Here is a 42092-nt window from a genome sequence, read left to right as displayed (position 1 = left end):
TAGATGGTGAAAAAACTGGCGCATTAATTTGGTCAAAGCCTAGAGAAAATCATCGGACTGTGGAGTACGACCAAAACACCTCTACACCTTATGGTTGGTTTTATCTGAGATTGGGAGGGCAACCAACGTCCAAGGTAGAAAATGTCTTTTTGTGTTCTTCACCAATTGATGCCATGTCAGCAGCCACCTATGTTATCTCAAGTTGCAAGGGGCTACCAGCAACTAGAACCATGTTTATGGTAGCTGATGACCCGAATAAGCTACCTATGGAATTTCTCAAGAGTTTCAATAGGGTTGTCGTAGCATTCAATAATGATGATCTTGGTAATAAAACAGCTAGTGCAGTATTAGAATTGTTGCCAATTGGTAAAAGGCTCAAAACCCATAATCCTAATTGGAGTCAGGAATTAGAAGCTCATCTGAGGGAGGAGCAAGAAAAGCAGAGACAGCAAGAGCGTGGTTTTAGCTTGTGAGCCATGCCGAGTAGACCGAACTCGTGACCGCTACGCTCTCGGAGTCGGTGGCTCTTACGGGCAGGGAGATTACTGATTGAGCCAACTAGATCCTGCAAGCCCGCAAGAGCCACTCCGCTAACGCCGACTCCGAGCCACGAGTTTTTGAATGTTAGTGATTAATTTCATTTTTCTCCATTTCCCCAACCGATAGAGAACGCGTCCACACAGAAAAGGCGTACAGCATCTTACCAAATTGATCAATTGATGCTCATGCCGTAATTTCAATGAGCGCAGAAAGAGTGCCTTTACTGGAATTCGAGATTTAATTGCGGATGACCCTTTGGGCGATTGCCTGACGGGGGGACGAAAATACCTACCAGTCACATTTAACGCAGAGATTCTAAGATTACTGTTGTTGTCATCAAACACAACAAGATAATTCCCAGCTTATAAAACCAATTTCCTGCAAAGGGCAGCAGCACTGTGACAATATTCACAGCCCCAAAACTCATGGATAGAATGCAGGCGATCGCAAAGGCAAATATTGCTAGTAAGAAATATTTGAGGAACTTAGCAGTCAATTTGAATAGACGACTATACTGATTTGTTATCATGGCTGTGAACTCCAATTGTCTTAAGTTGACAAAAACTCAATTGCACACCTTGAACAAGGGGTAGAGCTAACGAAGCTGATATCAAGGCAAAGTAATTTTAGAAAGGCTATGACTAGAAGCTTTTAAGCACAGCAGGTGATTGCTATTGAACTGTTAATTCATCTAAAAACTAGCAAGCTGAAATGCCGTTTAGGCAAGTGTTTTGGTTTTTACTTTGCCCCTGGTAGCAGCAGAGTGGTTATTTGCTCCTATAGCATTTCATAAGTTCGTAGTGTTTCTAAAGCCTAGTTAGTAGCACTCTTATAAGCTCATAATTCATTGCGAACTTGTGAAATCCTGTACTAAGCCAATTTCTGCTCAGGCAGCTGGGGCTGGATTTCCGGCAACTGCGGGTCAATTGAACACCCAGCAGAACGATTGTTCACTACCACTTGTAAGCTTAAGGGCGTGACTTGCACGGTGACGGTTCCATCAAACTTTGCTAGTACAGCTAAAAGGGTAGTGAGCAAAGCTAAATAGGTAAAATACCTAAAGTTGTGGTTGTTTATTAGATTCATTTTGTGCCTTACAAGTGATTAATTTGCTGGAGGCTGAAGCGGAAAAATTAATTTTTTTTGTTTTCAAGAATGCATAGCTAAAAAAAAAATTGCTTTTCTGTTTTTCTAGCTAAAAATTCAGATAAAATCATTTATTTCATCATTTTTTAACTCAAATATAATTGTAATTTTGTTGTTTTTTTTGAATGATTTGAGCTATGGCAGGCAGTCCTAAATGATTTCTAAAATTCTCTTTTTCCTTTCTTCGCGTTCTAGCCTACGGTAAGGCTTCGCAAACGCGTGCGTTCTAAACGCTTCGCTACACTACGTGAAGGCGATTCGTTAAAAAAGTAATTTTTCCTATTCAGATAGGATTGCTGCTATGTATCCTCTAATTTAGACTATGCCTTGAAGAGTGACAATACAGTAAATGTCAGAGTTTTTCTGCTTACAAATGCTGAGGTAAGCAAAGTTCAGCTGCTAGCTTTAACTAATATTTCTGATAAACTTAGAGGACTTACTCAAGTATATTCGGCAATCTAACAAGCTTGTCAACAAACTGCGGGAAGGTAACGGAGTTCTTAACCATCTCTACTGCCTCAACCGACTACCTAAATTCTTATAAATCAAAATCATGTTTTCCCTGGAGTTAACTAATGGACAGTGAAGAGGCACTTGATTTTATAAAGGAATTAGTGGAATTAGATTTTCCTAACACCAATAGACGACTGACTAATGTTGAAGAGCAATTAATTAGGGGAGCTTGGATAGATAAAACTTACAAAGAGATCCATGCAGAGATACGTAAAAAGAACGAGTATGATAGTTGTGGGCTTGAGCACCTTGAGAAAAATATTGCTAGCAAATTATGGCGGTTCTTGTCAGACCTACTAAAGAATGGAAAGGTCAACAAAAAAGGACTTCGGGCAGTAGTGGAGGCAACATGGAGGAGACAGCAGCAAGAGGCGCTCTCCCAGCCCGAACAAGGTGAACAAGAGATACCATTACCAAATTCACCAAACCCCGTCCCACCATTAGCTCCAGGTAACCAAGCGGGATCGCAAAGCGGTATCTTATCTCCAGAAACTTTATCTATTAACGATCAATATATTTTCCAATATACAATCGCTTTGATTGTAGAAAATCCTAAAGATATTAGGACGAGAGAAAATGTGTTAAGAGAAACTCGTGTTATACCCGTAAAGGAAGACTCATTGAAGCTTTTTGGTCTATTTAATACTCCTTTTGATAGAAATAACAACTGGCGTTTGGAAGACCTACTTAACCATTTGCCACAAGAAAACAATCGAAGATGGTTAGAAGAGCTTGCAGAGTCCGTCTTCTTAGCTCTCCGTAGAAGATTAAATCACTCCGGGAGTAGCTCCCGAAAAGTTCAATCGACGTTCCGGTCGTCAGACGGGAAATTATTTAGAGCTATCTTACATACAATGAAAATCTTGAGCGACGACGGTTCGCTAGAGTTTATTGTTATTTTTGAGGAACATATCAGTAGGGGATACGTGGAAAACCCGCCCAGTATGAAATATGCCACGCTAGTAACCGCTATAAATCTTGGAAGTCGCCTTAGATGCGAAGTGTGTGACAAATATCTGCAAATGCTAGATGATGCACAAAGGCAGGGTTTAGAGTTAATTAAGAAAGTACTTCGAGAAGTTAAAAACTCGTACGAGTATATTAAAGAAGAGGCCGAACTTCGTAGACAGGGTGAAGCTGATAACGAGAGCAATGAAGATAGGCTTCGAGAATGTTTTGACTATGAACATGAAAGAGAAGAAATTAAAAATAACTTGTTGAAACAAGAGGTGTACAAACAAACTCTACTTATAGCTGATACGTATGATAATATCAATGAAGTAAAAGTTGCATTAACTGAGCTTAATTATTTGAATGAAATTGTTATGCATATGGTAATCAAACGATTTGGTGAATTGTTTTGATGGTAATTTACCTTGACTGCTTAGCATATTGCTTTTTCCTATGATTGGATTGCTCCCTTTTTTATATAGGCATTTTGATATAAACATATCCAACTAATAAATTTTTTGCTAAAAAGCTTCAGTTTCTTGATAATTAAAAACGAAAAAACAAGCTTTTATACGAGATTCTACTAAAAGAATTAGGCATTTTAAGAATAGTGGGATAAGTTCATGTTTTTCGGGAAGCCATTCCTTTGGTGTAAGCCAGCCTCCGGTACCTACTTTAAATAAAGACTATGGAAGAAACGTTCGAGACCATTTTTCGCCATAAGCTATGGAATTGTCCTGAGTCAGCTTCTGGCTGGGGTTCAACCCTCAAAAATACAGAGGAGATTAGGAAACAATTGCCCTGGTTAGTTAAAAAGCTAGCTGCAAAAACATTTCTGGATCTTGCCTGTGGTGACTTTAATTGGATGAAAGAGATTGACCTCGAAGTCGATAAATATTATGGCGTTGATATAGTTGACAGCATTTGTGAAAGCAATAATCACAATTATGCACAATACAATCGAGTTTTTAGAAGACGAGACTTGACAAAGGACACACTACCCAAGGTTGACATCATTTTGTGCCGAGATGCATTAGTGCATTTGTCTTTTTGCGATATCGGTAAAGCTATTGAAAACATTAAGAAGAGTGGCTCTCGATATCTGCTGGTAACAACTTATCCTAAAGTTGAAGTTAATTTTGAGATATGCACAGGGGGTTGGAGACCACTAAATCTGCAAAAACCACCCTTTAAGTGGCCAGAACCAATCTTTTTTATAGAAGATTCTGAGGAAATTGGTCTACCGAATTGGGGTAGGCACTTAGGGCTGTGGGAAATCCAAAAGATAATGCTTCCTAGTCGTGAAACTTATTTATATTCTGGTTCTGTTAATGTGCCAGGCTCTTATGCTACAGTACTCCCTGCACTGTCATGCATAGAAACTTATTTAGAACCAAGGCTTGCCTTCTATGAGCAACCAGGGCGAACGCATCTTAATTTCTCCAGTGGGCAATAAAATCAGAAAAATTGTCTGGAGACGGTCAATACGGTTCGGTTAAGCTCTAAATACATCTCACTATAAGGCGTAGATATAGCGTAGATACCGTAGCCAATTGTCAAGTGCATTGCTGTTTTAATGTATAGTTTTGGTCAAACGGCTGCCTCTTTTTAACAACAGCCCAAGCGATGTGCAACAGTTTCCGTGACCCTCAGTGAAGTGTTCGCTTGACTTAATGGCTGATGTGGTGTGAAGAATTGCGCCAGTCGGTCATCTGGGCAGTGCATCACTTGGAAGCCCAAGCTGAGTTCTTAAACGCGCATTGACTTGACGTTCATGCTGTAATTGCACAAGCTTGAGCAAAAATCAGCAAACGCTGTAATTAGAGATAAAACTGTGGATGAATTGTTAGTGATGGTGAGATTTACCCCATCCCTAAATAAACAGTACCGATTGACGCATCAACAGTTATCTTAAGTTGTAATGGTGCAGGTAAACCAACTCACTTATGAGCCGAATCATCGCAGTTTTTAATCAGGCGGGAGGTGTTGCCAAAACCACCCTTACCCAAAACCTGGGCTACCAAATAGCGCAATTGGGTCATCGTGTTCTGCTCATCGACATAGACCCCCAAGCCAGCTTGACTATCTTTATGGGCTTGGTTCCAAGAGACATAGAGCAAACTGTCAACAATGCCATTGTGGATGAACAACCTCTGCCAATTCATGAGGGGATTCACGGCATGGATTTAGCCCCTGCCAACATCTCTCTGAGTACGGCAGAAATGCAATTGGTTAGTGCTTCCATGCGCGATTTTCGCCTGAAAGAAGCCATCGAACCAATTGAATCAGATTATGATTTTATCTTAATAGATTGCCCTCCCAGCTTAGGGCTACTCTCTTACATCTCCCTTGTAGCTGCCACTCATGTTCTCGTGCCTCTGGAAACCCATTTCAAAGCCTTTGAGGGAACAGGCGAACTCTTAAAAACGGTTGCTACAGTACGTAACAAACCAAACCGCAAATTGCAAATAGCCGGATTTGTGCCGACAAAATACGATGCCCGGAACTCCCAGGACACTCGTACCCTAGCAGCCATCACCGAACAGCTAGCAAGCGCCGGAACTGTCTTTGCCCCCATTCCTCGCTCTACTGCTTTTGTTGATGCTTCAGAAGAACGAATGCCCCTTGCAGTTTACGAACCCAAACACCCATCTGTCGCCATCTTGAAAAAAATAGCCGTTAGTTTAGAATCATTAAAATGAGACGCACTACTAAAGCCAGCCAGCCCCTCAAAAGCAAAATTGATGTACCTTGGGACACCACAGGCATCAATAATGCTGGTTCTGCTCAATCCATGCCCTTAGATCAGATTGTTCTGCCGCAGAATCAACCGCGCCGTTATTTTGATTCTGAAGCATTAAAGCAGTTAACTGAATCCATCAAACAGCATGGCATTCTCCAACCCGTTTTAGTCCGCCCCCTTGATGGAGAAAAACACGAATTAGTCGCAGGAGAACGCCGCTATCGTGCTGCCTTAAGTATTGGGCTGAAAGTTGTCCCCGTTGTCATTAGAGAGTTAGACGACAACGCAGCTTTTCAATTTGCACTTATAGAAAACTTACTTCGAGAAGACCTCAACCCAGTTGAAGAAACTGAAGGTATCCTGCAACTGCTGTCTCTCAAACTAGGTCTAAGTGTTGAGGATATCCCGCCATTACTTTATCGCCTACAACGCCTAAAAAACAAAGCATCTACAGTTACCCATAACGTTATGGGCGAACCGGAAAGTGAAGGTGATGAACCTACCCATAACGTTATGGGCGGAGTTGAAAATGATTCTACCAATAACGCTATCAGCGATGAGGAAGGCGATATTGAATTATCTACCCATAACGTTATGGGCAAAACCGAAACAGATAATTCCGATCTCAACCAGGAGCAGCCATTAAACCCAGACCTAAAAATTGTTGAAGGAGTGTTTGAAGGCTTAGGGTTAATGACCTGGGAATCTTTCGTTAAGAACCGCCTGCCCTTGTTAAACCTCCCAGAAGATATCCTAGATGCACTAAGGGAAGGTTCACTAGAGTACACCAAAGCCAAAGCCATCGCCCAGATTCAGAAATTAGATGAGCGCATTGCCTTTTTAGAACAAGCTATTGCCCAAAACTGGTCTTTAAGCGAAATTAGACAGCGTATTATTGAGAAGAAAAGCCCAGCTTCCACCTCTAACACTGAGTCTGACAATTACAAAGAGCGCTTTACTGCTGCGACTACCAAACTAAAAAAGTCGCGTATTTGGTCAGACCCTAAGAAGCGCAAGCAAATAGAAAAACTACTTGCACAACTGGAGACGCTGACAAATGTTGAGTAACCTGACATACCAAAACCAGGACGTAGAAGGCAAAAGGGTCAAATATTTTTTATACTAATACCAGTTCTCCATGAAGATGCACTAAATTAGTAGAAGCAGAAACAGGGTGTAAGGGTATGGGAAATAGCTTCCAAGTAGAAGTATCTGAGAGTCAAGAAGAACTAGAACGAGAGCGATTTTTTTTCGGGGGAGATGGGCAAGAATTAACCAAGGGGTTTAAACGAATGGCCTCGTAACCGCGATCCAAGAAGCAAGTGATCTGAATCACACTATTTTATAAATAAAATAAGTAATATTTCGGTATACTTTGTAAGTATTGCTATAATCAGTCTAATTAATCAAAGGTAATCTAGGAAAATAAGAGTAAGCAGTAGATTTCAGACCCATACTTTCGTTTTTGGGAATATGCAAGAGTGAGTAGTGAACTATCGATTTGTGAGAAGACTCTTCCTAAGTATTCTAGGCAACCCAGCAATACCCAATTTTCTCAGGGAATCATGCCTCGAAAGCTTAGCATAGTTTTTATTTTTGATACTACGGACAACATATATAAGTATAAGTATTTAGAACAGATAAGAGCAACGTACCAATCTAATTAAACTTAGCGGAGCAGTTGCTCCGTTGAATTTAAATGTTTTATTGCGTTACTCCCTGTCATAAATATCTATTTCAATAAAACTTTATCTATCATGAGCTTTTCACCGGACTCAGGTAATATTCAGCCTGTGCTGACAATCTCTGATTTAGCTCAACAGAAAAATTTGACCAGTAGTCACTTTTTCGATGCAGTTAACTATCTCAAAAAGAATCCTGGTGTCATTCTGGACTTGGAACAGTATAGAGCAACTAAGAGAATCGTTGGGGAGGTAAAGCGCACGGTTCGTTTCATACCGATAGGTAGTCGTCAGTCTAAGGAATGGCAGTTTAGTATCAACGTCCCTTCTGGAGGAATTGTAGCCATTCAAATTGAACCACCTAATGGACGTAGCACTCCGGTGGGATCAATTGTTTTGGAGAGCTTTTATCAGCAGGGAGTGACTGGTGTCGTTATTGGTGGAAGGCTGCGAGATGTAGAAAGTATTCCTGAAAACTTCCCTATCTGGGCACTTGGCAAAACATGTTGTGGCTCTGGAGGACTATGGGAAGAAGAGATTGATGGTCTAATCAATCTCTTTGGAGTACCAGTAACTTTAGGAAGTCTAATTATTGCCGATGAGAATGGACTGGTAGTCAGTCCACCCTTAACACCAAACGAATTAAAAATGGTCGGTAAATTTGTTGATGTCGATGATTACGCCAAATTTCTAGTAAGAAATAGCGGTTTTAACTATAACCAGGCAAAAAATAGTGCGCGAGAGCACTTTGGAATAAATTGAGTATGAACATTTTTATCAACTCTTATCTTTATAGCTGTGTAACAGTCTTAGCCGAATAAGATTAATTTCAGTAAAGCTGTGTACGTATAAAATAGATTAAATTTTATATTTTCCAACTTTCACCTTCAGAATAATTATTAAAAGATGTCAATTCAAAGATTGGGATTTATAAACACAACTATTTTGTTGTACTTATTAATTTCTCCTCCAACGAAAGCTCAAATTATTCCGGACTCTACATTACCTATTAATTCCTCTGTGAATTCTCAAGGAAGCATCAACTTTATAGAGGGAGGTACTAGATTTGGAGGTAACTTGTTCCATAGTTTTGAAAAATTTTCTGTTTTGAATGGCAATACCGCTTTCTTTAATAATCCTTTAGATGTACAGAATATCTTTACTCGAGTAACTGGTGGGTCAATTTCTAATATTGATGGTCTTATTAGGGCTAATAACAATGCTAATTTATTTTTGCTAAATCCACATGGAATCGTTTTTGGACCCAATGCTTCTCTTAACATTGGAGGCTCATTTTTTGCTAGCACGGCAAGCAGTATTAAATTTGCTGATGGCACAGAGTTTAGTGCCAGTAACCCATCTCCTCCTCTGTTAACAGTTAGTGTACCTGTTGGCTTGCAGTTCTACGGTACTGAAGGAAGTATAGTTGTTATATCTGGCAATCTTCCGTTGACTAAGAACATCTCTGAAAATGAGGATGCAGGTGAGACTCTTAACACAGCACAGACAATTAATACTCAGTCTTCACCTTTCCCAAGTGCAATTTCTGGCACACTGAACAATCTCAACGATGTTGACTTGTATAAAGTTTACCTAACTGGTGGTCAACCATTTCAAGCAACAACAATTGGTACGACTAATATAGACGTACAATTGTTTTTGTTTAATGCAAAAGGTCTGGGTATTTATGCTAATGATGATGCTGCTGGAACTCGCCAATCAACTGTGCCAGTAAATCAACCATTTATACCCCCTGCTTCCGGTTTCTACTATTTGGGTGTAGATAGCTGTTGTAGAAATCCCTACAGTTTGAGTGGGCAAATTTTTAATCCATTGGGTAACCCAGTTGCTTCTGTTGCAGGTTCACCCCTTAGTACCTGGCAAGATCGTAGTTATGATTTGGGAGCCTACAATATTAACCTAACCAACTCTCAATCTACTAACTCTGCTGGGCTGTTTGTTCAGCCTGGTAAAACCTTAGCGCTAGTTGGTGGAAATGTTTTATTAGAAGGTGCAACTTTGAAAGCCCCAGGAGGTCGAATTGAGATAGGAGGCTTAGCAGGATCAGGAGTTGTATATCTAAATATTGATAATAGCAGTCAAAGTTTAGCGACAATCACTATTCCAAGCGATGTAAGAGCAGATGTTGCCATCATTAGTAGCGCCACAAATGGTTCTTTACTTGATGTATCTGCTGAAAATGGCGGTAGTGTTTCCATCAATGCTAGGAATTTAAATATTTTAGGTAATACAACTTTCCAAAACATTATTAAATCGGGTATACCAGCAGGGCAAGGTTTCCTTGGTGCGAAAGCTGGGGGCATCAAGCTCAGTGCAAATAGAGCACTGGCAATAGAAGCTAGCTCTGTCAGTAGTAGCGTTGATGGTGTTGGTGATGGTGGTGATATTAGTGTTACTGCACAATCACTCTCCATGACAAATCGTGCTCTATTAAATACCCGTGTTAGTGGGCAGGGAAATGGAGGTAGTGTAACTGTCTCTACGAGAGATGGAGTCTCCTTAGATGATAGTTATGTGAGAAGTGGCTTGAATACTGGAGCAAAGGGGAAGGGAGGAAATATTACTATCACAGCAAACAATCTCTCTGTGACTGGTGGTGCTCAAGTAGGTAACAGTATAAGAGGAGAGGGCAGTACAGGCGATATCAATATTTATGCTAACGAGCAAATATCACTTGATGGGGTAAGTTTTAGTGGAATTTCCAGTGCTGTGCAAAGCTCAGTCCAGTCTGGTGGTATAGGTAAGGGTGGAGAAATAAATATTACAACGTCTTCTGTTTCCTTAACCAATGGAGCGGTAGTAAGTGCTAGTACCCAAGGAAAAGGCGATGGAGGCAATATAAATATTCATGCTACTAATCAAGTTTCCCTTGATGGTGTCGGTATTGATAATTTTTCTAGTGGTATATACAGCAGAGTCAGACCTGGAGCGGTAGGAAACGGAGGTAATATTAGGATTACAACGCCCCTCCTTTTCTTAACAAATGGTGCCCAAGTTAATACTAGTACTGTGGCACAAGGAGATGCAGGGAGTTTGTTCATCAACGCTAGTAACCGTATCTTGTTTGATGGAATTGGTAAAAATAAAAATAGCAGTGGTGCTTATAGCTCAGTGCAAGAAGGAGCTGTAGGCAACGGAGGTAGTATTGAAATTACAACTCCTTTTTTATATTTAACAAACGAGGCTGGAGTATTCAGCGATACTCTAAAAAATTCCAATCTTTCAGCATTGGCAGGAAATACCAGTGCTGGTGACATTAAACTCCAGATCAAAGAGTTGCTACTACTGCGTGGTAATAGCTCAATATCAACCACAGCAGGTACGGAACGATTTGGTGGGGATGGTGGCAATATCAGAATTAACGCTTCATTTATCGTCTCTGCCCCCTCAGAAAATAGCGACATTAAAGCCAATGCTTTCCAGGGCAAAGGTGGAAGAGTTGAAATCAATACTCAAGGCATATATTGGCTAGTACCACGTAGTCGAGAAGAACTTCAGACACTATTGGGGACGGACGCTCCTACTCAACTAGACCCAAGTCGTTTACTTACTAATGACATCACTGCAATTTCACAAACTAACCCGTTCCTAAATGGTGTAGTTACTATTAACACACCAAATGCCGACCCCAGCCGTGGTACAGTCCCTCTGCGAGCGGACTTTGCTCCTCCACAAATTGCGCAAAACTGCCAACCAGGTAGAAGACAGGCAACAAATAGGTTTGTTATTACTGGGCGAGGAGGATTACCTCCTAGCCCCAGTGAGGCACTTAGCGGTGACGCTGTGTTAACCTCTGATGGAAATACAATGGCTCCCAGCGTTGAGACTGCTGACTTTAACTACTCTGTGAAATCTATTCGGGGTGGGATCGCGATTGCCCAAGGCTGGAAGATAGGAGCTAATGGCAATGTCATTCTTACAGCCGAGCCACAAAATGCTACCTCTCAGACTCCCCGACTACAACCTGCTATTTGTCCATGAGTAATAGACCAACCTCAACTTTTTACCTACCCCTGTCAAGGCTTGGATTGAGCCTAGGTCTTATGCTCAGTAATATCATAGCTGAACCATCCAAAGCACAAGTGCTTAACTCGGCTCAATCTTCTCATTTTGCTGATCCAACTCTTACTGTAACTAAAATACCTTTTCTAAATGACATTCCACCTCTGAATGCTCAATTAATGTCGCCTGAACACTTTTCTGGGGCACATATCGTACCCCCATCACCCGTTTTTCCAAAAAATTTATCTCGATCTCTTTATATTACATCTACAACTAACTCACAATTAGACAGCTGCCCCTCCTTAAAAACAAACTCATCAGAATTTTCTACAAACTTCCCTGATGATATTCCTGCAACCATTTATATAGACAAATTTGAACTTGAAAATGACAGTAGTATATTCAGCAAAGATGAATTATTAAAAGAAATTAATAATTGCTTTACTCATCGTTCCCTCTCCTTTACTGAACTTTTGAATGTCACTTCTATAATTATACAAAAGTATTTGGATGCAGATTATAATACTTCTGGAGCATACATTGCACCTCAAGAGATAGTGAACGGAGTAGTCAAAATAAAGCTTCTTGAAGGGGAGGTGGAAGATATTCTAGTGACGGGCGCACCAAGATTAAATAACTACGTGCGTAACCGTTTAGCCAGAGCTACCACCAAGCCACTAAAGCAGAAGCGGTTAGAAGAAGCCCTGCAATTGTTACAGCTTGATCCGTTAATCAAAAGTGTGTCAGCTGAGTTGTCTGCTGGCTCGCGTCCTGGTACAAACCTGCTACAAGTTAAAGTAACAGCAAATGATTCATTTAAGTCTCAATTATTTATTGATAATAATCGCTCACCTAACATAGGGACTTTCCGCCGACAAGTTCAATTTAACGAAACCAATCTACTGGGACTAGGAGATAGTATTAGCCTTGCCTATGGTAATACAGATGGCAGTAATATTATAGATGCTAACTATACTTTGCCCATCAATTCCAGTGGTAGCACGCTCAGCTTCAGCTACGGTAATACATCAAGCAATGTGATTGAACGCCCTTTTAATCAACTTGATATTAATGCCAACTCACGTTATTACGAACTGACATTCCGTCAGCCCATTATCCAAACTCCGAGACAAGAACTTGTACTGGGATTAACTGCATCGCATCGGCAAAGTCAGGCATCTCTGCTAGGAGGGAAAATTCCTTTTCCAGTATCGGGGGCAGATGAGGAAGGACGAACTCAAGTTTCAGCACTACGTTTCTTTCAGGAATGGACAAATCGGAAAGACCAGGAGGTGATCGCAATTCGCTCTCAATTTAGTTTTGGACTAGGTTTACTTAATGCCACAATTAATGAGAATCCTCCGGATAGCCGCTTTTTTAACTGGCGATTACAAGGGCAGTGGATACGTCTTCTAGCTCCAGACACTTTGCTGCTAGTTCGTAGTGATATGCAGTTTGCTAACCAGGCGTTGTTGTCTCCAGAGCAGTTTGAGTTGGGTGGACAGGATAGTGTCAGGGGTTATCGCCAGGATTTTCGATTGACAGACTCAGGTATTTCCACATCCGTAGAAGCAAGGCTTCCCATTGCCCGATTCCCACAAGTGAATGGCGTTTTACAAGTCGCTCCTTTTGTTGACTTTGGCGTTGGGTTAAATCAGTCTAACGAGCGAAATGCCAATTCAAACATTTTGGCATCTGTGGGACTAGGTTTGCGTCTGCGGATGGGCGATCACCTCAATGCTCATTTTGACTGGGGCATTCCTTTGGTATCTACCAATTCAGAGAAGAGAACTTGGCAAGAAAACGGTCTATATTTTGGTGTTGAATGGAATCCTTTTTCGTTCTAGACAAAGTTAAGCAAGTGTGGAGTTACAGTCGTCATCTTTTTCAAAAAGAGTGCTATCGTATAATCGGCTTTATCCTATTAACAATGCTGGGGATGATTGTAGCTATCAGTGTAGAAGTACTGTCTTCAGAACGGGTTACTGCTACACAAAAGAGCACGACTCAGGTTGTATGCCCAGTTTCTCAAATTTCCAATGCAGAACAGTTATTTGAAAAGGGCAGAGAAATGTATGCCTATGGGCAATTTACGGAAGCCTTGGATTGTTGGCAAAAAGCTGCTGATATGTATAAACACTCAAATGATAAAAACAGAATCAAAGTTATTATTAGCCAAATAAACCAATCGCAAGCTTTACAAGCTTTAGGACTTTATCCCAGAGCATGCACTACCATCTTGGAAGCTTTTAGATTGCAAGAAAATGAATTTAAATTTGGTGAACAGAGTAACATCGGATTTCAAAACGACTGTAGAGAGTTAATACAATTAAATGAATATGAGCGAAGGCAGTTTATTAAAGTATTAGAAAAATCTTTCCAATCTATTAACCAAGTTGGTCAATTGTCGGGATCTGTAATTTCAATCACAGGCTTACGCAGTTTTGGTGATATTTTACGTGCGCTTGGTAATTTAGATTTATCATACGACATCCTCAAGAAAAGTTTAGATATAACTCAGCGCTCTCAGGATATGGCGGCAGTTTATCTTAGTCTTGGAAATACCACCCAAGCTTTCAGTAAAAGAAAACAAGATTTTTATTCTAGAACACAAACACAGACAGACCTCCAAGCAGCATTAGATGATGCTAATAAGGCTCTAAAGTATTACGAACAGGCTTATGAAAAAGCTAAGGATAATCCTGCTATATTAAGTACTCAAATTCAAGCAAGACTTAATCAGTTAAGTTTAGTATTAAATATTGAACAATGGTTACAGAATATACAAGTAAAAACTCAAAAAGAATGGCAACCGCCCAGTCAAAACCTGAATAATAAAATCAATGAAATCCAGCAGCAAATTGATAAGTGGCTACCTCAATTTGAAAAGTATGTAAGGACGTGGTCTGAAATTGAATATCTAAGCGATAAGTCACTTCCAAATAACCACGAATCAATCTACACACAGCTTAATCTAGTTACTAGCTTGATATGCCTTTATGATCTAGCAAAATCTGCCAATGCACCTATGTCTACACAAGCGACATCAAGTACTTTTTTAGGATGCTTAAATCATTCTATAAATGGGCAAAATTCCCGACTAGCTGGAGTTTCCAATTACCCCAAAATAATGGATATTAAATCAAGGTTGGAAAAACTAATTCGACAAGCTAAAGCTATAGGAGACCTAAAAGCAGAGGCTTATGCCCAGGGGTATCTGGGAATTTTATACGAACAGAAAGAAGATTGGCTAAATGCCAAAAACCAACTACAACTTGCTGTGGGTATTGCAGCATCCAATTCCTCACCAGATATTGCTTACTTATGGCAATGGGAGTTGGGTCATCTTCTCAAAGAGCATGGTGATATTGAGAGTGCAATTACTCACTATACAGCAGCCTATGAAATACTGAAATCACTTCGCAGCGATTTAGCTGCTATCAATCCTGACGTTCAATTCTCGTTTCGTGAGGCTGTAGAGCCTGTTTATAGGAAACTAGTTGATTTACTGCTCCGTTCTGACAAACCTAACTTAAAACTAGCTCGTGAAGTGATTGATAATTTGCAAATAGCAGAACTAGATAACTTTTTTCAAGAAGCTTGCTCAAAAACTGTTCAAACAAGTATTGATAAAATCATAGAAGAAGACAAACACGCTGCAATACTTTACCCAATTATTTTGGAAGACCGAATAGAGATCATCCTAAAGCTACCTGGAGATACACAACTATACCGCTACACAACCGATAAAAATGTACATGGACAACCTTTAACAAAAGATTCAATTGAAAATACTTTCAGGCAACTACGCTACTATTTGGAGCAGCCTTTCTTCTCGTCTAAAAGGGGTAAGAGTGCAGCAGAGTTAGTGTATGACTGGGTAATCCGCAAAGCAGAAGATAATGAATTGAGAAATCATCCAGAAATCAAGACTTTGCTGTTTGTACTAAATGACTCTCTACGAAATATTCCAATGGCTGCCTTACGAGATAGTAAAGCCAAAAATGGCGAGGGTGAGTATTTAATTGAGAAGTATGCGATCGCAGTAACACCCGGCTTGCAATTATTAGTTCCAAAGGCGGATGAACAGTTAAATCAATTCAAAAATGGGCTGGTTGCAGGGTTATCTGTACCTCCCTCTGAAAAAGACAAACAAGAGGGATTTGGTCACCTTCAACTTGCAGAAGCCGAAGTTAAAGAAGTTGAGAATATTCTCAAAGACTCCGAAGAACTTCTAGATACGAATTTTAATAGTAACAATTTACCAGCCAAACTTAGCTCATTTTCTTACAACATAGTTCATCTAACAACTCATGGTCAATTCAGCTTTAATCGGAAAGATACGTTTATTCTGACTGCATCACGAAAACAAGCTGGTTTTGAGAAAATTAATCTAGATAAATTAAAAACACTACTCCCTGGCAAGGGACCTACTTACATTAATTTACTTGTTCTAAATGCATGTGAAACTGCTACAGGAGATGAGCGCGACGTTCTAGGAATTGCTGGGGTAGCAGTTGGGGCAGGAGCACGCAGCACAATCGCTGCTTTATGGAGTATTGGAGATGATCGTTCTACATTTACATTTACAAAAAAATTTTATACAGAGTTGAAATATCACTATTTGTCTAAGGCTGAAGCACTGCGCAAAGCTCAGTTGTCTCTGTTAAAAAGTGGATACAAACTGTCTCAGTGGACACCTTATATTTTAGTAGGAGACTGGCGCTAATGTTAAGTAAAATTTTGTTTAACATATATAAAATTTATGTTACTATCCATCTGTTAATTATCTTAAATATGTAATATTTTTATCAAAAAAATAAAGCAATGTTTATTAAATATCTTTTCATTTTAGACATTAATAAAAATTTGAAGGAAAAAAGTATATTTTTAGTCTACAGACTATGCAAAATAAAGATATTAACAAACTAGCAAATATTTTAGCCACACAAGCAGCTGATGCACTTGTCGCACCCCAAATGTTTTTTAGAGATTTGGTGAGACGAGCAGGTTTGCCACAGCGATGGAATCAGGAGACTGCCGGAGTCTGGACAGGAGATACCCCAAGGGATGCGCGTCGTTTAATAGACTGGGCGCTAGCAAAAGGAATAAATCCATTAGATAAAACGTACACCACCTTGGGCAGCCTTTTGAACCCATTGCTGGAAGATGTAGGATTTGACATTGCAAGTTATATTGTTGCTCTTATCATCCGCTACCAACTTTATCAGAGCAAAAGTTTATTAGAAGATTTGGTGATACGTTACCAAGTCCCCCAGCATCTGACTCATGTTATCGGCGAAGCAATTGATATTGGTCCAGAAATAGTGTGGCGGGGACCAACTGAAGAGCTAGAACTCGAAGGTTTATTTAAACTTGCCTCTGATTTTTTTGATGTTGGATTCTTGAGTCGGGCTATTCAACAAGCCGCCTCAGTATGTCGCATCGAGATTCCAGAACAATGCGCTCAAGGAACAGGCTTTCTGCTTACAAACACCCTGCTATTGACCAATTATCATGTACTTAAGCCAACTGATGATGCAGAAATCTATACCAACGCTCGCAGAGCAGTGCTGCGGTTTGGCTGCTTCACCTCAGAAATAGGTATTGAGACTAAAGGACAGATATTCAAATTAGCCAGCGAGCAACCCATTGTGCATTACAGTCATACAGAAAATTTGGATTACGTGTTACTTCGAGTAGAAGAAAAAATTTTGCAGGCAAGAAATATCCAACCTGCTATTTGGGATTCCGAAAATGTGCCTGTTCCACAGATGGGTATCAATTTATTACAGCATCCTGAAGGAGAGTCAATGAAGGTTGCTATCAGTAGCAATGGAATAACTGGTGTTTATGAACATACTGGACGCATTCAGTATGTAACTAGGACATCAAATGGTTCTAGTGGTGCGCCATGCTTTAACGAAGACTGGAAAGTAGTTGCCTTGCACCACGCGCAGAAAAGCAGGTCTTTTGGAATTATCCGAGAAGGTATTCTATTTAGTGCCATCTATCAAGAAATTAAATCCTATCTTGAGTAACAAGATGAGTCCAAGGCAAATTCTTAGACTATATTTTCGAGTTTTGACATACTTTATTAACTCACAATTGAAACAGAGATTAGAAAATGTCCCGTCGCATCCTAACAAAACAGCTTGAATCCATAGTCCCTGGTACACAGATTGATACGTATTTTGACAAAGTTATTAAATATATTCCAGCAGATATTGTTGGTGCTTGGGTTACTGTTACTGGATTAATCAAGAGTGGTGGTGACGTGCCAACTACTATGCTCCTGTGGATTGCTTTTATTCTTGGAATCGTGCTAACTGCTGTTTGGACTGTGAAGCAAACATCAGTTAAAAATAAGCCCCCTGCGATTACTCAAACAGTAGTATCTACAGGTGCATTTATAGTTTGGGTATTTGCTTTAGGGGGACCGTTTGTAACTTTAGGATTCTATCGCCCGCTATATGGCTCCCTATTGCTGATTTTGTATACGCTGATTGTCGCTCTCATAGATCCCCCTGAAGACTAACTATGTTTATGAAGATTAGGCAAGAGGATAAAAACCGATTAGGAGAAATTTTAGCTATACAAGCTGCTAATGCACAGCCTAACCCTAATGATTTTTTTAAGGGTTTAGTGCAAGAAGCAGATTTGCCTGAGAACTGGAAGCGTGAAAAATCTGGGGTTTGGACAGGGAATCCTAATATTGACTCCTTAAAACTTATCGATTGGGCTTTATCTAAAAGAGTTAATCCAAACAATAATAAATTTACTACTTTAGGAAGTATTATTTATGTTTTTATGAATTATTTAGGATATGACGAAAGATGTGAAATCGCCCAAATAATTATCAACAATAACCTTGTTTTAGAAAATAAATCACTCGAAGAAATTAAAAATAAATTTGATTTAAGTTCTGAAATATTTGATGTTTATCCTGCTCAATATATAATTGTTGAGAAGGAAAAATCTACTAATTTGAAACAGTTTATTCTAAACATAAATGTTTGCAAGAGCACAGGAATAAGTTTAGGGGTGACAGTTTTAATTGGATTGCTTCGCTTCTCTGGACTAATGCAAGCTAGTGAACTTGAGGCTTATGACTTGTTGATGCAGTACCGTTTACCTCTTGAGAATTGGGATGACCGCATTGTCGTTATTGGAGTTACTGCTAATGACCTTAAACAATTTGAAACCTCAGAATTGCCAGATAAAAAACTGCATGACATTTTAATAAAACTCAAAAAAGATTATAAACCAAAAGTTATTGGTATAGATATTTATCGAGATATCCCTCAAAGACAAAATGATGATGACTCTCAGGTTTCAGATAAAGAATCTCAAGAATTGCATAAATATATTACAAATAATCAAGATATTATTCCTGTTTGTAAAAGTGAAAGTGCTTCTTATCCAGGCGCTAAGATTTTTGACAATATAGAGCTAGAGCGATTTGGTTTTGGTGATATTGTGTTTGATGATTTAACTCAGGAAACTGTCCGTAGGCATTTACTAAGTATCAAGCCAATTTATCCAGTTATAAATGAGAAAAATATTTGTAAAACTCAATATTCTTTTAGTTATCAATTAGCAGTTAAATACTTAGAATTTAAAGGTTATGAACCTTTTTGGGAAAAGGATTATTTATATTTTAGCAATAAAAAATATGAGCGAAAAACTTTTCCTATTCCTTTTGAACCAATAGGCGTTAGTTGGTGGAGTGATAAAGACCGTGCTGGTGGTTATCAGAAAATAGATGAGAAAGGAGGATATGACCCATCTGGATACCAGTTACTATTGAATTATCGTAGAGGGCAAGTAATACCAATTTCTATTGGAGCAATCTTAACATTAAATAATGATTCAGATTTGAAGAATAAGATAAAAGATAAAATTGTTTTAATTGGTTATACAGATCAAGAAAATAATAAAGATTTACATTTTACACCTATCACTAAGTCACCTGACAATAAAATGTCAGGGGTAGTGCTTCAGGCTCACATGGTGAGTCAAATTATCAGTGCTGTTCTTGATGGACGTAAATTATTGTATTACTGGAGTTTTGAAGTAGAAATACTGTGGATATGGGTTTGGTCTCTGATGGGTGGGATAGGTGTAATACTAGTCTGGCAACGTACTCACAATCTACTGTGGCTGGTGCTAGTAGTAACAATATTATTGGTGTTATTTGCCGTTTGTTATCTGCTTTTTATGCAAGCGATATGGGTGCCACTGATACCTACAGCATTAGCATTAGTAGGTACAAGCGGAATAATTATAGGTATCAACTTATGGCAAATGCGTAATTAACAATAAATACTTCTGCTGTCAAAGTAACTACAATGAAATCATTAAATTGGCTAAAAGTTATTTTAACTATAGCTCTATTAATAATTATTTTATCTTCTCCACTCTCTGTAGATGCACGAATTAAAAAATTATCTCAGATAAATATAAGTTATGCTCAAGAGCAATTCAGTAATATTGGTAGGCTATCAAATCCCTTCCAATTAATATCCAAAACTTTTGTTAATCAAAGAAGTGGACAACGATGTTTCTTTTTTCTTTTTTGTATAAATCGGAGGAAAGAAATTACTAGACCTGCACGACTAGGTGACGCAGCAAGACGGGGATTGTGCATTAACTGGCAAAGTCATCTCAAAGCCTTAATACCTGTGCTTGAACCTACTCCAGAACATAAATCTACAATAGACCAGTCAGAAAGCTTGAGTTATTCTATTGGTTTCACAAGCAACGAATATACTAGATTCTGGTTTTATGTTCCAAAAATGACCACGGCTTTTGTAGATTCAAATAAATCAAAACTGGTTGAAATTGCGGAGTTTATGTTGCAAGATGAAAAAGGGAATGATGTCTTTGATTTACCTATACCTATTCAACTATCCAATAAAGTAGGGATTGTTAGTTTCCAAATTCCGATTTTTTCCTCTAATCAAAACTGGTTAAAATCAGGACAAGCTTACCATTGGTTCTTTTCAATTGTTTGTGACTCACGCAGACCTTCTAGAAATCCCAGTGTTGATGGATGGGTGCAGTTAGCAGATTCCTCTACTATTAAAAACTTACAGTCTCAGCTTCAAAAAGCAGGAACACCAGAAAAACGCATTAAAATTTATGCTGATAATGACCTATGGTATGACACTATCACCTATTTGGTTGAGTCTCGTTGCGCTGATCCTAATAATCCTGTACTTGCCCAATACTGGAGTGACTTATTAAAAGAAGTAGGTCTTAGTGATGAAAATATAGGTTATTATTGTGATCCCGGACAAAAACTTCAAGTGGCTGACCATCCGTGAGAGGTTAAAATAAAGCGCATTTTGTCAATCAGTTAAAATACTCAAAATAGTTTTATTGAAAATGATAATCGTGCGTGGGCGAGGGGGAACAATGGTAGGAGGTATTGTTGTTGCAGCCGCTGCACCAGTTGCAGCAGCTGCACTAGGTTGTGGTGCTTACTGGCTTTGGAGAAACTTAACGGATTAAAAGGCTCAACAATATATCAATTACTAAAATCAAAAGGGTGGCTTTTACCACCCTTTTAAACTATCTTTAACTTAATTTATTAGATCACCAGTCCCAATCAAAAGACTCAAACCTTTTGGGGTTTTGGGCAGTGTAGCGGACTGTATGTTGAATATTTGTATGCCCCAGATACGCTTGAATATCCCTGGTTGGGCGTTGTTGGTCAGCCAAGTAATAGCCGCAACTGTGGCGCATCATGTGCGGATGTACCTTAATCGGCAGGTCTGCTGCATCTGCGGCACGAGAAACAATCTTCTGAATCGCTGCCACGGTCAAAGACTTACCGCGCTCATTCACAAACACGTAGTAACTCCCGTGGTCTTTATACCGCTCCCTTAAAATCTTCAGTGCTGAGATTTCATCATTTTGTAACGGATGATTGCCGCTCAAACTCCCCTTCAGACGGTTAATATAAATGATGTCCCTGTCAAACATAATCGCATCCCACTTGAGACGGCAAGCCTCCCCTGCCCTCAAACCGTGGCGAAACATCAACAGTAACAGACAGTAATCGCGCTGTTTGTGCCTGCCCCTGTTGCCTGCTGCCTCTATTAGTACCTTAACCTCCTCTATGGTCAGATACTCCCGGCTCCGATACTCTTCATTCTTCTTTCTCTCCAACATTCGCCACCAACACCCTAACTGTCTGTAAAAGGGTCTTTTTATAGACAGTTTAACTCGCTACGATCCCCATTCTTTCGTTTACCATTACCCAACTGAACCGCAGCTTATCAATCACTCGGAATCACCACAGCCTGAAAACCCTATGATTGCGTGTGATTCATCATATCTGCTTATACGAAGAGCGCTATAACCATCATCAGGTATGATCCGCTCTAGGCTTGGTAGTCAATCTATTCCCCTACCAATGCCAATGCGTGATTGATCACGCGGTCAGATAAATACATTCCACACTGGCGCAATTGTTCTAAAACTGGACGTGCAGCCGGAATTACCCCTCGTTGTTTAGCAGTAATAACGATGCCTAATGTTCCCCGTACCGGAATTCCCAAGGTGGCAGCACAACGACGGGCCGCTAAATCATCTAGAATTACTTCTGTACCTGGATTTACATAGCCCCAGGTTAGTACGGCGGACTCACCTAGACCCAAATCCCAGCTTTGAATCACATTCGGGACTGGTGGTGTTTCTTGTACAACCAACCAATCAGTATTGTTGAGCGCCACTGCTGTTACGTCTGCTGACCCATACGCCTGAATTTCTGTGGCTACAGCATCGGGAACAATAACCGATGAACTAATGACCTGTAATAAATCGAGAAACCCACCTTTAGTCAAAAAAATTAGTGGCGATGTGTTAATAGCAGGCAGTTCAGCCACGGTTCAACTCGCTCTGCAAATCATCCTCGTCAACAGCGAAGACATCCACTTGTTCACGGGCTAGGACAGCTAGAAAGTCTCGGCGGTTTAGCCCAGCAACCGAGGCTGCTTTCTCCATCGAGATTTCCTGTTTCTGATACCAGTAGATAGCAGCAGCGAGGCGCATATCACGCACAAACTCTTCTGGAGAAAGGCGACGGGCGCTAAATACTTCTTCTGGCAGGTTAATCGTGACATTAGACATGATTTCTGTCCTAAATTGCTGCATTAATAATATCAACCATTTCTTTTTAAAAGCGATCGCTGCCCCGGTGCGCTTGTTGTGCTACCACCAACCACGATTGAGATAACACCCGCTCTATGTCTGGGTTTAGGCGAGAGTGACTTACTTGGGTAAGTTGCTTTAGGTTACTAATAATCTACAAGTATATTAAAGCAAGCAACTTATTTAAATAATTACCTGACTGTAGCTTAAATTATTTGCTGCTGTAATTTACTTAATTGATAATAGCTCTTAGCTGCTTGCCTTATTCAATCTAGTTCAGATACCCCTTGCTATTTAGAAATTTAGAGTCAGATACTTTTAAATTTTAGTGACTTACTTTAGTTTTCTTAACCTTATGCAGTAAGCTGCCAACGTGTATTAGTAAAATACTATTAACACAGCAGTATATGACAATAATATTGTTTTAAATTTAACGTAATTGACTTTAAATTACCAATATAGAACAAGCAGTATATGGCAACTAAAGACTGGTTAGATAACCACGCTAAAGTGACGACATACCTTGACTTCAGCCTCTACGCTAGCTTAGAGAAGTGGATGAAAACACACAAAATAAAGAAAGCGTCTCAAGCTCTCACAATTATACTTGAGCATTATTTAGAGGGCAATATTCCCATTGAAGTGATGCCAGAGAACCTTGAACAAGAGGTAAAGCAGCTTAAGGTTAAAACCACCGAAATCGATGGTCTAGAGGCAGCCGTAGCCGAGCAGCAAAGAGAATTCAATGATGAGATTAACTCCCTCAGAACAGAAATCGACGGACTACGGCAAGCCTTAATAAACGCGGGGTTATCATCTCTCAGAGAGAGGGTAGAGGACATCCCCAGAGGCAAAATCAAATTCTCCCATTCTGATCATGATGCTAAACAAGGGCTAACCAAGACAGACCTGTGTGAGCGGATAAACATCAACGGCAGTCAAATCAATCAATGGGCAACAATGCTCAACCTTGACCCTGATGAGTACCTGTATGAGTTGACTGGGTGGAAGAAGCCCCTTAATGCTCGGCGGTACTTCCCGGTATTGGGGGACGAGCAAAAGCAAGCAGTGAAAATTAGTTAGTAGAAGGCGATCGCCAAGCGTCAGTCAACCGAACGGTGGCTGGGTCTCACCCGTGACAGGTTAAGAAAAAGTACATTTTGTCAATCAGCTAAAATACTCAAAAAGCTGTTAATAAAAATGATAATCGTAGTAGGGGTGGGGAAAGAGGCGAGCGTCGCTCGCCATTTGTATCCATGTCAACAACTGATGTGAAACGTTTCAAAATTCCGGTTGCTCACCTTGTACGTAGTTGTGGTTTTGACATTCATATTTTCAGGTGCAATATCTGAGTTAAGCACAATGGACGAACAATCAATCGCCGTAAAGGTTTGGAGTTTCGCACCTGGAACTAGTCGAAACACCAGGAAGTAAATAACTAGTGTAAATTATTTTAGTAATAATACTGTGGGTTTTTGAATTAATTAGTTATTAAATTTATACAACAAATACAGAGATTACCGGGTCTTTAATTATGGAAAATAATGAAATGAAATCCCCAGGTATTGGTGAATTTTACGTTTTCCCAATAAAAATAGTAGCGGAAAGTGCGAAAACAACAGGTATTGGCGGAAGTGTACCTGATGAAATTATTAACGCCGCAGATAAAGTTGGAGAGTTTATAAGTGACAACCCCGTAACCAACACAATAAAGGATGGAGTCGATATTTATGTTGAGGGAGTATCTTCGGTAGCAAATTTTGTGGATGATATCACACCATCTTTCATTAAGAAAATATTTTAGTATTTGATTCCAACTTTTGCTTATTACCGCGTGCGAGTAGCATTGGAACCAAAATGTACGCTAACGACTAATTCCTGTGATAACGATAAAATTTCTACCTTCTTCAATGCCTCATTCTCACCGAGAATTTAGGCTTTGAGCGTATTTTTCCTGTGATAATAATCTTTATTACAGGAATAGACAGATTTGAGGGCGACGGCTCAAACTCAATTACAGTCAGCATCTTGGGCTTAACGTACATTCCTGTTCCTTTGCTACCAGAACCCCGTATAAGGGTTTCAGGCTTTTGGTGTCTGCTGTGTCTGGAGTTGATGTCTGCCAAAAAGTTCTGTCTGGTTGTCTGTCTACTTCTGTCCCTTGTTCCATAAGGATTCTGTCTAATTCTGTCCACTCTGTCCGTCTGTCCAATTTTCAGTGATTTCGATAGTCGAGGCATCTAGCCAGACGGCCAGACTGTTTTCTACCAATTCATTAAACAGTCGCTTCAATTCCTCAGAACTGAACCGTTGACCTTTAACTTTAAAGTTGGGCTGTATCTCCTGTATGACTGCCGATGTTCTTCCTGTGCGCTGGAGGAATTGCAGCAATGATTGGGCAAATGGTGTTAGTGATTGGGTTGGACTAGAGTCAGATGAAGGCTTATCTAAATTAAATTCCAGTTGCCAGATGCGCTCGGCTGTTTCGGTGTCGCTTGAAAGTTTTGGCTCTACCTTTTTGGTATTGCTTTGAGCGTCGCTTGTTACAGATTCATCAAGCCGAAAATCAATTCGCTTGTGGTCAAGTTTAGGCAGTTCAATATCAATCCATTGCCCATGCCCAGGTAGCTTAATCCTACCTCTCCCACTGGCTTTTGCCTCTGTGGTGATTGGGTCAATAGTTGCGATTAGTTCTACTTCTAACAGTGCCGCATCCCGAAGTTTTGATAATCCTTTGGCTTTAGCTAAGATTTCCATTGTGCGGTCGTGAGCTACGAACAAAGGAATCATTAATTGTTTACGAGATTCAGTCATGGCACAGCGAAACCATTTACCAATAAAATCAGGGTCAGGCTTCCACTTATCTTCATCACAATTCTGTGGCATTGGCTCAACTATGTTATCTGTCCATGTCGTAAATTCTTCACAGATAACTGATAGCATCTTGCCGCTATTTCTTAACCGTTCTGTCCACTGTTCTTCAGTCAGCCCGCTCTTGCGGTAATCTTCATAGCGCTGGCGCATTTCATCCATGTACCATTGCATGAAGTCGGCTATTTCTTTGTAGCCGGTAATCAGCCGCACACCTCGCCACTCGACCTGTGTGCCGTGCGGGTCAAGCGCTACGATGTTCCACCCAGCTTGTACTTTCTTCCAAATAATCTCTCTGGTAGTCCATGATTTACCTGCACCCATGCCACCAAATATTAAAGTGGGGTAGCCGATGGTGTTGTTAATCCAGCGATATTTGTCACTGTTTGCAATCGCTCCTGGCTCAGATCCAGTAACCTTGTCGTTGGGGTCAATCGTCCCTTGTAAAGTCTGGCTACCTTGCAGATAGGGCGTTTTCATCTCACGCAATTGCTTAATGTAATCTGCTTTCTGTTGCTCGGTCATCCCAGCCGTTTGCGCCTCAAAGATAGCCTCGGATGCCTCCATTTGCGTGACTTCAATCTCAGTGTGGGCGTAAATCTCGGCTTTTTGAATATCCACAGTGCGATCATTGGCGATTAGATCCAAGTCAGCTTGTAGTTGAACTTCTGCGATCGCAACATCTCGGTAACTATCTAACAACTCCGAACGTGCAGCCATCTCTGCTTTTGCCGCATCCCGTTTTTGGGCAATGTCTTCAAATACGGCTCTCTGCTTCTCCTCATACTGGCAATGGCGGAGCATCCACCCCGCAAGCGCAAACCCCAGGAATCCACCAAACGATTAAACTAAGCGAAACTCTCACGAGTCCCGCTCGTCTTCAGAACCGGACGTGAGACTTTCACCTCATCCGGCTCCTCAATGACTTGGCTCTTGCTATGAGTACCTCTACTACCATCGTTGGCAGTTTTACTGTCATGGCAGTGACGATGCAATGCTTGGAGGTTGCCGTATTTATCCTTTCCGCCAAGGGATTTGGGGATGATATGGTCAACTTCGATTAAATCGTCTTCCCTAAAGTACAATCCGCAGTGAGCGCACTTACCCTTTTGTTCTTTCAAAAGTTTTGCAACTCTCGTAGTCACTAGGGGGTGTTCTCCTCTTCTAGAACTCCAATATTTCAGGTTTCCATCAAATGGCGATGCTGTCCCCTTAACTTTGATATGTCTAACAATTGGCTTGCTAGCATGGCTGATTAAGGTTTCGGCTACAAGACCATCTCTAGTTACTGAGAATACCCAATTATTCCCGCCTACGGTATGCCAATACTTATTGGCTACCCATGACCCAGATTTACCTGGGTGGCGGCGATTTACCCATCTGGAAAGCTTTTGATACACTAGATTGTCAAGCTTCGAGAATGTTTCTTTGCTTACAACTGTCGAATAGTAGTTGACCCATCCCCTAATGACGGGGTTAAGTTTTGCTATTAGTGCAGCTTGTGGGGCTGATTTGTGAGCGTCGATAATTTCTGCGATTGCGTCGTAGTGTTTCTTAATCGCTTTCTTACTGGGTTTGATGAATGTCTTAAATCCTAGCTTTTTACCGTTGGATGACTTCCCTGAGTGGTTGTCATTTACCTCATACTGCCTGACGTTGAATCCGAGAAAATCAAACCCGGAGTCTTTATAGTCTTCTGATTCTTTTTCTGGGATTATCGGGTTTAGTAGAGTGTGACCAATTCTGGTCTTGCTAGGACTTAATTCTAGACCCATTTTTGCTAACCACTTTGTGACCAAATCTCTCATTTCGATGATTTGAGATTTTTTGTTGGCGAGGATTACAAAATCGTCGGCATATCTTATTAGGGATATTGACTTTTGATTTGGTGTCTTGTCACCCTTAAGGCTACGTGCGTAATCTGTGGTTACTTGCTCTAACCCATGTAGGGCTATATTAGCTAGTAGGGGAGAGATTACACCACCTTGGGGTGTACCCTCGTTAGTCAGGGAGAATTGCCCGTCATCTATTACACCGGATTCTAACCATGCTTTGATAAGTCTCCGCATTGTTGGAAATGTATTGATTTTGTTAAGCAATTCTTTGTGGTTGATTTTATCGAAGCATTTACTTATATCAGCATCTAGAACGTATTTGCTCTTTTGTTTGATGGCGATAAATATTGCTCCAATTGCATCGTGGGCGCTGCGTCCTGGTCGGAAACCGTAGCTATTTGGTTCAAACTTTGCTTCCCATTCTGGCTCTAAGGCTAGTTTGGCAAGGGCTTGAGTTGCCCTGTCTATCATTGTAGGTATCCCAAGTGGGCGCTTATCTCCGTTTGATTTGGGAATCCAAACTCGGCGGGTTGCACTAACTTTTTTGTTAATGTTTAAGCTGAGAACCAATTCAAGTCTAGCCTTGGGTGTGAGGGATTTAATACCGTCAACGCCTGCGGTTTTCTTGCCTTGGTTATCCTGGGTTACTTTGCGGACAGATATAGCCTTGGCTGACCAAGACCTCATCAGTGTTTTTTGGAGTCGCCGGACTACTTTAGTATCTCCACGTTGAGAGGCTTGGAAAATTCTCTTTTGAAGCTTATAAACGGTCTTTTCTAGCTTGCGCCAGTTTATCCCGTTCCATTCCACCATCTGATTGCTCAGTGTTTTAGACATTTTTACTTACTACTTAAGGTTTTCCTTCCAAATCATCGTGAGTACGTCAGCCTATCTTGACCATTACAGCCAAGCGTTCGCTTCTTACTCAATCTCGCTAATCAAGGCATCCGGTTAGCACCTACTCAGGTATTCGACCACCTGAGAGCGTTTGATTAGTTACTTCGTTCCGATTAATAATCCTGATATCTTTAGAGCGACACTCTTCACCGGGTTTCTTGGGGGTGCTTATTGGTCAATTTGGGAGTTGCCAATCCCTTATCCTTTGCCTTTTGGCGCAGCGTATCAGCCTGATTGCGCTGCATAAGCCTCACGATGATTCAAACGTATCTTTCTTTCGTACTCATGGATATCTTGCTCGACTCCTTACCAGGTTTAGGCTCCCAGTAAGAGCGCCTTTCATTCCCGCTTTACGGATTGAGGACTAGTCGCTACCGTAGGGAAAGGGCTTTCACCTCAGCACTTGAGGGGTAGGATTTACACCTACATTATTAATCAGTTGTCTAGGCTTGAACCTAGCAGTCAATCCCCTAGACCCATACAGGTACTAGTTTCTGACTAACGAATCGCACCCCGAAACGGTTTGTATGGGTTAGTCGCTTTGACTAAGCCGTTAACCCCCATAGCTGGGTTACGCACTACTTGGCGCGGCATTCCTTCTAACTGCCATTGCTCCCAATAAAAAGGAGTCATGCGAAAAGGACGGTTATCTTTGTCCTGACACACCAATGTTTTCAAAGGGGTTTTAATGCAGAAGTAGATCCGATCGCTGCTCGTTCCTTGCCATGCCATCGCCGCCGATCCAATACCCACAGTCAAACTAAGCCCAATTGCAACAGCTTTCTTGTCCATTGTTAGGCCACCAAACCACAACATTAAACCCGACTGTTGTGACTCGGATAACTGTTTATGTTTCTCGCTTAAATAATTCATTTCCCTCTCCTACCACCAAATAGAAAAAACATTAATATTACTAGAAATATGCCCACTCCTGCACCATCCATCCAACTTGAAGATTCAGCAGTTTTTGGCTTATAAACCGACTCAATAGAAGTCTTAACTGTACTAGTAGAAGTTCTCGATTCATTCCATTCACTAATCGGTTCGGAAAGCGCACACAATAACGCCAGTGATGCACTGCAACCAGTCATTAAATTAGTAACGAAATTATTGAACCCTTCACCTGTTGCAGTGGCAGTAAAATACAGGTGTGCAGTACCTACAGCTAGGAACATTCCAACGGGGTGAACTTGCAACAGATGAAAAGTAAAAATCACTGCACTGTTTAAACAACTACCAGCGACAATCTCACAAGCATTACCAGCACGTCTAAATGTTCTACCTCTGTTATTTTCTGGCAGTGGTGGTAACTGTTCGGGTTGTTGATGCTGCTTAGTTGATTGTGGTGTTTGTGCCAGCCCTTCATGCAAAAAAGGGCTGACGCTATGAGGATCTTCATTTCGTTTCCTTACTAGCATCAGCCTGTGTCCTTTTAACTAATAGTTATCTATCGCCCAACTTCTGCCACAAATTACCCAACATTGCACCCCAACCGCGAACTGTTCCTGTTGCAGAAACACTTGATGCTGGTGCATGATTTTGGGATTGAAACGGTATAACTTCCTGGGGTGTTTGGTTCGGTTCTAAAGCCCTGGAGCCATACCGCGCACGGGCTAAAAGTTGTTGACGTTTCTCTCTTAATCCTGTTGTGATTGCTTGCCTTTCGGCTTGCACAACTTGTCTATTTTCTATCCCACTTATCTTGTTTTCATGTCTCCACAATTCGGCTTGTAAATCGTGGTGCAATTGTGCTGCCACTTCTGCAAGTCCGTGCTTACGTTTTTGGTCAATTCGCAGAAGGTCTGCTCTATCTTGGGCATCTATCTTACTCAACTCTGAATCAAATTCCGAGTTGAGTTTGCGAATTTTGGCGATAGCACCCGCTACATGAGAGCCGTATTGTTTACGAAGTTCAGTCCAAGTTACCTGACCTTTTGTTAACTTCTCCATCGCCTCAAAGACCACCTTGGCATTGTCCAAAAATGGTTCTAATCGGTCACTCAACTCTTGGGCATTATTGGCGTAATCTGCGAACTTTTCGAGCTTATTTATATCAGAAAGATAGCCCAAAATATCAGACTCAAATCCTCCCCAAGATTGCGCTTTCTCATCAATGTGAGAACTATGACCAACTACCGGATTACGTATTGCAAAATCCATTGCTGAACCTCCTAATAAGGGATGTAGTCATAGTCGATATTGCTGGATGATTGAGGCAACTTATCCCAATACCCCATGTCATCAAATCGGCTATAAATTCTCGTCGCCAGTTGCCTTACGGGGTCGTCAAAATCTTCAGAAATTAAATCAAATCGGTTAGAGCCAAACGCCAATATATTTGCAATATCCGGGTCAATCCCATTACCCAAGAATTGACCAAATGCAGCAGAGTATGGATGGTCATCAATGGTTGAATGAGTTGCTAAGAATTCGGTTCCAGTGAAGGGTGGGTAATCTTCACTCTCGAATATTGGTGTAGAAAGTGCCTCAATATCCGCCTCAATCATTACTGCCCATTCTTCAGGATTTTCCGCTTTGAATTGCTCTAATCTAAGGGCGCGGTCAGTTAGCGGTGATTTGCCCCAATCGTGGGGATTTTTATAGTCTAGTGACATTTGTTAGAATCCCAAATGTGTGTACAAACGATGCACAGATGGGCGATTGCACTTACTTTGGTCGGTCGATGCAATCGCTTCATCATCAGTTTTCACAAAACTCAACAAGTTCAAAAACCTCCCTTTGCACTTGGTTTTGGCTTAGTTCAAAGCGTCTAGCTTTCGAGTCATTGAAAATGAAAGGGGCATTGACTCGACAATTAGACCGATGGCTGTAGCGCAGTTGTTGACCACGGAATTGGTACAGATGATTACGCTGTAAGGCTGTCGTTGAAAGCATAAGTTTGTCCCTCGACTTGGGAATATAACTCGATATTTAGGATGGCTTCGTGAATCTCGAAGAGTGCCTGAATTGCGTCACCGAGGCGGAGGTCATTTGACGTAGTGAATCGCTCTGATGCTTCCAGTCTCATGTACTCTGGTGTTGCCCTCAACATCCTCAAACTCTCTTCGTACCCTTTGAGCATTGCTAAAATTTGCTCTACAGTCAAAATTTGCTGCATATATATAAGCTCCAAAGAAACTAGGAATTGTGATGCAAGCTATTAAAAGAAGTGGGCGGATTTTGAAAGCAAGCCACTGATAATCAGACTCTAATTTGTCCCTATTATTGTTTGTTTTGGTTGACATACATTACTAAGCCCACAGTAAATAACCCAACTCCTAAAGGCGATATAACTGCTGCTACACCACCAATTAGGGAAAGGGTAGCCACACCGGAATAGAAACAAACTTCAGTTAGTAAGTGCATTTTTCTTTCCTTTGAAATGAAGTGCAAGAGAAATAGAAATCTGGCATCGGATAATGCCATCCTTGAAGCAATATCTAGGGATTTGCTGCTAGGTTCAGAATCTCTTGCAATGACTTTTGAGCAGTGCGCTGTTTCTGGGTTATTCCGCGTTGGGACAAAAAATCTTTGACGTTCACTCCTTTGATGGAATGAGCAGCAGTCACAAATTCGGCTGCAAACTGGTCTAAATAGCTTTCTAAGCCATCTCTGACAGTGTTGGAATGAATTTCTACAAAGTTGTCTACGACTGCTTGACCACTCAAATAAGCCAGAGTCGAAGCTATTTTCTCAATGGTCAGCACGTAATTACCAGCAAATTCTTGAAGGGCATTGACAGTACCATCAATAATCTGTTGCTGTTGTTCTATTGGTAAAGGACTCTCGCCATTCGGTGCGATCGCGGTTACTTCCCCCGTGTTTTGTTCAAGAGCCTTCTGCTTGAATGTGTTGGCTAGGGTTTCAAATTCTGCCAAAGTTATTTCCTTGAGGGTATCAAAATCATCGGGGTAAGCTTCAGTAAGGCTGAATCTGACAATCTCTTCAGCGACTCCCAAACGTTCGGCAGATTCTTTAATAGAAATCATCTCTGGCTTATTGGTTTTAGTGGAATTAGGACTCATGCAGCTGTACCTCTTTGAATTACTTGGGCGAACTGTGCTTGAAACTTGGCTTGACTGAATTCCTGGGGATACTTTTTGATGTAGTTCTTTACCCGTTCGACAGAACGCAGATTAGCCATCACTCGTCCAATGCGGGATAGAACCCAGCTTTGGTACGGGGATAACGGACAAGAGCGATCCGTACTGCCATCAGTTTTTACTGGGTAGGCTTGCCGATAGCCATCTATGCGGTAAAGAGCTATGCCGTCCCAACTGACCAAAGTTGAACGAGCAACGTTAAGAATTCTTGCGAGTTCAGATTTCGTAACATAACTTGAACAAAACAAACCAGGGGAATCTAAATCAAGTCCCCGTGAGGGATTTGATGTTTTCATACTTCATTTATTGATTAATGGTCAAACAGTAATTGATAGTCAATAACAAATGCTGACAAGTAATCAACAGGTATTGACAACTAACGGTAGCTTTGGAGTGTCCACACGCTAAAAGGATTGATTTATAAGGTTTTTCCTTACTCGGCAGACACGAATTGGTTAACGGCTGTTGTTGTTTCTCTGTCTTGTCTGTTATCATAACGTACATCGCGCAATCGCGCAATACGTGGTAGACGAAGATGCCGGAGGTGATGCGAGAATACTAGATATCGCGCAAAGAGAGAAAATGCCTAAGAAAATTCCAGAGGGAATGACTGAGCTAAGTGTCTATGTGGACAAGGATGTGAAACTGAAATTTAAAGTGGCCTGTACTAAGCAAGGTAAGCCTATGGGTGAAATAGTAAACACATTACTCAAGGATTGGCTTAAGACAAATGAGTAAAGACGCGATCGCAAAGGGGAAACTAACCTATCACTTAAGCTATGGCCAAACTAGTAAGATTTGATGGATTTATTAATTGGTATCTATATACGGATTTCTGGCTTTTTACTGACTGTTAGCCAAATGACAATATGTGCCTAGTGTTACTCAATGATATGCTGACTACCAAACAACTTCTTAACCCCGACAAACTCAATGACTTCTATTTATGGTCTTTAATCGCTGGAATTTGAGCCAATAAATGCCAAAAAGCCTGCGAGGTGCAAACTCACAGACTTTTACTCAAATTGTTCATTTGAATTTGGTACGTACATTGTGGCTTCGGTGTTAGTAGCACCTACCACACGTCCACCCCGCTAGAAAAGACAGAGTGTAAAACCCCCACTGGAGAAGAATCGAGTGGAGCCTTTCCTTAATTATAAATGTCTATTATTTATTTCCAACAGATTCCTAAGAAAAAAGTAACAGGCATGAAGGCTTTACCCAAACTACTTGACTCTTTTCCCTCTACCGCACAAGTTACGCCAACTGTTCTGTAGATAGAAGTTAACATTCAGTCTTTTCTTGGCGAGGGCACTGTAACCCCTGCCAGGAGAAGAAAATTGAAAAATCTATCAAGTGTTCTACCATCTGCTCAAAATCTACTGCCAGTAGAAAGCTTAAGTGAGTTTGCCAGCCGAATTGAGCGAGAATTTATTACCGGCTCTGCGATCGCAATTTCTCTGTACACTGATAACATCCGCATCGTCTCCGACATAGAAATTAGTGCTGGGGGGGATGTCTCAACCCCAATCCACGATGCACTGAACTGGAAATATACCAGATTTGGGCATCAAGCCAAACCCACACTCCACGCCGCAATATTTATTAACGAAGACGGTAGCCCCTGGCAAGGCAAACTAAGTAGACCCAGGACTGATGCTCAAAAAGACAAAGAGCAGAAATACGAAACCCCAATTGGCAACGGTTCACGGGCTTATCTCCCCACCGTCAACCGAGAAAATAGACGCTCAATAGCCAACCGCTACGGCGTAGAAGTCCCCCCTCCTGGCGAAAGTTTTTGGGACTGGCTAGAACTCCACCCAGAAATCCCAATCATCATTACAGAAGGCGGTAAAAAATCCTTATGCCTGTTGTCACAGGGGTATGTAGCCATTGCCCTTTACGGAATTAACGGCGGCTACCGCAGCAAGGATTTATTAGGCAACCAAGTCTTGCCCTATCTAATCCCAGATATAGCACGATTTGCTGTTAAGGGGAGAAAATTTACCCTCGCCTTTGACCAAGACACCAATACTCTAACCCAGAGACGGGTTAACGCTGCGACTTTCCGCTTTAGCCGATTATTGACTGCCGCCGGTTCAATAGTTGATATCGCCATCTGGGACGGTCAAAAAGGACTGTGTAAAGGCGTTGATGACCTGATAGTAAACGCTGGAGTGGCTGCGTGGTCAAACGCCTTAAACCAAGCCCTTTCAGTAGCACATTGGCAGTTGTGGCAACGTTTAGAAAATCGGTTAACTTACGAACCCTCATTAAAAGTGACCACAGCCGACTTATCCACCGAAGATATCAAAGACTTACCTGAGTCAGGAATTATTGGCATCAACTCAGGCAAAGGCACAGGTAAAACTAAGTTTATGGCCAAAACAACAGCGCATTCTCCGAAATTATTAGCACCGAGTCACAGAATAGCGCTCGTACAGAATTTATGTGCCAGGGCAGATTTAGATTACCGAGGCGACTTAGATAAAGTCAACGGCAATTTTATCAAAGGAGCAGCTTACAGCTTCCGAATTGGTTTCTGTGTTGATTCGCTGCTAGCCATCGACCCGAAAAAATTTGCTGGCTGTGACTTAATCATTGATGAAATTGTCCAAGTAGTTCGTCACTTATTAACTTCTAGTACTTGTGATAAAGACGGCAAACGTCCCGCATTACTAGCGAGATTTGCAGAATTAATTAGAGTCGCTCGGAGAATAATTGTTGCTGATGCTGATTTAAACAACCCAACCCTAAATTACATCTGGGAACTCCGAGAAAACCCAGATCCAATCTACTTAATTTACAACGACTATCAACCCAAACCCTACCACATAACATTTATTCAAGCCAAAGATAAATCAGCTGTAATCAACGAGTTAATCCAAAATGCACAAAACATCTTGCCAGGTAAGGCGCTATATGTCACCACAGATAGCAAAGCCACCAGCAAGACAACAGCGCGACTCCTACAAAAAGAAATTCCTGGTATTAGAATCCTGCTGGTTAACTCAGAAACCAGTGGCAATCCTGATGAAAAAAGGTTTCTAAAAAATCCTGACGCTGTGATTGCCGAAGGATTGTATGACGTAATTATTTGCTCTCCCACAGTCGCCACCGGAGTCAGCATAGAAATTCCAGATTTCATCGAGAAAGTCTATGGAATTTTCACCGGCGCATCATCCACCGACGCTGATATGTCCCAATCCTTAATTCGCGTGCGAGACAACGTAGACCGCATAGTTTGGTGTGCCAAACGTGGGACAAATTACTGTAAAGTTTCTCGCTCCAGTAATTATCTAGAAATTAAAGCCCAATTACAACAGAGAACAGATGCCACTGTTAGTTTAGTCCGCTCCAACCTCAGACCAGATATTGTTGAAGGTATTGCTAATTTCGATTGGCAATCAAACCCTCATGTTAATTTGTATGCCCGAATTAGTGCCGAGCAGAATTATTCGATGATGAATCTTTCTGATGCACTGCTAATTCGACTAAGACATGAAGGGCATCAGATTACAATTGATAATCGAGAATCGGATAAAGCAGTCAAACTGTTATTAAAGTCAGCCAAAGACGAAATCAAACAAGTTGAAGCCAAAGACATAGTAGCCGCCGCAGATTTAACTTACCCAGAAATTGCCCTCTTGGAATCCCTTGAAGCAGTTTCACCACAAGATGCACTAGCAATTAGAAAATATTATCTGAAAGATTTCTACTGTGTAGACAAGCTAACTCTAGAACATGTACTTTGGGACAAAGAAGGCCGACGACGTGGGGAACTGCTCAACTTAGAAGCGCAACTTTATCCCGAATTAGGAGTTGACAGAACAGCCAAATCATTAGAGAAACAAGCTAATTGGAATCAAGCTGTTTGCCCGTGGGATATTTCTGGTACAGCACTGCGGCGCTCTATGCGAGAAGCATTTGGATTAAATGACTTTTTAGATCCAAATAAAGAATGGACTAAGGCTGACCTCAAACCCTACGCCGACAAGATTCGTCTCTATGCCCCAGAAATATTACACCATCTCAACCGCACCATCAGCGACAAAATGAGTGATGTTCAGGTTGTGCATCAGATGTTATCGCAGTTGGGAATCAAAGCGGCTTTTCGCTGGTCGAGGTTTGAGCCGGGGTTTGAGAGGCAAAAAATTAAAGTCTACCGACTGGAAGCTGAAACTTGGTCTAACCTGATGTCCATATTAGCTAAACGTGCCGAACGACGTGAAAGGCTGAACAATCTTGGAGAGTCTGATGGATCAGCTATGTCTTTTAATACTCAAAATCATCTAGGAGATCCAAATCAACATCATGCCAAATCACTTGCAGAGAAACTAATTGGACATTTTGTGACAGTTCAGGGAGATGATAACCAGTTCTTGGTACAGAGTTTGGCATTAAACCTCTTGCTCCGATGCAGGAACTTGTCCAACAATGCTGTCGTTTTGTTGCCCATCTCTGTGATGACACCAGTGGATAGGGCATGAAATTGACAAAAGTAATATCGTTTTAACCTGTCATGAATCAGGTCTGGCTGCCTTATCATTGCTATAAGTCAATACAGTTTAGTTAGGGCTAAAACTCTTTGCCAAAGTCAATTTTTTTAACGAACCGCAAAGGACGCAAAGAGAAGAAAGAAATGCTTAACTGAACCGTATTGTGCTATAAGTATTTGGTCAAAAGCTTTGATGAGGACGGTTCTGAAAAATATGGTGGATGGGTTAAGTGATGTTTGGGTAAGAGTTGGGGAGTACCAAGCAAGTCATCAATTATTAAGGCTGTTTTATGTGTAATAAACCTATTGTAGAACTGGTAAAGGGCGCTTTTCTATCCTGGCTATGGGAAATACTAGGCATTTCTTCATGTTCACCACATTGGTTACAGTTTTCTATTGTTAGTGTATATTACATAATTCTTTACGCTTTTGCAGCTATTGGAGCAGTTATACCCTACTTTTTTGACACAAATAAAAGTAAGGAAGATGGCGTATTAATTAAACGATTACAAAAACTATATCCCAATAAAACAGAACCATTTTATGCTTTGGTTGAACTGATGATAACTGTGTTTATTGGAGGCTTCGTAGGAATAATTTTAATTCAACCTACTACACCTCAACAAGCTTTTGCTTCTGGTTTAGGCTGGTTCGCAACAATAACAAGTTCTTTCGGTAGTAAAAATGAGGAAAAATGACTAATACTCTTGGACTTGTATTGACGCTCATAACAGTTATTATCCTTTTTATTTGGCTTTATTTACTTTCTCGAATTATTCTTGATCTAAAGACAGTGGACGACAAGAAAAGTGCAACTTTATTGAAAAGAAGAATTAGATATTTTTGGAGCATGACTATTCTGGTAATAGTAGTATTTTTCTTTCTTTGGTTTTTTGCTACTCGCTACTCTCTAACTTTTGATAAAAATGAAGGGATTATATTATTTAAAGTTGCACCTAATGCAGATTTCAGTGACCAAAATTTATCCAATGAAGATTTCAGATTTGCTATTTTGACATCTGCAAATTTTCAGAATGCAAAGCTTATTAACAGTAAGTTTAAAAAGGCTAACCTAAGTGGATCTCACCTTGAAGGGGCTATTCTTAAAGGAGCTAATTTTGAAGAGGCTAACCTGAGTGGATCTCACCTTGAAGGGGCTATTCTTAAAGGAGCTAATTTTGAAAAGGCTAACCTGAGTGGATCTCATCTTGAACGGGCTGTTTTTGAAGGGGCTGTTTTTGAAGGAGCTAATCTTCAAGGAGTTAATCTTCAAGGAGTTAATCTTCAAGGAGTTAATCTTCAAGGAGCTAACCTTCAAGGAGCTAATCTTCAAGGAGCTAATCTTCAAGGAATTAATCTTCAAGGAGCTAATCTTCAAGGAATTAATCTTCAAAGAGCTAATTTTCAAGGAGTTAATTTTCAAGGAGTTAATCTTCAAGGAATTAATCTTCAAGGAGCTAATCTTCAAGGAAGTTCACTCACGACAGAAAACTTAAATTTGACATCAACTCTATGTAATACGATTTTACCTAACGGAGAGACTTCTTATCGCAATTGTCCTAACTTAAAATATACTGTTGGTGTATATGGACTATTAAATACGACTAACGCCGAAAAATTCATTCAGGTGCAAAATTTTCTCAGAGAACAAGGATATAGTGTTAGAGGAACTTTATTGGAAGAGCGTCCTGTTTGGTTGTCTTACAACTCGAAAGTTTTTTACTATAGTTCTAAGTCAAAAGGCATAGCAAACGAAATTAAACAGAAGGTATCAGCTATTGTCCATCAAAATATAGAATCTCAACAAAATGATCCGGACTCTTCAGTTGGAGTTCCTCGCGGGCAAGAAGAATTTTTCATTTATGTACACATCATTTAATTTATTTTAATTTCAGACGTACTTTTATAGCTAATTGTACTGAAACTACACGGATAACTATTCAAGAGCCAATGTTGGCAAGATGTTTGCGCTTCAGCATCGGTATAGCTCATCTATGGCAAGAGATTTTGGTTATTAAGTCGATGTATCCGTTCTAGCAGACGGGGTTGCTTGATTATTGTGCTGTTGATTGACAAGAGAAAGATTTTTTCTCTTACCACTATGCTGCACCCAATCAACCCAAATTGAACCCTCCCCTTGTTCGCTCGACTGCGGCGCTCGAAACTTTGTCCGCTCACCAGCACCCAACTGCTAAAAAATTTATTCAGATTCAAAGTCGAGAAGAACAGCATCGGCCTGAAACATTTCGTCTCTAGCTTTTAAACCAATATCTCGACGGATATTGTCTAGAATTTCTAGACCTGTGCGTTGGCTGTTGGGGTAGGGAGTCCAGATGGCGTTGACTGTAATTTGAGTACCGACTAAGAATGTGTTGACTGCGCCGATAAAATACTCACCATCGTCATAATCTAAGCGAACAAGGTAAACACGAGTTTTGCCAGCATAGTGAGCATTTTTAATGTCAAAGGCGGTTTGATAATCGGGATGTGATTCAGTCAAGTAGGTGATTTTAGGTTTGTTGGGATGATTAAATCCTTCGGATTTACCCAAATTGGGGTCTGGCTTTTTAAATCCTTTGGATTTACCCCAATTGGGGTCTGACTTCTTGCGCCTTTTAGCTTCTCCCATATTGATTCCTATTATGTGGCTAACTTGACCCGATCAAAGACTAAAACTAGGATGCCATTGTTTCTATGTTGTTGCTGCCTGGGCTGCAAGTAGTTGTTTCTTGCTCTTACTCTTCCTATTGTTTACAGGTGTTTCTTCAGTTTCGCTGCTGTCAACAACTGCTTGCTGATTTTCAGTAGTCTTATTCTCTGATGTACTACTGTCACTGTTTGATGATGCTTGATGACGGCGACGGCTGCTTTTCTTCAACTCACCGATTAAATATTTAATTCTGCTACCGCTCAAATTGATGCCCAGATCCTTCAGCATCTCTGAAACTTCATCATAACTGTAGCCATACTTATCAGAGGTCAGTTTTTCAATATATCTCCTCATCTGACGAACTGCGTCTCTGTCCGATACATCCTCTCGCTCTTTCGGCTTCTGTTCTTTCAGCAGATTGATGGCCTTATCAATCTTCTGTTTCGTAATTATTTCTGAATTCTGATGTTCACTCATGGTTATCTCGTGAATCCCGATTAACTGATAATTATCGGCTATTTGAAATAATTTGATTCAAAATCCTAAAAAAAATTGACTATTGCGGCTACGCCGAATTACCTCTTCGCATCACGGCTACGCCTTATATTTTTAGTGTGGTAGCTTCGCTGGTCTTCTTATTCAAGCTAATGCTAAAAAATCTGACTATTACAGCTACGCTGAATCAGAGAATTTTACTTAAAACAGCTACGCTGAATTATTTTTTAGTATTGCGGCTACGCCGGACTATTATATTGTGTGGCAGCTTCGCTGAATCAGAGAATTTTAATATAGCAAGCTACACCGTTTTTATCTCCTCTATGGTGGCTACGCCGAACCAGAATTTATCTCCTGCTTGATTATCTCAAATTCCGGCTACGCCGTTGCTATCCTCCTCTGTAGGTTGTAGGATATTCAGCAGCACGGCTACGCCGAAAGTACTCTCGCCCTCAGCCTCCTGCTGTTCCCTCCGTATATACGTAGCACTTGATACCTCGCCCACCACCATATTTGGGCTAGAAGCCAGCCATGCCTTAAAGCTAACGCTTTACCTCGCTGCGCTCGGACGGCGGCTGGTTCAAGGGGGCGCACCCCCTTAAAAAACCCCGCGCTCATTTTGCCCCCAAATCCTTGATTATGGCTAATCGCAAGCAGTCAAAAGCAGTCGTTAGAAAACATCTCTTTTCACTTAGATTGAGTGATATTGAGTTGGATTTACTGCGAATAAAATCAATTGACGCGGGAATGTCAGCAAGTGAACTAATGAGACGTAATGGATTGTTGCGACCACTGCCCAAACGACTGAGTAAAATTAGCGTACAAACATATTGGGAATTAGGACAAATCGGCAACAACTTAAACCAACTCGTTAAAGCCACAAACATAGCGATAAAAATGGGGCGTACTCCACCAGCCAACCCAGAACTTTTACAAGAAATTTTAGAAGTTCTGCATCAGTGCAGACGAGACATTGCCTCGGATGATGTTGATGATGAAGATTCGGAAGAGGAAGACGAAGAGGATGATTGGGAAGCAGACTAAGGGGAGAGGTTTTCGCAAGTTGTTGGATTATTTAGAATCACGCGAAGATGACAAACTAATCGGCGGCAACATGAGCGGGAGAAATGCCCGTGAATTGGCGCGAGAGTTTAAGCTGTCGAGACAACTGAATTCAGATGCAGACCGAGTTGTTTACCATGTCTCACTGTCAGCAGCTAAGGGTGACAATTTAGATGATGAAAGGTGGCGCGAAGTTGGCGATCGCTACATGAAAGAGATGGGTTTTGATGCCAATCAGTTTGTCATCTTTCGCCACCATAATACCGATGATGACCATATCCACATTGCCGCCAGCCGCATCAGGATGGATACAGGGCTAGTAGTGCATGATTCCTGGGATTATGTACGCTCTGAGAAAGTGCTGCGACAAATTGAAATTGACTATGATTTGGTGCAAGTTCAGGGCAGTAGAGAGAAGCTTCAACGCACACCCAGCACTGGACAAATCAGGCGCATAAGGCGAGAGCAGGAAGAATATGAACTAGGTAAACTTGAGCGGCCACCAGGACGCACTATTAAAGAGGAACTTCAGCAAACAATTGATAGGGCATCTGTTGATTCTCCCCAAATGCCAACGCTGATCATGCGATTACAGTTAGCTGGTGTCAGCGTGAGAACAGGATTCACTAGGAATGGTAAGTCTAAAGGAATTTCTTATGAAAAAGATGGGCAGGCTTTCAGTGGTACACAATTAGGTGCAGCTTACACATGGCCAGGTTTGCAAAAACATCTTGGCGTTGACTACCGACCAGAACGTGATGATGAACCTATCCATGAATTGCTGCTCAAACCTGCTAAACCACTTCCAGTTGAGCAGTTAGAAAAACTCTTTCAAGAAATTGAACACAAACAACAGCCTCAGTTCACTCCACCACCAGAGGATAAAGTTGTTTGGCAAGTATTACACAAGTACTTAAGCGAGA

At 40.9% G+C, this 42092-nt stretch carries 38 protein-coding genes and 1 pseudogene; 22 read left to right on the top strand and 17 right to left on the bottom strand.

All coding sequences use genetic code 11. From position 1 onward, the window contains the following. Nucleotides 1-473 (top strand): annotated as a pseudogene (locus RM368_RS29605) (mobilization protein); the annotation flags it as partial. A 368-nt stretch (nucleotides 474-841) separates the two neighbouring features. Here the strand turns inward: RM368_RS29605 and RM368_RS29600 are convergent. Then, the gene (locus tag RM368_RS29600) at nucleotides 842-1069 is read right to left on the bottom strand and encodes a hypothetical protein (protein ID WP_322697367.1); all 228 of its coding nucleotides are present in this window, start codon (nucleotides 1067-1069) and stop codon (nucleotides 842-844) included. A gap of 341 nt (nucleotides 1070-1410) precedes the next feature. Next, nucleotides 1411-1626, bottom strand: coding sequence for a hypothetical protein (locus RM368_RS29595; RefSeq protein ID WP_322697366.1), 216 nt, complete (start codon nucleotides 1624-1626; stop codon nucleotides 1411-1413). A gap of 635 nt (nucleotides 1627-2261) precedes the next feature. On the opposite strand from RM368_RS29595, the gene RM368_RS29590 reads away from it, so the two are divergent. From RM368_RS29590 to RM368_RS29530, 13 genes are all read left to right on the top strand, one after another. Continuing rightward, nucleotides 2262-3563 carry a hypothetical protein gene (locus RM368_RS29590; RefSeq protein WP_322697365.1) on the top strand — a complete coding sequence of 434 codons (1302 nt, stop codon included), beginning with the start codon at nucleotides 2262-2264 and terminating at the stop codon, nucleotides 3561-3563. A gap of 275 nt (nucleotides 3564-3838) precedes the next feature. After that, complete coding sequence (locus RM368_RS29585; protein ID WP_322697364.1) at nucleotides 3839-4606, top strand: class I SAM-dependent methyltransferase; 768 nt, start codon at nucleotides 3839-3841, stop codon at nucleotides 4604-4606. A gap of 490 nt (nucleotides 4607-5096) precedes the next feature. Further along, complete coding sequence (locus RM368_RS29580; protein WP_322697363.1) at nucleotides 5097-5852, top strand: ParA family protein; 756 nt, start codon at nucleotides 5097-5099, stop codon at nucleotides 5850-5852. Next, complete coding sequence (locus RM368_RS29575; protein WP_322697362.1) at nucleotides 5849-6961, top strand: ParB/RepB/Spo0J family partition protein; 1113 nt, start codon at nucleotides 5849-5851, stop codon at nucleotides 6959-6961. The genes RM368_RS29580 and RM368_RS29575 overlap by 4 nt, the downstream gene beginning before the upstream one ends. A gap of 689 nt (nucleotides 6962-7650) precedes the next feature. Continuing rightward, complete coding sequence (locus RM368_RS29570; RefSeq protein ID WP_322697361.1) at nucleotides 7651-8337, top strand: hypothetical protein; 687 nt, start codon at nucleotides 7651-7653, stop codon at nucleotides 8335-8337. A 144-nt stretch (nucleotides 8338-8481) separates the two neighbouring features. Continuing rightward, entirely contained in the window at nucleotides 8482-11577 is a 3096-nt protein-coding gene (locus RM368_RS29565) for a filamentous hemagglutinin N-terminal domain-containing protein (protein ID WP_322697360.1), read from the top strand. 62 nt (nucleotides 11578-11639) lie between these two features. Then, nucleotides 11640-13445 carry a ShlB/FhaC/HecB family hemolysin secretion/activation protein gene (locus tag RM368_RS29560; protein ID WP_322697359.1) on the top strand — a complete coding sequence of 602 codons (1806 nt, stop codon included), beginning with the start codon at nucleotides 11640-11642 and terminating at the stop codon, nucleotides 13443-13445. After that, nucleotides 13424-16327: a CHAT domain-containing protein gene (locus RM368_RS29555; RefSeq protein WP_322697358.1), complete on the top strand. Its 2904-nt coding sequence runs from the start codon at nucleotides 13424-13426 to the stop codon at nucleotides 16325-16327. The genes RM368_RS29560 and RM368_RS29555 overlap by 22 nt, the downstream gene beginning before the upstream one ends. A 175-nt stretch (nucleotides 16328-16502) precedes the next feature. Continuing rightward, nucleotides 16503-17639, top strand: coding sequence for a trypsin-like peptidase domain-containing protein (locus tag RM368_RS29550; protein ID WP_322697357.1), 1137 nt, complete (start codon nucleotides 16503-16505; stop codon nucleotides 17637-17639). 86 nt (nucleotides 17640-17725) lie between these two features. Then, nucleotides 17726-18136, top strand: coding sequence for a hypothetical protein (locus tag RM368_RS29545; RefSeq protein ID WP_322697356.1), 411 nt, complete (start codon nucleotides 17726-17728; stop codon nucleotides 18134-18136). A gap of 2 nt (nucleotides 18137-18138) precedes the next feature. Beyond that, nucleotides 18139-19917 carry a CHASE2 domain-containing protein gene (locus tag RM368_RS29540; RefSeq protein ID WP_322697355.1) on the top strand — a complete coding sequence of 593 codons (1779 nt, stop codon included), beginning with the start codon at nucleotides 18139-18141 and terminating at the stop codon, nucleotides 19915-19917. 32 nt (nucleotides 19918-19949) lie between these two features. Beyond that, on the top strand, nucleotides 19950-20927 hold the full coding sequence (locus RM368_RS29535) for a DUF928 domain-containing protein (RefSeq protein WP_322697354.1): 978 nt from the start codon (nucleotides 19950-19952) through the stop codon (nucleotides 20925-20927). Nucleotides 20928-20988: 61 nt separating this feature from the next. Further along, nucleotides 20989-21114 (top strand): hypothetical protein, encoded by a 126-nt coding sequence (locus tag RM368_RS29530; protein WP_322697353.1) that lies wholly within the window; start codon nucleotides 20989-20991, stop codon nucleotides 21112-21114. An 84-nt stretch (nucleotides 21115-21198) separates the two neighbouring features. Here RM368_RS29530 and RM368_RS29525 read toward each other — a convergent pair whose 3' ends face one another. The 3 genes from RM368_RS29525 to RM368_RS29515 form a co-directional block, all read right to left on the bottom strand. Continuing rightward, nucleotides 21199-21777, bottom strand: coding sequence for a tyrosine-type recombinase/integrase (locus RM368_RS29525; protein ID WP_322697352.1), 579 nt, complete (start codon nucleotides 21775-21777; stop codon nucleotides 21199-21201). 230 nt (nucleotides 21778-22007) lie between these two features. Beyond that, on the bottom strand, nucleotides 22008-22493 hold the full coding sequence (locus RM368_RS29520) for a DUF3368 domain-containing protein (protein ID WP_322697351.1): 486 nt from the start codon (nucleotides 22491-22493) through the stop codon (nucleotides 22008-22010). After that, nucleotides 22486-22737: a UPF0175 family protein gene (locus tag RM368_RS29515; RefSeq protein WP_322697350.1), complete on the bottom strand. Its 252-nt coding sequence runs from the start codon at nucleotides 22735-22737 to the stop codon at nucleotides 22486-22488. Before RM368_RS29515 ends, RM368_RS29520 begins: the two co-directional genes overlap by 8 nt. 495 nt (nucleotides 22738-23232) lie before the next feature. Between RM368_RS29515 and RM368_RS29510 the strand changes: the two genes are divergently transcribed. Beyond that, nucleotides 23233-23841: a hypothetical protein gene (locus RM368_RS29510; protein ID WP_322697349.1), complete on the top strand. Its 609-nt coding sequence runs from the start codon at nucleotides 23233-23235 to the stop codon at nucleotides 23839-23841. Between the two features lie 451 nt (nucleotides 23842-24292). Next, nucleotides 24293-24562: a hypothetical protein gene (locus tag RM368_RS29505; protein ID WP_322697348.1), complete on the top strand. Its 270-nt coding sequence runs from the start codon at nucleotides 24293-24295 to the stop codon at nucleotides 24560-24562. Between the two features lie 377 nt (nucleotides 24563-24939). Here the strand turns inward: RM368_RS29505 and RM368_RS29500 are convergent, their stop codons facing one another. The 10 genes from RM368_RS29500 to RM368_RS29455 form a co-directional block, all read right to left on the bottom strand. After that, a complete protein-coding gene (locus RM368_RS29500; protein ID WP_322697347.1) occupies nucleotides 24940-26433 on the bottom strand; it encodes a hypothetical protein in 1494 nt (497 codons plus the stop codon). Between the two features lie 44 nt (nucleotides 26434-26477). After that, on the bottom strand, nucleotides 26478-28301 hold the full coding sequence (ltrA, locus tag RM368_RS29495) for a group II intron reverse transcriptase/maturase (protein WP_322697346.1): 1824 nt from the start codon (nucleotides 28299-28301) through the stop codon (nucleotides 26478-26480). 558 nt (nucleotides 28302-28859) lie between these two features. Further along, complete coding sequence (locus RM368_RS29490) at nucleotides 28860-29234, bottom strand: hypothetical protein (protein ID WP_322697345.1); 375 nt, start codon at nucleotides 29232-29234, stop codon at nucleotides 28860-28862. Next, nucleotides 29231-29779 (bottom strand): hypothetical protein, encoded by a 549-nt coding sequence (locus RM368_RS29485; protein WP_322697344.1) that lies wholly within the window; start codon nucleotides 29777-29779, stop codon nucleotides 29231-29233. Before RM368_RS29485 ends, RM368_RS29490 begins: the two co-directional genes overlap by 4 nt. Before the next feature lie 25 nt (nucleotides 29780-29804). After that, nucleotides 29805-30521 carry a hypothetical protein gene (locus RM368_RS29480; protein WP_322697343.1) on the bottom strand — a complete coding sequence of 239 codons (717 nt, stop codon included), beginning with the start codon at nucleotides 30519-30521 and terminating at the stop codon, nucleotides 29805-29807. 11 nt (nucleotides 30522-30532) lie between these two features. Then, on the bottom strand, nucleotides 30533-30976 hold the full coding sequence (locus RM368_RS29475) for a hypothetical protein (protein ID WP_322697342.1): 444 nt from the start codon (nucleotides 30974-30976) through the stop codon (nucleotides 30533-30535). Between the two features lie 251 nt (nucleotides 30977-31227). Then, nucleotides 31228-31479 carry a hypothetical protein gene (locus RM368_RS29470; RefSeq protein WP_322697341.1) on the bottom strand — a complete coding sequence of 84 codons (252 nt, stop codon included), beginning with the start codon at nucleotides 31477-31479 and terminating at the stop codon, nucleotides 31228-31230. Nucleotides 31480-31583: 104 nt separating this feature from the next. Beyond that, nucleotides 31584-31727, bottom strand: coding sequence for a hypothetical protein (locus RM368_RS29465; protein WP_181374386.1), 144 nt, complete (start codon nucleotides 31725-31727; stop codon nucleotides 31584-31586). 74 nt (nucleotides 31728-31801) lie between these two features. Further along, nucleotides 31802-32386 (bottom strand): hypothetical protein, encoded by a 585-nt coding sequence (locus RM368_RS29460; protein ID WP_322697340.1) that lies wholly within the window; start codon nucleotides 32384-32386, stop codon nucleotides 31802-31804. Further along, the gene (locus tag RM368_RS29455; RefSeq protein ID WP_322697339.1) at nucleotides 32383-32760 is read right to left on the bottom strand and encodes a hypothetical protein; all 378 of its coding nucleotides are present in this window, start codon (nucleotides 32758-32760) and stop codon (nucleotides 32383-32385) included. The genes RM368_RS29460 and RM368_RS29455 overlap by 4 nt, the downstream gene beginning before the upstream one ends. Nucleotides 32761-32986: 226 nt before the next feature. On the opposite strand from RM368_RS29455, the gene RM368_RS29450 reads away from it, so the two are divergent. The 4 genes from RM368_RS29450 to RM368_RS29435 all read left to right on the top strand — a co-directional run bounded on the left by RM368_RS29450 (nucleotide 32987) and on the right by RM368_RS29435 (nucleotide 38841). Further along, nucleotides 32987-33202 carry a plasmid partition protein ParG gene (locus RM368_RS29450; RefSeq protein WP_322697338.1) on the top strand — a complete coding sequence of 72 codons (216 nt, stop codon included), beginning with the start codon at nucleotides 32987-32989 and terminating at the stop codon, nucleotides 33200-33202. A gap of 602 nt (nucleotides 33203-33804) precedes the next feature. Next, nucleotides 33805-36954 carry a plasmid replication protein, CyRepA1 family gene (locus tag RM368_RS29445; RefSeq protein ID WP_322697337.1) on the top strand — a complete coding sequence of 1050 codons (3150 nt, stop codon included), beginning with the start codon at nucleotides 33805-33807 and terminating at the stop codon, nucleotides 36952-36954. 298 nt (nucleotides 36955-37252) lie between these two features. Next, nucleotides 37253-37660 carry a hypothetical protein gene (locus tag RM368_RS29440; RefSeq protein ID WP_322697336.1) on the top strand — a complete coding sequence of 136 codons (408 nt, stop codon included), beginning with the start codon at nucleotides 37253-37255 and terminating at the stop codon, nucleotides 37658-37660. Continuing rightward, nucleotides 37657-38841, top strand: coding sequence for a pentapeptide repeat-containing protein (locus RM368_RS29435; RefSeq protein ID WP_322697335.1), 1185 nt, complete (start codon nucleotides 37657-37659; stop codon nucleotides 38839-38841). Before RM368_RS29440 ends, RM368_RS29435 begins: the two co-directional genes overlap by 4 nt. A gap of 321 nt (nucleotides 38842-39162) precedes the next feature. On the opposite strand, the gene RM368_RS29430 is transcribed toward RM368_RS29435, so the two are convergent. Both RM368_RS29430 and RM368_RS29425 read right to left on the bottom strand, forming a co-directional pair. Beyond that, a complete protein-coding gene (locus tag RM368_RS29430; RefSeq protein ID WP_322697334.1) occupies nucleotides 39163-39591 on the bottom strand; it encodes a hypothetical protein in 429 nt (142 codons plus the stop codon). 63 nt (nucleotides 39592-39654) lie between these two features. Beyond that, complete coding sequence (locus RM368_RS29425) at nucleotides 39655-40089, bottom strand: hypothetical protein (RefSeq protein WP_322697333.1); 435 nt, start codon at nucleotides 40087-40089, stop codon at nucleotides 39655-39657. A 657-nt stretch (nucleotides 40090-40746) separates the two neighbouring features. Between RM368_RS29425 and RM368_RS29420 the strand changes: the two genes are divergently transcribed. Together RM368_RS29420 and RM368_RS29415 are read left to right on the top strand one after the other, a co-directional pair. After that, nucleotides 40747-41151: a plasmid mobilization protein gene (locus RM368_RS29420; protein ID WP_322697332.1), complete on the top strand. Its 405-nt coding sequence runs from the start codon at nucleotides 40747-40749 to the stop codon at nucleotides 41149-41151. After that, a partial coding sequence (locus tag RM368_RS29415; RefSeq protein ID WP_322697331.1) for a relaxase/mobilization nuclease domain-containing protein occupies nucleotides 41132-42092 on the top strand: 961 nt, incomplete at its 3' end. The genes RM368_RS29420 and RM368_RS29415, both read left to right, overlap by 20 nt.

Origin of the sequence: Nostoc sp. DedSLP03, assembly GCF_034530815.1 — a bacterium.
Classification (GTDB): Bacteria; Cyanobacteriota; Cyanobacteriia; order Cyanobacteriales; family Nostocaceae; genus Nostoc.
The sequence above is the reverse complement of the archived record's forward strand: the minus strand, read 5'-3'. Positions and strand labels throughout refer to the sequence as shown.

Coding starts and splice junctions, on each gene's coding strand:
- RM368_RS29600 (WP_322697367.1), bottom strand. CDS start 1,069: ATGATAACAAATCAGTATAGTCGTCTATTCAAATTGACTGCTAAGTTC.
- RM368_RS29510 (WP_322697349.1), top strand. CDS start 23,233: ATGGCAACTAAAGACTGGTTAGATAACCACGCTAAAGTGACGACATAC.
- RM368_RS29595 (WP_322697366.1), bottom strand. CDS start 1,626: ATGAATCTAATAAACAACCACAACTTTAGGTATTTTACCTATTTAGCT.
- RM368_RS29555 (WP_322697358.1), top strand. CDS start 13,424: ATGGAATCCTTTTTCGTTCTAGACAAAGTTAAGCAAGTGTGGAGTTAC.
- RM368_RS29435 (WP_322697335.1), top strand. CDS start 37,657: ATGACTAATACTCTTGGACTTGTATTGACGCTCATAACAGTTATTATC.
- RM368_RS29490 (WP_322697345.1), bottom strand. CDS start 29,234: ATGAATTATTTAAGCGAGAAACATAAACAGTTATCCGAGTCACAACAG.
- RM368_RS29515 (WP_322697350.1), bottom strand. CDS start 22,737: ATGTCTAATGTCACGATTAACCTGCCAGAAGAAGTATTTAGCGCCCGT.
- RM368_RS29465 (WP_181374386.1), bottom strand. CDS start 31,727: ATGCACTTACTAACTGAAGTTTGTTTCTATTCCGGTGTGGCTACCCTT.
- RM368_RS29525 (WP_322697352.1), bottom strand. CDS start 21,777: ATGTTGGAGAGAAAGAAGAATGAAGAGTATCGGAGCCGGGAGTATCTG.
- RM368_RS29425 (WP_322697333.1), bottom strand. CDS start 40,089: ATGAGTGAACATCAGAATTCAGAAATAATTACGAAACAGAAGATTGAT.
- RM368_RS29430 (WP_322697334.1), bottom strand. CDS start 39,591: ATGGGAGAAGCTAAAAGGCGCAAGAAGTCAGACCCCAATTGGGGTAAA.
- RM368_RS29460 (WP_322697340.1), bottom strand. CDS start 32,386: ATGAGTCCTAATTCCACTAAAACCAATAAGCCAGAGATGATTTCTATT.
- RM368_RS29585 (WP_322697364.1), top strand. CDS start 3,839: ATGGAAGAAACGTTCGAGACCATTTTTCGCCATAAGCTATGGAATTGT.
- RM368_RS29475 (WP_322697342.1), bottom strand. CDS start 30,976: ATGTCACTAGACTATAAAAATCCCCACGATTGGGGCAAATCACCGCTA.
- RM368_RS29470 (WP_322697341.1), bottom strand. CDS start 31,479: ATGCAGCAAATTTTGACTGTAGAGCAAATTTTAGCAATGCTCAAAGGG.
- RM368_RS29420 (WP_322697332.1), top strand. CDS start 40,747: ATGGCTAATCGCAAGCAGTCAAAAGCAGTCGTTAGAAAACATCTCTTT.
- RM368_RS29575 (WP_322697362.1), top strand. CDS start 5,849: ATGAGACGCACTACTAAAGCCAGCCAGCCCCTCAAAAGCAAAATTGAT.
- RM368_RS29500 (WP_322697347.1), bottom strand. CDS start 26,433: ATGCTCCGCCATTGCCAGTATGAGGAGAAGCAGAGAGCCGTATTTGAA.
- RM368_RS29535 (WP_322697354.1), top strand. CDS start 19,950: ATGAAATCATTAAATTGGCTAAAAGTTATTTTAACTATAGCTCTATTA.
- RM368_RS29590 (WP_322697365.1), top strand. CDS start 2,262: ATGGACAGTGAAGAGGCACTTGATTTTATAAAGGAATTAGTGGAATTA.
- RM368_RS29545 (WP_322697356.1), top strand. CDS start 17,726: ATGTCCCGTCGCATCCTAACAAAACAGCTTGAATCCATAGTCCCTGGT.
- RM368_RS29530 (WP_322697353.1), top strand. CDS start 20,989: ATGATAATCGTGCGTGGGCGAGGGGGAACAATGGTAGGAGGTATTGTT.
- ltrA (WP_322697346.1), bottom strand. CDS start 28,301: ATGTCTAAAACACTGAGCAATCAGATGGTGGAATGGAACGGGATAAAC.
- RM368_RS29550 (WP_322697357.1), top strand. CDS start 16,503: ATGCAAAATAAAGATATTAACAAACTAGCAAATATTTTAGCCACACAA.
- RM368_RS29455 (WP_322697339.1), bottom strand. CDS start 32,760: ATGAAAACATCAAATCCCTCACGGGGACTTGATTTAGATTCCCCTGGT.
- RM368_RS29480 (WP_322697343.1), bottom strand. CDS start 30,521: ATGGATTTTGCAATACGTAATCCGGTAGTTGGTCATAGTTCTCACATT.
- RM368_RS29485 (WP_322697344.1), bottom strand. CDS start 29,779: ATGCTAGTAAGGAAACGAAATGAAGATCCTCATAGCGTCAGCCCTTTT.
- RM368_RS29570 (WP_322697361.1), top strand. CDS start 7,651: ATGAGCTTTTCACCGGACTCAGGTAATATTCAGCCTGTGCTGACAATC.
- RM368_RS29560 (WP_322697359.1), top strand. CDS start 11,640: ATGCTCAGTAATATCATAGCTGAACCATCCAAAGCACAAGTGCTTAAC.
- RM368_RS29505 (WP_322697348.1), top strand. CDS start 24,293: ATGGAAAATAATGAAATGAAATCCCCAGGTATTGGTGAATTTTACGTT.
- RM368_RS29580 (WP_322697363.1), top strand. CDS start 5,097: ATGAGCCGAATCATCGCAGTTTTTAATCAGGCGGGAGGTGTTGCCAAA.
- RM368_RS29565 (WP_322697360.1), top strand. CDS start 8,482: ATGTCAATTCAAAGATTGGGATTTATAAACACAACTATTTTGTTGTAC.
- RM368_RS29440 (WP_322697336.1), top strand. CDS start 37,253: ATGTGTAATAAACCTATTGTAGAACTGGTAAAGGGCGCTTTTCTATCC.
- RM368_RS29540 (WP_322697355.1), top strand. CDS start 18,139: ATGTTTATGAAGATTAGGCAAGAGGATAAAAACCGATTAGGAGAAATT.